This window comes from Vibrio plantisponsor (assembly GCF_013041605.1).
Taxonomy (GTDB): domain Bacteria; phylum Pseudomonadota; class Gammaproteobacteria; order Enterobacterales; family Vibrionaceae; genus Vibrio; species Vibrio plantisponsor.
The window spans coordinates 115,343-173,013 of record NZ_JABEQC010000004.1 but is presented as its reverse complement, the minus strand read 5'-3'; the positions used below and the strand labels follow the sequence as shown (position 1 = coordinate 173,013).

Genomic DNA, 57,671 nt, shown 5'->3' with positions numbered 1-57,671 from the left:
TGGCATGGTGAACGATCACCTTGAGCATTGCCCCAAAAAATAAGCGGTAGAACAGACCTTTGCAGTATGAATCACTCGCAATAAAAAAGAGCACTCCGGTGCTCTTTTGCATTTTTCTGTCTCGCTTTTTGGGTAATGGTTAGTGCTAGGCGGTAACCGCTTGCTCCAAAATGACGGAGTTATAGCGAGCTAAGCCTGCTTCTAAATCTGCAATCAAATCGTTCACATCTTCCAGACCAATATGCAGACGAATCAACGTACCTTCAAAGTTTGGATTCGCTACTGTGCGCAGGCTGTTAAAGCTGTTTGGCTCATTGGCTAAAATCAGGCTTTCAAATCCACCCCATGAGTAACCCATGCTGAAGTGTTTCATTCCATCCAGCAGAGCGGTGGTTGCTTTAGGGCAACTTGTTTTCAGAACGAATGAGAATAGACCGTTGCCACCAGTGAAATCACGTTTAAAAATTTCGTGACCAGGGCAAGAAGGTAAACCCGGATGGCGAACATGATCGACCTCTGGTCGTTCTGCAAGCCACTGAGCAACTTTGATGCTGCTCTCTGCATGCTGACGCAGACGAACATCAAGAGTGCGTAAACCCCTCAAAGCCAGATACGCATCGTCTGGCGATACGCATTGCCCCATCAGGTAGCTTTGCTCACGCAGTTGAGGCCAGTACTTTTCAACGCAAACCGCAGTACCTAACATCACATCTGAGTGTCCAACAATGTATTTTGTTGCCGCTTGAACAGAGATATCGACACCATGATCGAATGGTGAGAAATTCACGCCTGCGCCCCAAGTGTTATCCAACACGACAATAATGTCCTGTTCGTGAGCGATACTGGATAGCAGCGGAACATCTTGAACTTCCATGGTGATAGACCCAGGAGATTCCAAGAACAGCATTTTAGTGTTTGGTTTTATTAGCTTACGGATATCTTCGCCAATCATTGGATCGAAGTAGGTCGTTTCTACGCCTAGCTTCGCAAGGATTTTCTCGCAGAAATCGCGAGTAGGTTCGTAACAGGTGTCGACCATAAGAACATGGTCGCCAGTTTCAACAAAAGACAAAATAGTATTGCTTATCGCAGCGGTACCACAAGGGTAGAGCGCACAGCCAGCACCGCCTTCAACCTCGTTCATTGCTTCCTGAAAAGCGAAATGTGTTGTTGTGCCACGGCGCCCGTAAAACAGAGTTTTGTTGGCGCGGTTTGCGGTTGCGTGATTCTTTTCCGCAACGCTATTAAACACAATTGTTGAAGCTCGTTGAACGGGCGGGTTAACTACGCCGTTGGTCCATTTCTTATTGCGACCAGCGGTTACAAGCGTAGTTTTTTTTCCTTCTGCCATGGTTTGTCCTTGTTAAATGCATCGTTTGACTATTTAAAACATGGAGACATGTTGAAATGCAACCCTGCAAAGGCAAAAAGATCAAAGAAGTGGGTTAAACAGGTAGAACACTCGTTCAAGGAAGCGGTGACTAAGTGGACGCTTTTCCCAGTTCTCGTATTCGACTTGTTGAGATTGTTCTATATAGCCTTGTTGCAGCCAGTACATTTCTTCTGTGAACTCTTGGTCATCTACTGCCAGTGTTACTTCGAAGTTGAGCCACAAGCTACGCATATCCAGATTAACGGTTCCGACTAAACAGAACTTTCTGTCAATCACGACGGATTTTGTGTGCAAGAGGCCGCCATAAAACTTATGGATGGTGACACCGGCTTCTAGTAGTTCACCGTAAAAAGATCGCGATGCCCATTGAACCATCAAGGAGTCGTTCTTCATCGGAATGATTAAGTCGACCTTGATGCCTCGTTGGGCAGTCATTTTTAGCGTGGCTAGCAGGTCTGCACTAGGAACGAAATACGGTGTCGTAATGCACACAGACTCGTTCGCCTGATTGATGGCTAAGGTTAACACCTGAGAGATCAAGTTCTCTGGCATCCCGGGACCAGAAGGAACAACCTGCACAGGATGTTGAGGTAGAAGCGGGTTAATCTGACATTCTGGTTGTGGCGGAAGTTCACGTATTCCGGTTTCAACTTCCCAGTCCCAGCAATGAATGGCAGAAAGTACGTTTACCGTCGGACCTGTTACCCGAACCATAATGTCAATCCACTGACCGACGCCCGAATCTTGTTTGAAATAGGCAGGGTCAACCATGTTCATCGAACCGGTATAAGCCACTTTGTTATCAATAACGATGATTTTTCGATGTTGGCGAAGATCGAGACGACGAAGGAATATACGCCACGGGCTCACTTCCAAAGCTTGAATCAGTTGAATGCCGGAGTCTCGCATCATCTTTTCCCAGTGACTGCGGAAAAAACGAGGGCTACCAGCAGAATCTAAAAGCACTTTGACATCAACACCCCGTTTTGCAGCCTGAATGAGTGCGGATGCAACGGAATCGGCTAATCCACCCGGATGCCAAATGTAGAAAACGATTCGTATTGTGGACTTTGCTTGTTCGATATCCTCAATGATGGAGTGAAGGATCTCGTTGGGAGAGTTCAACAGCGACAAGGTGTTTCCCGATAAAGCTGGAATGCCCATTCGGTAATTGCACAGCTCATCAATCTTAGAAATGTGTGCACCCATGGCTTCAGGCATGTGTGCCTGACACGCATTTAAGGACTTAAACCACTCACCAAAGGGAGTGAACATCTCTTTCGCTCTGTCTGCGCGCTTGCGCCCTAGATTCAGTTCACCGAAAAGGAAATAGCAAATCACACCCAGTATCGGCAGGATATAAATGATCATCAACCAAGCCAAAGAGACACTCACGGCGTTGCGTTTGAGTACCACACGTATGGTGACACCCGCCACAAGGAACCAGTAGAGCGCGATGCCTGCAAGTGTTAAGAAATGATAAACCTTATCCATGAGTCACTTATATCTAAAATACCTAGTGGTGATATTAAGTCGAAAGCATATGTGAAGAAAGAATTTAGCGTCAATGAATGTAAAAGATATGCAGATGGATGCTTTTTGTTGCGCAGGGGGTGTAGGAATAAATTCTTACAAAAAGACCAAAAAAGCACCATTTAATCTATTAAATAGACATGAATGCCATAAATTAGTCTGTTCGGGCTTCCAATTTTATTCTCAAACTGTTTTACTTGCCACCACTTCGATATCTATTGATATTTTTGTTTGTGTAAAATTAAATTTACACGCAAATGTGGCTATCGACAAACATATAACGCAAACACACACATCGGTATAAAAATTATGGCAAGTAGTTCTAGAGGGCAGTTCACCTCTCGATTTGGCTTCATCATGGCAGCAGCAGGTTCTGCTGTAGGCTTAGGAAACGTTTGGGGTTTCCCAACTCAGGCTGCCAGCAATGGTGGCGCGGTATTTCTTTTTGTTTATCTGCTTATGGTTTTCCTACTTGCATTTCCAATGTTAGTAGCAGAGCTCACCATTGGCCGTTATGGTCAGTCGAACTCAATCAGTTCGTTCAAATCTGTTTGGCCTAAGGGTAAAGCGGGCGCGATTTTGCTTGGTGTTGTCGGCTTAACGGTTGTCTCTTTGATTCTGGCTTTCTACGCGATCGTTGCAGGTTGGTTGATTGGCTCGTTCTTTGGTAGTGGCTTAACTCTGGTTGGGATGGACAGTGCGGCTCATTGGCTTACCAGTTTTGGTACTGAACGCAACCTAGTTTTGATGGTGTCATTCATGGCGATCACTATGTATGTCGTGCGTAGCGGGGTTGCTGATGGTATTGAAAAATGGTCAACTCGTTTGATGCCAGTATTGTTTGCTTTGTTCGCTCTGCTAACGGTTTACATCTTTACTCAAGAAGGCTCGATGGAAGGCCTGAAGATGTACCTTATCCCTGATTTTTCTCATTTCACGCCTTCTTTAATTGTGGGTGCGATGGGGCAAGCATTCTTCTCGCTATCTTTAGGTGTGTGTGTAATGACCACTTACGGTTCATACCTGAAGAAAGATACCAACATTCCAAAAACTGCGGCTCAAGTGGCTTTGATCGATACTGGCGTTGCATTTATCGCAGGTCTAGTGATTCTGCCTGCTATGTTTGTTGCTAAAAATCACGGTGTTGAAATCTTCTCTGAATCTGGCGAGCTTCTGAATTCGGATACGCTTGTGTTCACAGTACTTCCAGCCATGTTCGATACCATGGGCGCGGTTGGTGCAATCGTCGGTGTAGTGTTCTTCTTACTGATGATCATTGCGGCGCTGACGTCATCGATTTCAATGCTAGAAGTTCCGGTTTCTTGTGCGACGGAAGAGCTAAAACAGAACCGTAATACAGCAGTACTTTGGATTGGTGGTTTGGTAACGATTGCTTCTGGTGTGATTGTTATGAACTTCTCAAGCCTGTTCGGTTTGGTGATTCAATTCACGACGGTTTACTCACAGCCAATCATTGCACTGATGATTACGCTTCTTGCAGGTTGGATTTGGAACCGTAACCAAGTATTGAATGAACTGAAGCAAGGCTACCCAGAAATTGAGAGTAGCTGGTTCTGGAAAATTTGGCCGACTTACGTTCGTTTCGTATGTCCGGTACTGATGCTGCTAGTGTTCTTCGCATAATCAGCTGTTCGCATCATTAAGAAGTTTGATTTGATAAGGCCGCTTTAAGCGGCCTTTGTTTTATCTCTATCCTTTTGTGCCTATCTGAAGCCTGCAACATAATGTTTTACTGACCTTTAGTCTCAGTTGAGTATAATGGCCGTCCATTATTGAGGGGCATCATGTTCGATATTCTATTTACTCACTCTGATTTTATCGTCATCAATAAGCATCCGAATGTTTCGGTACACAAAGATGATGGCGATACCATGCTGTTGCAAGAAGTTGGCAAAGTCAGCGGTGATTCTCAGCTTTATTTAGTTCATCGACTCGATAAGATGACGTCAGGCATATTATTGCTTGCGCGTAATGCTCAAGCAGCGAGCGAACTTTCTCAAGCCTTTGCTCATCGTGATGTTGAAAAATTCTATTTAGCTCTTGGCAGTAAGAAGCCAAAGAAAAAGCAAGGCCTGATCAGCGGTGATATGGAGCGTTCTCGTCGCGCTTCTTGGAAACTGCTTGCGACTCAGCAAAATCCGGCGGTGACCCAATTTTTCTCAGCAGCAGCAGAACCCGGCGAGAGATTGTTCTTGTGTAAGCCTCACACAGGAAAAACGCATCAGATTCGTGTAGCGCTTAAATCGATTGGTTCAGCAATCGTAGGTGACCCTATTTATAACGCTTCCGATGAAGCTGACCGTGGATATTTACACGCCTTTGCTCTTAAGTTTATTTATGCTGGCGAAACCTTTCAGTTTCTCTGTGACCCAAGAAAAAAAGAGTACCTTGGGCAGAAATGGAACAGCGAAGTGGTTAGTCAAAACATTGAATTATGGTTACAACCTTGGTCACTTAACTGGCCAACAGTGAAAAAGTAATATTATGCAACTTTCAGCTTTACCCGTTTTTTTTGAAGAGCTTAATGCTCAGCTCACACAAGCCCCTGATGAAGTTCGTCGTCTGTTTCATGGTCGAGGTCAACGTTGGGAAGGTTTGGAGCAAATTACTTGTGACTGGCTACAGGGACAACTGGTTGTAAACTTGTTCAAAGAAGTGGAAGAAGAGTTTCTTCAAGCACTCGAACAAGGTTTGCAAGCGTTATCGCAATCATCCTTATGGCAACAGCGAAACGGCAGCTGTATTTTGCTTCAACACCGTTACGCTGACGGAGCTCCTTCCCAAGTGCTTTGGGGAGAGTTGAATTCAAGACCTGTTGTGGTTGAAAGTGGTTTGAAGTATCAGCTTGATATTGGCAGAAACCAAAACTTTGGCTTGTTCCTCGATATGCGTTTAGGCCGCGACTGGGTGAGAGAACACGCTAAACATAAGAACGTACTTAACTTGTTTGCTTACACCTGCGGCTTTTCCGTGGCAGCGATTGCTGGTGGCGCCGATAAAGTCGTCAATGTCGATATGGCAAAAGGGTCTTTGTCGAAAGGGCGAGAAAACCATCTGATTAATGATCACAACCTCAGTAAAGTGAGTTTCCTAGGACACGATATCTTTAAATCGTGGGGGAAAATCAAAAAAGCTGGACCTTATGATCTGATCGTTATTGACCCGCCTTCTTTTCAGAAAGGCAGCTTTGCGTTGACTAAAGATTACCAAAGAATTCTTCGCCGTCTTCCTGAACTATTAACGGAAGGTGGGGAAGTGTTGGCTTGCGTTAACTCGCCAATGGTCAGCAGTGATTTTCTGATTGACGGAATGAAAGCTGAAGCTCCAGATTTGAACTTCCAGTATCGTCTCGATAACCCGCCAGAGTTCGCAGATATTAATTCTGAGTCAGCACTGAAAGCCTTGGTTTTTAGTTAAAGTGTTTAGCTAACGGACATTTAGATGTGCGTTTAATCCGAAAACAAAAATAGCAGCCAATGGCTGCTATTTTTTTATGATTCGCTTATGTGTTTATAAACGCTTAGTTCATATGGTCGCTAAGTTTAAATGTCAGTGTGTGGACATCGTTTTTCAGTACCAATGAATCTTTAGTTAGCGTCATATCACTCCAATCTTGTAGCGTTTGAGAAACCGCTTGTTCGGTATCCATGATGTCACCGATACACATCTTCATGGTTTTGCCCATTTTCTCAATACGGAACTTGTTGTCTTTCACTTCCGCTTGGCCGAAAAAGTTGTTGCAGCCAGCGTTACCATTGGCAATCATTTTTTCGCCAATTTCTAGGTTAGGAGTTCTTAAGCGTTCATTCTTCACTACGTCTTTACCATCAACTTGAGTAAGTTCCCAGTTGTGGTGTTGTAGGTCTTGAGCAGTAATTTGCACTTCATCACCAGTACTTTGACAAGCCGTTAAAATTACAGGTAGCGTTACCGCTGCAAGTAGCGATTTAGAAATCAGCTTCATATGATTCACTCCGAATGTGGAAATTCCGCTCAGTATAGTCAATAAAACACTGTTTTTGTCAGCATGAGGTCATAGATTGAGTCTGAAATCACATCAATCTTCTTGTTACTTATTGAAATGTATAAATATTGTCGGGTTGTCAATTGCCGTGTGTAAGACAATTCCTAAAGTTGTTTAACACTTTTACGAACGATAAGTGTTGGTTCGAGTTGAATAATCTCAGGCTCATTGCTCAGCTTGTTGATCTTTTTAAGCAGTGTATCAACAGCCGCTTTTCCTAAGCGGTATTTAGGCTGATGAATGGTGGTTAACGACGGAGACATAAACTTGGCAATGTGAATATCATCGTAGCCTATGATGGAGATGTCATCCGGAATTGAGAGGTTGTTTTCATTAGCTGCGTTAATCACACCCATTGCCATCATGTCGTTACTCACAAAGAGAGCTGTTGGCAACGAGTTTGACTTCATCAGCTTGATAAACGTGTCGTAGCCCCCTTGGCATTCAAAGTTCGACTCCATAACCCATTCAGGGTGTATTTCCAAATGAGCTTCACGCAGCGCACGTTTGTAGCCTTCATAACGCATCTGTGCCTGATGATGATTCAAAGGCCCCGTAATACAGCCGATCTCTTTATGACCACTCTCAATCAAATGTTTAGTGGCCATGTAGCCACCAAGCAGAGAGTTATCCTGAATTTTATCGCTGGAAAACAGCATCGGGCCCCAGTCCATCACCACGACAGGGATATCTGGGTAGCGTTCAAACTCTTCAATACGTTCACCGACCAATGTAGAACACATCAAAATAATACCGTCTACGCGTTTTTGTAGCAGGGTATTGATTGAGGCTTTCATGCGCTCGTGATCACCTTCTGTGTTACACAGAATCAAGTTATAGCCTTGTTGGTAACAGTTGCGTTCGACACCTTTAACCACTTCACCAAAGAATGGGTTTGTTGATGTTGTCATCAACATACCTATGGTTTTGGTGCGGTTCATTTTAAGGCTGCGAGCTAAAGCGGAAGGAGCGTAGTTGAGTTCTTGAGCGGCTTTGTTAACCCGTTCCGCAATCTCATCGCTTACGAAACGGGTTTTGTTGATCACATGGCTAACAGTCGATGTTGAAACTCCGGCGAGTTTTGCTAAATCCTTCATTGTTGCCATGTCATCAGTATCCTTTACTTTTGTTCAGCTAAGAATGCATCAACCTCAGAGCGTTGTGGAATAGAGGTTTGCGCGCCAAAACGAGTAACAGAAATCGCTGCGGCGGCATGTGCAAATTTAATTGCTGATTCTAAAGGCATTTCTTCTAACAAGCCAGTAACAAAAGCGCCGTTAAAGGTATCGCCAGCTGCAGTTGTGTCGGTCGCCTTTACTCTGAATCCCGGAATAATGACGCCTTTACCGTTCTGACTCAACCAAACGCCTTTGGCACCGAGAGTAATCATGACGGTTTCGATTCCCTTACTATGAAGAATATCCGCCGCTTTTTGTGCTGATTCATCGTCGGAGACGGTGATGCCTGTCAGCACTTCAGCTTCAGTTTCGTTCGGAGTAATGATATCGACGCAGCTAAGCAGCTCATCTGGCAATTCACGTGCAGGGGCAGGGTTTAGTATCACCTGCGTTTGCGCACTTTTTGCCACTTGAACAGCTTTGATAATACCGTCCAGCGGTGTTTCAAGCTGTGCAAGGAAGTATTGTGCATTACGTATCTGGTCAAGATGCGACTCAATCGCTTCTGCGGTGAGCTTTGCATTTGCTTCGGCAGAAATACAGATGCTGTTTTCGCCGCTGTCAGAGACCTGAATCATTGCGATACCAGTAGGGCAGTTTGGTTGTAGCTTGACCCCTGATACGTTGATGCCATCGACTTTAAAGCTTTCGCGAATGTTAATGCCAAACGAGTCATCACCCACACAAGCAATAAAACCGACATCGGCTTTCAAACGAGCTGCCGCTACAGCTTGGTTTGCGCCTTTGCCACCTGGGATAACTTGGTAATTACGGCCGTGAAGTGTTTCGCCTGGGCGAGGAAAAGTCGGTACTTGAAGAACGTGGTCTGCATTGACACTACCGAATACCACCAACTTATTCATAGAAGAAGTCCTCAGTGTTTTAGGAATAAAAAAGAGAGGTTTAAAGTCTTTATTTACTTAACACGTTAAAGTTTAAAACATTAAAGCTGTCTTTTTTCACCCTCCCCGTGAGGAGAGGGTGTGATTAGCAATTAAGTATTGATACGCAATTACTTAGTGATAACTTTTAGTGGAACTGGGATGTACTCTTCCACTTTTTCGCCTTTCAGTACTTTGTCAGCTGTTTCTACACCTAACGCACCGATCATATCTGGTTGTTGAGCAACCGTTGCTGCCAGTTTGCCACGTTCTACCGCTGCAATACCGTCGTCTGTACCGTCAAAACCAACAATCATTACGTTTTTACCAGAAGCCTGAACTGCGCGAAGTGCGCCTAGAGCCATTTCGTCGTTCTGTGCAAATACCGCTTCAACATCTGGGTTCGCTGCTAGTAGGTTTTCCATTACGTTCAGACCTTTAGTACGGTCGAAGTCCGCTGGTTGGCTAGCAAGTAGTTGCATTTGGCTGCCTTTAACCGCGTTCATAAAGCCTTCACCACGCTCACGAGCAGCAGATGTACCAGCAATACCTTCTAGCTGAATAACTTTGGCTTTCTCACCCACTTTTTCCATGATGAAGTGACCTGCCATTTCGCCGCCAACAATGTTGTCAGATGCGATGTGACTCACTACGTCGCCACGGCTTGCACCACGGTCCAGAGTCAATACTGGAATCTTAGCGTTGTTTGCAATGCGAATTGCGTTCGATACCGCATCTGAATCCGTTGGGTTGATTAGGATTGCTTTCACGCCACGAACAGTAAGATCTTCCACGTTTGAAAGCTCTTTACTTGGGTCGTTTTGTGAATCTAAAACGATAATGTTATAGCCGAGCTCTTTTGCTTTTGCTTCTGCGCCATCTTTCATCGTAACGAAGAATGGGTTGTTAAGCGTAGAGACGACAATTGCCATCGTATCTTGCGCGTATGCAGAGACAGAAACAGAGGTTGATAACAGTGCAGCTGAAATCAGAGTTGCCAATTTTTTCATTTTAATTTCCTTATGCTGGGGGAGACCTAACCGAAGTTAGGTCTGTTGTTTCACGGGTTATTTGTTTTTGTTGTCTACAAGTACTGCAAGCAGGATAACCACTGCTTTTGCAATCATTTGGTAGTAAGAAGACACATCTAGCAGGTTTAGTGCGTTGTTCAGGAAGCCGATAATCAAAGCACCAATCAGTGTGCCCATGATCTTACCGCGACCGCCCAGTAGGCTTGTGCCACCTAGCACAACCGCTGCAATAGCATCAAGCTCATAGCCCATGCCTGCTGTAGGTTGCGCAGACGATAGACGCGAAGTCACTATGATGCCCGCAAGAGCTGCAAGAAGACCACAGATTGCGTAAACGCCGATTTTAACTTTGTCTACATTAATACCTGAAAGACGTGTCGCTGATTCGTTACCGCCCGACGCATAGACGTAGCGGCCAAAACGAGTGTGATTTAGAAGGTACCAAGCTGCGGCAAATACGATTGCCATCAACCATACCGGAACTGGAATACCTAGCATGTAGCCTGTACCGAACCATGCAAATGCATCCGCAGTATCGGTAAAGCCAGTAGAGATTGGTCGACCGTCGGTGTAAACCATGGTCACACCACGTAGTAGAGTCATGGTAACTAGGGTCGCAATAAACGCCTGAACCTTACCTTTGGCAATCACGAAACCACTGATTGCACCTAGTGCAGCGCCAGCGAGAAGTGCTGTTGGTACAGCAATTAATACCGGAACTTCAATAGCAATAAGGCTTGCGGCAAAAGCACCACAAAGAGCAAGTACAGAACCGACACTCAGGTCGATACCACCAGTCAGAATAACTAATGTCATACCTACGGCTATGATTGCGTTTACCGAAGTCTGACGAAGAATATTCATCAGGTTATCCATGGTAAAAAAGTTCGGGTTTAGAAAAGAGACAATGACGATCAGAACCAGCAAAGCGATCAGTGATTTCTGCTCGATCAGCCACTCTTTACTCAGCAACTTCTTTTCGCTGACAGAATTTGTTTTATTCATAGTGTTAGTACTCATGCTGCTTCCTCGTTCACCGTTTTGCCTACGGCACACGCTAATAGATTTTCTTGGTTGGCGTCTTTAGCTGAAAACTCGCCGCTGATTCGACCTTCGTGCATTACAATTATGCGGTCACTCATACCCAAGACTTCTGGCATTTCTGAAGACACCAAAATGATACTCATGCCTTCTGCTTTGAACTTGTTGATTAATTGATAGATTTCTTTCTTTGCGCCGACATCGACACCGCGAGTTGGCTCATCAAGAATCAATACTTTTGGACGGGTCATTAAACCTTTAGCGATAGCCACTTTTTGTTGGTTACCACCAGACAAATTGCCAATGATCTGATTTCTTGATGGTGTTTTGATATTAAAGAGCTGGATAAAGTCTTCTACTGCGATGGCTTCTTCGTTGTGTTGCAACTGAATGCCTTTAGAAAGCTTATCCAATGCGCAAAGTGACATGTTTTCTTTCACTGAAAGCCCTAATACCAGGCCGTCACCTTTACGGTCTTCAGAGATGTACGCGATACCGTTAACCAAGCCGTCTTGAGGGCTGACTGGGTTAATGGTGCGTCCATCTAAATTAATTACGCCACGTTCAGACGGTAGGGCGCCATAAATGACTTTCATCAGTTCGGTACGACCCGCGCCCATTAAGCCAGAAACACCAAGGATTTCGCCTTTTTTGAGTGTAAAGCTGACGTCGTGAACACCGGATCCTGTTAAACCAATCACTTCTAAGCAAGTGTCGCCGTGTTTAACGTCGATACGTGGATATTGCTCTTCAAGTTTACGGCCAACCATCATTTCAATCAGACCATCTTCGTTGATGTCAGCAACAGGGCACTCACCGATAAACTTACCGTCACGCAGTACCGTTACGTCATCACAAATCTCAAAGATTTCTTTCAGGCGATGAGAGATATAGACAATGCCGCAACCTTGTTCACGCAGTTCGTTGATTACTTTGAATAACGACTCTGTTTCAGTATCTGTAAGCGCATCAGTAGGTTCATCCATGATGATGACTTTTGATTCGAACGATAACGCTTTGGCGATTTCTACCATCTGCTGTTCGCCAAGACTCAGTGCGCCTAACTGAGTTTTAGAACTGTATTTTACGTTCAGGCGAGCGAGTAACTTGTCCGCTTGCTGATACATTTCATTCCACAGGATGCGGCCCATAGGGCTGGTTTTTTCGCGACCGAGAAAGATGTTTTCTGCAATCGTCAGTTCTGGGATCAGGTTAAGTTCTTGGTGGATAATACTGATACCAGCTTGCTGAGAATCTCGTGGTCCTTTAAATGACGCAGGTTGTCCTTGATATTGAATGTCACCAGCATCTTTGGTGTAGATGCCTGTTAACACTTTCATCAAGGTTGATTTGCCAGCGCCATTTTCGCCCATAAGCGCCATGACACGGCCGGGATAGACATTCAGACCTGCTTGGTCGAGCGCTTTAACCCCCGGGAAGGCTTTATCAATGTTGCTTAGCGCTAAAATTGGTTGAGTCATGCTCTTTCCTCAATTGTTGAGTGGGAGATGGAATTAAAAAACCACACCAGCTTGGAAAATGACGTTTGCGTACGGGGTACATTCGCCCGTTCTGATAACCGCACGGCTATCTTGAGTGCGTACTTTGAATTCTTCGTGCGACACGTAAGCAATATTGATGGCTTTGCCACAGCGTGACTCTTCGTCTTTGAGTTCTTGAAGTAAAGCAGCGTGAAGCTCTGGGCTAACCTGAGAAAACTCACTGGCCATTACGACACCTTCAATTTGAGACTCAGAAAGAATGACGCGAACAGTGTCTAAGAAACTCGGCACACCATGAGTTAAGGCCAAATCGATGCGTTGTGTTTCGTCTGGAATCGGTAAACCAGCATCGCAAATAGTGATCTCGTCGGTATGACCCAGTGTTGCCGTCAAGTAAGAGAGTTCTGAGTTCAGTAGGGCGCTTTTTTTCATTGTTTTACCTTTGTAATCGCAAATGTTTTGTCTTTGGAACAAAGTGTTTTTATCGCTGTAACGGTAAAAAAACAGTTCATCGAAACGTTTCGATGAAATTTAGGCCATTAAATTGAAGTTGAACAGTGAGAGAAATATCTTGTGTGATAATGATCGACGAATTTTATTGATAGGATGAAGATTAGGTGATCAAAATCACTTTGTTTACCACTTTAATGCACCTAAATCGGGCAAACTTGCGCAGGAATCGCTGAATCACTCAGATTGGTTAGAATTTGTTGATTGAAAGTTCCCTTTTCTATACTTATAACTGTAAACACAAGCCAGAAGTAACCTCGTTGAGGCTTAAGATAAGGCTTGATGACTCAATCACCGAACAGAAGGAATACTCATGGAGCAGCTTGAATTTTTTACTGTGCCCAGTCCTTGTATTGGTGTTTGCTCAATGGACGAGAAAGGGTATTGCCGAGGGTGCATGCGCAAGCGTGAAGAAAGATTTGGTTGGTTGGAAATGACGCCAGCTCAGCAAATTCACGTTATCAAACTGTGCAGGCAACGTTATCGCCGAAAAATAGCGCAAAACAAAGCATTAAACGAAGGGGCTCCCGAATCCGAGAGCCCGCAACAATCATTGTTTTAGGACGATGTAATAAAGACTTGGCCTATTTTAAAGACCAAAGATCACTGACCCAGCCACCAGCGTGAGCGTCGAAGTGCACTCCGCTAAATTTGCTGTTCACATCTTTAAAAGGTTCAGAATTACGTTGTTCGGACATGATTGCTCGTATATGGCAAGCCATTGGGTCAGTAGGATCCGCGTTGGATGCTTGTGTTCTGATAGCAACTTCTTTGATGAGCTGCAAACGGTAGCTGTTACTCGCGCGTTTCATTTTGACCTCCGTAAACGATGTGACCATTAAAAAAGTTAGGATCTGCTCATTTTTTAGTCAACGCAGATCCTCCCATATTTTTTCTAATGCGTAATCGTTCACAAAGTTGTTTGAGACACCATGCAAGCATCAATCAATTATGAGTTGCGACAGATTCTCACAACATAATGCTTCGCGCTAATCCAAGGATTTTTTGAATCTCAAAGACGCGATAATCAGCCCTAATAAAGTAAATCCTGCCAGCCAAAGCGTGTCTTTCCAGAGGTCTGTCAAGTCCGCTCCTCTTAACACAATCCCCCGAATCAAGCGCATAAAATGGGTTGCCGGTAATACTTCTGATATCCATTGCGCGGCGACGGGCATTCCCTCATACGGAAACATAAAACCCGAAAGCAAAATAGAAGGCAGGAGGATAAACACCGTCATCTGCATGGCTTGAAGTTGAGTATTTGCCAGCGTTGAAATCATCAAACCGAGAGTTAAGCTTGCGGAAATAAACAATAAGGTACCAAATAAAATCTGGCTGATATCACCGTTAATGGGTACTGCAAAAATGTAATGCCCTAAGCCGAGAATAATGAACACCTGAATCAGACCAACAAAGATATACGGAACAATTTTCGCAACCATCAGTTCGATAGGATGTATTGGCGTTGTTATCAGCAATTCCAAATTGCCTCGTTCTCTTTCTCGAACGATTGCAGCGCTGGTAAACAGGATCATTGTCATGGTCAATATGACGCCTAAAAGACCGGGGACAATATTGACAGCCGAGCGGCGACTCGGGTTATACAGCAAAGTCACTTCAAATGTGGGTGTGCTTGCGGGTTTGATTTTGAAATCAAAATCAGTAAGCGGCATGGCTCTAAGGCCCAGGATAGATCCCGCGATAATGGTGTCCGAACCATCGACCAGCCATTGTCCTAATTCTCTGCCTTGCTGCAAACGTTGAAGTAAGTCTTTTGGCAAGATCAAAGCCGCACGAACTTCTCCCTGTTCAATGGCTTGCTCTGCATGTTTGGCGGTCGGGTACTGCTTAGTTACAGTAACCACTTGGGTCGCTTTGATTGATTCTGTAAGTAAGCGCCCAAATGCGCTCTGACTTTGGTCGACGACAGCAACGGGGATGTTACGAACATCCGTATTAATGGCAAACCCAAATAGCAACAACTGAATAAGCGGGATCATGACCACCATGCCAAACGTGATACGGTCACGGGATAACTGGCGCAGTTCCTTGATCATTACGGCTTTCATTCGAAACAGACTATTCATTGGCGGCCTTTCCCTGTGACTGAGACAAATACATCTTCCAAGCTAGGTCGGGCAATTGTCAGTTCGGCGTTGGCTAAACTCGGCTCTACGGATTTGAGCCATTCGATTGGATTGGTGACTTCACGATGAATAAGCACACGCAATCGAACACCAAGTTGCGCTGCTGAGCGAACTTGCGGATAGGATGTTAACGATTCTTTGAGTTTGCGAAGATTCGGCGCTTTTACTTCAACAATATTTACGCCCATTTGCTGCATGAGTTTTTCCGGCTCGTCATCAGCGCGAATTTCACCTGACTCCATAATCGCAAGCCTATGGCAGCGTTCCGCTTCATCCATGTAATGGGTAGTGACAAGAATGGTTGTTCCTTGAGAGGAGAGATCAAATAGCTGTTCCCAAAACTCGCGGCGGTTTTCAGGGTCAACCGCAGAGGTCGGTTCATCAAGAAACAGTAGCTCAGGATTGTGCATTGTGGCTGCTGCGAGAGCGAGACGCTGTTTTTGTCCGCCACTCATACTTGATACACGCTGTTTTCTGCGTTCATCTAAGCCGTAAGTTTTCAGTTGTTCGTTGGTTCTTTGTGTGAGCGCTTTTCGGTTCATACCAAAAATCTGCCCCATAAACTGCAAATTTTCCTCAACGGTGAGTTCATCGTAGAGAGAAAATTTTTGCGTCATGTAACCAATTTTCAAACGTAATTGTTCTGATTGTCTTGGGATCTCTAAGCCCAAAACATTAACAGAACCAGAAGTCGGGCTGAGCAAGCCAGTAAGAACTCGGATGGTGGTTGATTTACCGCAGCCATTCGGGCCTAAAAAGCCATATATACTGCCTTTAGGAACGCTTAGATTGATGCCTTCTATTGCCGTAAAATCGCCAAATTTTTTAACGACGTGCTCTGCGTGAATTGCGTATTCCGTCATCATCGCTCCTAGGGCAAATCTACTTGAGCGGGAATGCCTGATGGCAAGTTTTGCGCATCATCGGATAAATCAATTTCTGCCAGATACATTAATCGCGCTCGTTCATTTTCTGTCAGCGCGTAGTAAGGTGTAAATGAAGGTTCATTTGCTATCCAACGTACAGTGCCTTGGTAAGTTTGTTCTACACCATCCACATGCACTTGTAACTTTGTTCCCTGTGTCAATTTAACTCTATAGGGTTCTGGTACGTATACTCGAGCAAACGGCGAATTGTCTGCTTGTACAACAGCCACAATACTGCCGACAGAAACTCGTTCCCCTAAGTTATATGGCAAATTATCAAGCACACCATCACGGGTGGATACAATGGTTAGCTCGTCGAGCTTCTGTTGTTGCACAGCCGTGTTAGCAACCGCTGCATCAAGTTCAGCTTTTGCCTGTTCAATATCTTCTACACGAGTCCCTGCGGTGAGTTTGGCAAACTCTTCTTTCGCTGAGTCTAGTTCGGCTCTGGCTGAATCTCTGGCAGACAGGGCGGTATCTTTTTCAGATTCACTGATGAGATTTTTCGATACCAGTTCTGCTTTGCGGCGATAGTTTTTGTTGGCTTCAGTCAGTTTCGCCGTTGCTAAGGTCACTTTAGCTTGCGCTACAGCGATATCTTCTGGTCGTTCACCATTGGTCAGTTTGGTCAGATAAGCATTGGCTTTTGCTTGCTGAGCAATAGCTTGTGCCAGCATCGCTTCTTGGCTGGTGGTATCTAACTTTACCAACACGTCACCTATTTTGACTTGGCTACCTTCCTTTACCGGAAGCGCTCTAATGATTTCATTGCTGGTGGCTGAGAACGTTACTCTGTCTCGTTCTAAAGTCCCGAGAGCTTGTGAGCTATCGTCAGGAGCACAAGCAACGAGCAGAGGGAGTAGGAGCAACAATGCGCCAAGTGATTTCATAACAGGCTCCGTAGAAGTTCAAGAATTAATCGAATCGTATAAGTTTATGTTCATTAAGGGCTTTATTGCACTCATTATTCACAAAGGGTGTGAGCTAAGAAACCTCATTTCTCACAATCAAGTCATTCCGGCTCGATTAACTTCGTAACAATCTACTCCGATTGAATATGCTTCGCAGTTATTCACTGAACATTTAACTAATTTTCATAATCAGTCTCAGAAAACCAAAGAGTCAGTTACGTACGGTTTAGCTTCCTTTTTATGATTCGCTCCGGTTTATCAACTGGTTAATAAATAAGGATAAAACGTGAAAAATTTCAAATATTCACTTTTAGCCATTTCGTTAATGGCGGTGATGGGTTGTAAAGAGAATACTTCCTCCTCTGAGGCTCAAAAGAATGTAAATGACGCTACCCAATTGACTCAAGACAATGCAACTGAGCGCAAGGAGAGAAAAGCTAACGCTCAAGATTTTGCAACACTTAAGCAAAGGGTGATACCTGATTTCGTTGCAAGTTCAGAAGCTTCAGCAAAGAAGCAGGGCAAGACTCTCGCAGAGTTGAGTGATGAATATTTGGCTTCGATTTCCGGGCAAGGGTCATGGGCGGATGTCAATTATCAACAAGTTGAAAAGCCGGGCTGGCAGCCGAGCTTGCATTTGGATCGATTAGTGATTTTAGCTGCACAATACAATAAGAATCCGACACCGGCACTGGGTAAAGCGGTGAGTAATGCACTCACATATTGGTTAGATGCAGATCCGAAAAGCTGGAACTGGTGGTGGCACGACATCGGTATTCCAAAACGTATAGGTTACAGTGCGGTGATGGCTAAAGATGCTTTGGATAGCGCTCTATTAGAACGTATTGCTCGCTATTTGCCGGATACTCCAAATTACTCTCCAAATAACCCTAACAGCCCGATTCCGAAAGCGGCGAACCGAACAGACATTGCTTTGGCGGTATTAAACAGAGGTTTATTGACCGGAGATGCCGAAATGGTCGGCAAAGCTATTTCAGATATAGAAGACACTATAACGGTTAGCACAGCAGAAGGTATTCAACACGATTACTCGTTTCATCAGCATGGACCACAGCTCTATACCTCGGGTTACGGTCCGGTATGGTTTGATGCTGCAGCGAAATGGGCAAGTTTCGTGGATGGCCTACCATGGCAGTTTTCGGCAGATAAAACAGAGATTCTCGTATCGTATATGATGGATGGGCAGCGTTGGTCTAAACGTCATGGACAGTGGGACTACAACACAATGAGCCGAGGAATTAGCCGAGTCAAAGCCACTGAATACATGGCGGAGGCAGCAAAGGCTCTTCCTGAAAACACACCTATGGATTTGATTGCGAAATGGGCTCCAGAACGCGCTCAGGATGCGGAAAACTTTAAACGCCATGAGTTTGGAGATGCCGGTTCAGGCTTGAATGGTTTTAAGCACTTCTGGCGCAGTGACTATTCAGTGAAATCTGCCGACGGGTATATGTTCAGTATCGGTATGAACTCGCAACGTGTTGAACCTGCCGAAGCGGGGAATGGCGAAAACTTGAAAGGATTTTGGCTGGGATTCGGCAGTACCTTCCTGTTGCAACGTGGTAACGAGTATCACAATATCTTTCCTGTCTGGGACTGGACACTTGTACCGGGTGTTACTGCTCCTGAATACGTAGGGCAAGCCGCAGATTGGGGACGCATCACGCAGCCAGATGTGTCATTTGTTGGTGGCGTGTCTAACGGCAAGTTTGGCGTTACCGTAATGGATATGGATATCAACATTCGCCATGCAGAAACGGCGTATTCAACTCAGCCAAATTTCTACAAGTACGGTGAAGGGAAAGGAAGAACAAAAGCCAAGAAAGCTTGGTTTAGCTTCTCGAATGAAGTGGTTGCACTTGGTGCAGGTATCTATTCAACCAACCATGAACACGTCAATACATCTGTTAACCAAGTTCTGCTTAATGGGCAGGTCACGGTTGATGGTAAGACGATTGAAAATGGCAAACGTGCACTTACTGACACTAAATGGGTTCATCACGACAACGTAGGTTATGTGTTCCCTGAAAACTGGCATGGCAAGCTTTCCAATCAGACACAAACTGGTGATTGGAGCTCGATTCGTACTGCAAATAAGCCGGAATCAGTAAGTAAAGAAGTGTTTGCTTTATCGATCAGTCATGGTTTCAAGCCTGAAAATCAAAACTATCAATACATTATTGTCCCGGGAACAAAAGCCGAACAAGTCGCGGTTTATGCTTCGGACATTCCGGTATCGGTTCTGGTAAACAATGAGAAACTTCAAGCAGTCGCACATAAAGGCCTGAATGTGACGGGCATTGTTTTCCATCAAGCAGGGGAAGTAGAACTGGGAGGAGGCACTGTTATTAAAGCCAACCTTCCATCTGTGCTTATCCTTGATGAAAGTGGTGACAAGCCGATATTGAGCGTATCCACTCCTGGTCAAAGTTTTGCTCCGCTTGAGCTGACGCTGATGTCTGCTAAATATGGCAACGTAACACATTCAGTTCTGACACCGGGTGGTGAGGCGGAAACAGGAAAAACACTGACGCTTGCTTGGGATGAGAAGATTGATAACACACCTCGTCATTCAATGTTAGTACAGCAACAGAAAGTGTTAGCGAGTCAAAGTGAATTTGACCTGCTGGCTGAAGCGGATACGGAAGTTCAAGGCGGTCGTTATGCAGATGAAAACTTTGATATTGTTTCTCGCTGGGATTTGTATGTCGGTCAAATAGCCGACAAAGAATCGCAAGATGCCAACGCTACCAAGACTTCAAAATCACTGCTTAAGTTCAACTTAGAACGATTAACGGATACGCCAGTTAAGAAAGCGACGTTGAAACTTCATGTTCGTGACTTTAGCGGTGCGACAGAGCAAGTCATCAACTTACTTAAGCTGGACAATACCGACTGGCACGAAAGTTACGTCACATGGAATGATGTTGATGGTACGGCATTGCCAACCAATCAGGCACTAACCATTAGTGACAAAGACAAGAAACAGTGGGTTGAGTTAGACGTGACAGAACTTGTTGAAATGGCTCGTAAGCAAGGTGTTTTAAGCTTGATGCTTGAAAATGCAAGCGAAGGCTTTGTCGCTTTCGGATCGGATGAAACCGAGCAAATTCCGATGCTAGCAATCGAACGGGTGGTAGATACGAAATAGCAGAGTGATGAACAACAAATAGATGTTGTTGAAGTACAAACGGTGGTCAATGACCACCGTTTTTTATCGTTATTACTTTGTTGCTATTCTTCCAATAACACAAAGCCTGTTTCGTCTGTTTTGGATCAAAGTAGAGTGGGTGGGTTGACGCTAAGGTAAACACAGTTTTCGCTAAGCTGAAGGAGACAACTTACATGAACAAATGCGGACAGTGCCGACAATTTTCCCGCACACCCGACAATCAAAAAGATTTGTGTGGTGCATGGGAGCAGCCTACCTCTGCAACGAGAGCAGCTTGTGAGTACTTCATGCCGAAAAAGCCACTTCGCAATATGGAACCGATAACGAAGCAGCTTTAGTGTTCAATATTCTTATTTGTTGAATGCTTTTATTGCTTAGCTTCCAGTTTGTCCAGCAGCGCTTTTTTGGGTTTAGCCACTACGCCGTAAATGAAAGCAACTGGCAGCCCAACCGCCAAGAGCAGAATGATAGATACCACGATAATCAGGGTAATTATCAGTTTCCACATTACGTTATCCAACACATTTAATGAAATGCTTGGGATGCGGTCTTTGGATACATCAAACAGCTTTTCTGTGTTGCTGACAAAATCAGGATACTGAGCCAGCATTTCGATAACGTCGTTGTTGATGGATTCAAGACTAAGTGCAATTCCGGCTAAGGAGTCGTTAACCTGAGGCAGTTCGCGAGCCGTGTTAGGAATAGTTTCCAGCATGGTATTCACAGAGTTGGTCAACTGAGTAGCACTACCAATCATTTCAGATAGCTTTTGTTGGTTCTCCGGCGACAGTTCTACATCGCTGTTGGCTAAGGTGTCTAACGAGCCAGACAAGGCTTGCATGGCTTCCGCTAACTGCTTAGTGGCCTCACCGACGGTGGTTAACTCAACATTGACTGAGTTTACGTTGACATCTAGAACTGGTGATTTAGCGGGTTTAGTTGCTTCTAATGACGGTGCTTCGGTAGCAAAAACGGAGGCGCTAACAAACATTGAGAATAGTAGTCCTAAAGTGGATAACCTGCGGGAGAGAATGTTCGCTTTCATCATGTTGCCTTAGTAAGTGGAAGATAACGTCATTATAACCGTGAAACTAAGTACATATACTTCCGCATTCCTTATTTTTTGTCAGTATTAATGGTGAGAAAGTGAAAAGGAGCACAGATAAGTGCTCCTTTGTCTATGTTCGGGAATGAGGGTTAACCGATTTTAAACTGACCTACATCTTTAGACAGTTTATTAACTGAACTGCCTACCCGTTTCGCTACTTCGTTAATCTCATTCGACAAACCTTGACTCACTCGGTTTTGTTCGTTTAAGTGTTCAAGGTTGGTGCTCAACTCTTCGGACACACTGCTTTGTTGCTCTGTCGCAGTAGCGATCTGAGTTGCCATGTCACTAACGATCGTTGCAGAAGACTGAATAGATTCAAACATTTGCTGAATGTTTAGCGACAACTCAACGTTCTTCTCAACACGGTTTGAACCATCTAAGATTGAACTCACGGCGTCTTTCACTCCGCTTTGTAATTTGTCGATCATGTTCTGAATTTCTTCAGTGGATTTTTGCGTTTTGCTTGCCAGAGAGCGAACTTCGTCGGCAACGACCGCGAACCCTCTGCCTTGTTCACCCGCTCGTGCTGCTTCAATAGCGGCATTAAGAGCGAGTAGGTTAGTTTGTTCTGCAATGTTACGAATCACTTCGAGTACAGTAGCGATATTGTTTGATTCACTCGCCAACTGCTCAATCACTTGGTTGGCTTTTTTGATGGAGTTCGCGAGTTGGTTAATCTCATCCACCGAGTTATCAATGATTTTCATACCCTGAGTAGTAAGCTCTGCGGTGTGATCCGTTTCGTTCGCTGTGCTTAGGGTGCGTTCTGCCACTTCTCGAATGGATACGCTGAATTCATTTACTGCCGCAGCAATTTGCTCAATGCTTCTCGTTTGTTCATTACTTACGCGTTGAGCATTCTCGTGAGTATTTGTAAGTTGTACTGCATTGTTTTCTAGCGACGTACTGCTTGATGAGATTTCAGAAATGAGGGTTTGTAACTTAGCCACAAAGTCATCAAATGCCGAAGCAAGCTTACCCAATTCGTCGGTGCGTTTGGAGTTGATGCGTTGCGTTAAATCACCATCACCTTCGCTGATTTCTTTGATACGTCGAGTGAGGTCATTGACACTGCTGACCAGCACTTTAGGAACGACATAACTTAACGCTCCAGTAAGGATGATGATGAAGGCTACGAATATCAACATGTAGAGCTGCATCTTTGAAGTCTCTTCTGAGAATTCATTTACTTCGACGTTGGCCTGTGAATCTAGCTCTTGACTGGCAATATCATAGAGCTCTCTTAAACTCTGGAAATCATCAGAAACTGATGAACCAAGTAACGCTTCGGCTTCTTTGGTATTACCGTTATCTACCAGCTTGAAAAACTCATTCGACGACTGCTCCCATTTTCTAAAACGGCTTTCAAAGTCATTCACTTTGCTCGTAATTGCTGGGTGGTCATCCATCAGATTCTTAAACTTCATCATGCGGTCATAAGCTTGCTTAGCATTATCTTTGAAGTCTTTTAAATCGTCTTGCCCCGGACTAAGCAAATAATGGAGTTGAGCAACATAAGCTTGATATAAATCTCGGTCAGCATTCAAAACGAAAGAAACAGAAGGAAGGAACTGATGACCAAAATCATCTACACCTTTATTTAGTTTTTTGGTTAGCGTGCCGTAGGTTAGAAATAAGATAATGAGCGATAAAACAGCAATCCCCATTGATATAGAAAGTTTGGCTCTAATGCTCTTTGTTACTATCCCGAACATAAATCACCTCATGTGACAAAAATGCAAGTACAACACTGACGATTTATTTTCTTATTATTTGTTTTAATTTAAGTGAAAAATTAAATATCTGCAACGTTTCACCCTATATGCATCAATACACAAGAGCATATCGATAAAATGTGAATATTACGAAAATGAAGAGGTCTGCGTTTGAAATGGTGATGCCATTAGATGATTATTCTATAGCTGTTTAACTATTTATTTTAATTGTCTGAATGGCAACAAAATTAGAGTAATTACTACAATTGTAAAATAGTCAAATTAATATTTTTTTATTTAAATCATGTTGTTATAAATTGGCTTGCTATTTGCCCTGTGAACTTTTTTGTTCAAACATTTGTAGTTAAGGAATGGGTAATGTCAAATCAAGATACGGATCGTTATATCTCTTTTTGTAATATTGAATGTGATCAAAATGCAGATCTGCTTATCAGTCTTTTAGATAAACATTTAGATGCTGGACATGGAAAAGAACAGTGGCATAGTTATTTTCGTAGTAAGCAGCTAGAGCAAAAAAATATGGGGCGTGACAACCTAAATTTTGTCGGCAATCAATTAAACGTTTTATACAGCTATTTTGCAGAATGTGATGACAGTGATGCACTCGATCTTCTCTACAAGTTGGAGCAAGAATGTTGTTAGCTATTCGATAGTAGAAGTGTGCAACAACTCTCCGCTATCGACCTTTTTATATGGTAATTGAGTCATTTCTGACTCAATTATTTGCATATGAATGCATTATGGCTTGGTCATTATAAATATGGTGTTTGGTATAGTTTTTTGAAATATATTAGATAATTATAAGGACACCTACATGTTCAAGAACCTTACACTGAAGCAAAAGTTAATCCTACCTCTTACGTTTATCGTTTTGTTGCTCGTATCTACTTCAACTGTGATTGTTTTAACTTCATCGAAACAGTCAGTTTTAACGGATACTTTAAACGAAAAGGTGATCCCAAATCTCTTTGTTCTAGAAGATGCCTACCGAGATTTATATCAGGCGACAAGTGCCATACAGGGACTAGCTCTAGCCGACAATCAAACCGAGATAGAACATCATCTATTTGAGTTCAAAGAAAATGCTTATAAAGCCATACCGAGAATGCGTAAGTCTGTGGAACTCGTTGATCAGGGAATTATGCCTGTAGCCTACCAATCAGAGGTTCAACACCTAATTAAATTGGGAGAAAAGTGGCTAACAAGTTATGAAGCCATGGTTAAGCAACAACCAGTCAATTGGGAGCGATATTACGAACAAAATAGCAAAGAATTCGATGAGCTTTTTTCCGCTGTTCGTGTTCAGTTAAATGTTGTTAAAGGAGCGATGGAATCCAAGCAATCTGAGTTAGAAAAAGACATCGCAACTGCGGCTCATCTTGCTGATCTCGTTATTAAGGGCGGTACAGCTGTGGTTTCTATTGCTGCACTTGCGATGGTGCTACTGCTTGTGAGAACTATTGTGACGCCAGTCAAAAGCATTCATAAAGCTATGGAGCAAATTGCTACTGGTGATGGTGATTTACGACAACGTATCGAAGTTAATTCAAAAGATGAAATTGGTCAGTTAGCGGGTTCATTTAACTTGTTTGTTTCTAAGATTCAAACTACGGTGGCGCAAGTGGTGGAAAGCAGCAATGCACTTCAAAGAGAGATAGGCAACCTACAAACCCTAACCTCTAATATCGAGAATTCAACCACGCATCAACAGAAGGATAGTGAAGTAGTCGCAGCAGCTGTCCATGAAATGCAAACTACCAGTCGAAGTGTCAGTGACAATGCTCAGGAGGCTGCCAACGCTAGCCAAATTGCGAATCAGGAACTGTTGAACACCAATGTAATTCTTGAATCTTCAGTGGATTCAATCCGGCAACTTGCTAACGAGATTGGGCGTGCAAGCACGGTTATCAACAATTTAGACAGAGATGTTAGCAACATCGCTTCTGTTGTAGATGTAATTCAAGGGATTGCTGAGCAAACTAACTTATTAGCGCTTAATGCAGCGATTGAGGCAGCTCGAGCAGGTGAACAAGGGCGAGGTTTTGCAGTTGTGGCTGATGAAGTACGTTCATTAGCCAGCAGAACTCAGCAGAGTACTGGCGAAATACAAGCAATGATTGAAAGACTGCAAGTAGGAGCAGAGCAGGCAGTTGAAGCTATGGCAAGTAGTACGAAGAGTGGTGACAATACAATCATTCAGGCAGGAAAAGCTAGTCACGCTTTGTCTGAAATTTTAAACGCAATATCTCTAATGAACGAGATGAATACCCATATCGCAACTGCAGCAAGTCAACAAAGCACTGTAAGTGATGAAGTGAATAGTAATGTTCAAGGTATAGCTGACAGCAGCAGAGCCATCGTTGATATTGTTGAACAAGCACAACGAGCACTTACTCTCTTGCGTGAGCAAGGTGGCAAGTTGGATGGTCAGGTAAGTCAATTCAAAGTGTAACTGAGTAACTTACACTGACTTAGGGTTGAATAATCTGATGCTTTGTATTCGTTTCGCTTAAACAAGAACGCAATGACCAAGTTAAAAAAGACCACATAGTGTGGTCTTTTATGTCTATAACATTTTGCGCCTAAGCCAGCCTTGAAACATCAACAGCAACACTTAAAGATTGTGAGTCTCCGCCGTCGAAAATAACACCCTGCAGTGGTGTAACATCTGCATAATCTCGCCCCCAACCTGTGACGATGTGTTGCTCTGAAGGTATCAAATTGTTGGTTGGATCAAATTCTACCCAGCCTAATTCGGGTACAAAAATTGCGAACCAAGCGTGTGAGGCATCTGCACCGATTAACTTCTCTTGCCCTGGGGGGGGAAGTGTTTCGATGTAACCACTCATATAGCGTGCAGGTATACCGACCGAACGCAAACACCCAATGGCTAAGTGTGCAAAGTCCTGACAAACACCGCGTTTTTCCTTCAACACCTCTTCTGCTGGCGTCGTTACATCTGTTGCTGTTGGGTCAAACTTGAATTCAGAGAATATGTGGTGCGTAAACGCTTTTGCGGCGGCGAGTACCGGTTGATTGTCTGAAAAAAAGGGTAGAGCGTAATCGCGCAAGGTGTCTGAGCATAGGATTTGCTCCGAATCCAAACAGTATTCTTTAGCCATTCTTAACTCAGTGCTATCGGCATTATTGATCAATGCGCGAAGTTCACCACACGTTAACGGGTGCTGTTCTGCTTCGCCAGACCAACTCGGTGTGCTGATGTCGAAATAACTCACAACATCGATAGTGAGTTTTTTGTGCGGCTCTTGAATTGCAAAATAGAAAGTAGAATTGCCGAAGTAATCCTTGCCTTCACGTTGATATATTGGTGTCGGGTGTACCTGTATTCGTCGGTTAAGACAGCGTTGACGCTCAGTATCTCTCGGTAAAAGATGCGCCATGTTATAGCACAAGGTTACAGGTGCACTGTATTCATAGGTGGTGGTGTGTCGCACGCGGTACTTCATACGTCCAATTTCCATTTCGGTTTGATCAACTGTTGCGGTCCCGCAGTGTGGTCGAAATACTTATCGCTGATAAGCGAAGTGAATTTTTCCAATTGCTCGGTAACTTTAGCCATCAACTGCGACAGTTGTAGACGAGTTTCTGTTTCGTCATCAATTTGCGCCAACTCTTCCAAATCAGTTAGCTGGATGTCCGTTAGAGTTTGAATGATCAAACGACTCTCTTGTGTGAGTCCACCCGGAATGTAATTTTGGTGACGCGGTAACACATTGAGGAATTCACGCAGTCTTTCTAACTGGTAAACCAACGCTCTTGGGTTAGTGGTATCCACCATTAAGAGATCGAGACCAAAGGCTACTCTCGCACGTGTGCGGTATCTGCGACGGAAGGAGATCAACGCTTCCATACTTAAAAGAACCGATTCCAATACTTGTTGTTGAGCAAGCCCAACCAAAGGTTTTGTCAGCGTTGATTGCAGTAGGTTCGCCGTTTGCAGTGCTCGTTCAGTTCGGCGACCAATTTGTTGGAACACCCAATCCTGACCTCTTAACATACTTTCATGGTTCAAGCCTGAAAGAGCGAGCAATGTGGTAACTAAACCATCTAACGACTCTTCAGGGATCGCAGGTAAGCCAAACTCATAGGCACGATCGACTTTGGCGATATGGTCGCGAAGCTCGTTTAATATTACGCGAGTATCCGCAGAGAGCATTTCTTTCACTTGTTCACCGCAAGCAAGCAATGACTGTAAGTTCGCTTTAATGCTTCCTACGCGGTTACCATTAGTGACCAAATCGGCGAGTTCTTTGTTTGGATTTTCAAACAGAGCCGCATCTCCGGTTGTAAAGCCAGGTAAGCAGTGTGTTTGATGGGAAATCGCTTCGAGCAAAATATCTCGGCTTTCAGGCACCAATGACTCCAGACCATTGAGCTGTTTAAACACGGTCCTCATTAAACGCAGGCTAATCTCCGCACGCTCGGCGTAACGTCCGAACCAGAACAAGTTCTCGACAACACGGCTAGGCATACTGGTTTGCTGCGCCACATCAAGCGACTTATCAAACAGTGATTGGTGAGAAAGATCTGGCGAGTTCGACAGTATCCAGGTGTCTTTACTGCGTGAGCCTGAAAGCTTTGTGACTATGTAATCTTCAGTGGATTCTGCTACGCGAGTTAATCCACCAGGCATGACGGTGTAGTGGTCTTTATCCGCAACTGTAAATGCTTTTAATAAACTCGGTCTGGCTTGGATGTGTTGTTCTGACCAGATAGGTAACATTGAGCCCGGTACATAGCTTTGAGCAACATACATGTATGGACGTTTTTCAATCATGGCTAGCGTTTTGACTCGGTCTTCTTCTGATAAACAGTGTCCGTAAATCGTTGGCTGACCCATGCTGCGGCACGCCGGTTTGATAATCAGCTGTCCGAGATTTTCTTTGATATAGCTAAGGCTCTGTTTGTCACCACACCACCACGTGTTCACCGTTGGGATGAGAAGTTGCTCGCCCAGTAAATACTGGCAAATCTTAGGTAAGAAGGCATAAAGGGCAGGAGCTTCCAGAACCCCGCCACCGAGTGGGTTTGCTAAAATAACGTTACCCGCACGTGCCACTTCCAATAATCCGGGAACGCCAAGCAGTGAGTCAGCATTAAGCTCAGCTTGGTCGCAATAGGCATCATCGAGTCGACGTAAAATAACATCTACTTGTGATAAGCCATTAAGGGATTTTAGCCATACTTTACCGTTACGCACGGTTAAGTCACCACCCTGAACAAGCGGGTAACCTAAATAGTTTGCCAAATAAGCGTGCTCAAAGTAGGTGCTGCTATAGGCACCCGGAGTGAGCACAACGATTAGTGGTGAATCGGATTTGTGACTGGCTAGATGCGAAAGAGTATTGCGCAGAGTGTGGAAGAACGCGGATAGACGTCTCACATTACCTTGACGGAAAATGCTCGGCATAACACGCGAAATAACAGTGCGGTTTTCTAAAGCATAACCGACTCCCGAAGGTGCTTGTGTATGATCACCAATAACAATATGGTTGCCTTGGGTGTCACGCACCAAATCGACGGAGTGCAGGATTAGCTGCTTGTCGCCAGGCATTTTGATACCGTGGCAAGCGCGCAGAAATCCGGGATGACTGAATATGATTTCAGACGGGATAATACCGTCCTTAATCAGATTTTGTTCACCGTAGATATCTTTCAAAATGAGGTCATAGAGATTAGAACGTTGAACTAGTCCTTTCTCCAGCTTCTGCCATTCCTGCCAATGGATCAGGTTAGGAATGACATCTAATGCCCATACATCGGGTGTCAGTGGGTCATTTTTTAAATCGTAAGTTGCGCCATCGTCACGCAAAATGCGCTGCGCTCTTTGGTGGCGATCATCCAGACCATCAACATCCAGTTTATTCAGATGTTCAAGCAAAGGTTTCCAGTGCGCGCGCGGTACACGCTGCTCATCATACACTTCATCGAATGCGTAAGAAGACGCTGGATAAGGGCTAACAAGGACCGATGTTTCCATCGATCCTTGCTCGGTTGAATTGGTCGACTGGTCAGGTCTGGATTGTTGCATCATGTTTTCTTATGACTACCTCACGTAACAGGACGTTAAGTATACACATTAGCTTAAATATTCGCGCGAGCCATTTTACTGGCTCGCGTTTTCGTTTTTAATACTTGAGTGTATGAATATCAGTGCTATTTGGAATACCGCGCTTTCACCTCAAAATTACGCTTTCTCAAATCAAGGGTGTGTGGGTATTCACGGCAAATCTCTTCATTTGGCGGAGACATAGGTCTTGGAACATCGGTGTGTTCGTAAAACTGACGCAGTGCATTGAACTCTGGTTTCACTTCGAGAGGACCTTGCGTAAAACCGTGATCCCAGAATCGGTTCACTCGACGAGCTTCCGCTTCATTACTGTTCACTGGAAGTGTTTCGTACGTACGACCACCGGCATGGCTAACATGGTAAGTACAACCGCCAATCGATAAACCATTCCAAGTGTCGATAATGTCAAACACCAGTGGCGCATCGACACCCAGTGTCGGGTGTAACGCCGAAGGTGGCGACCAAGCACGGTATCTGACAGCCGCAATATATTCACCTTTACGCCCAGTAGCGCGTAAAGGTACGCGGCGTCCGTTACAGGCAAGCAAATAGCGACCTTCAGTTAAGCCAGTAAGGCGCACTTGCAATCTTTCCACTGAGGAATCCACATACCTCGCGGTTCCTGAATGGGTAATTTCTTCACCCAATACATGCCAAGGTTCGATTGCCCAGCGCAGTTCTAGCTCCATATCATCAATTTGTTGGCGACCATAATGCGGGAAGCGGAACTCTTCAAAAGGTGCAAGCCATTCCAGTTTGAATGGATAGCCGTGACGTTGCAGATCTTCCACCACCTCTTTTATGTCCTGCCATACGTAGTGTGGCATCATAAATTTGTCGTGTAGGGATGTACCCCAACGAATCAGAGGTTTGTGATAAGGATCTTTCCAGAATCGAGCAACCAGACAGCGCAATAAAAGCGTTTGAACTAACGACATTCTGGCGTGTGGCGGCATTTCAAACCCACGAAACTCAAGAATCCCGAGACGTCCACTACTACTGCCAGCAGCGTAGAGCTTGTCGATACAAAATTCTGAGCGATGTGTGTTACCCGTAATATCAACCAGTAGGTTACGCATCAGTCGGTCGACGAGCCAAGGCTGATCGACTAAGCCTTCAGGCATGTTCTGGAACGCAATTTCCATTTCGTACAGCGCTTCATCTCTGCCTTCATCAGGGCGAGGTGCTTGGCTGGTTGGACCGATAAACATCCCTGAAAACAGATAAGACAAACCCGGATGATGCTGCCAGTAATTAACAAAGCTACGTAATAAATCTGGTTTACGCAGCATTGGACTGTCAGCGGGTGTGGCTCCACCTAATGTGATGTGGTTACCACCACCTGTACCTGTGTGTCGCCCGTCGAGCATGAACTTCTCTGTACCTAAGCGGCATAGGTGAGCCTGTTCGTAAAGCGTTTCGGTGTTGTAGACCAGCTCTTTCCAACTATGAGCCGGATGTATGTTGACCTCGATAACACCCGGGTCAGGCGTGATCAGTAGTTTTTGTAAGCGGTAGTCTTTTGGCGGCTCATAACCTTCAATCACAACTGGCATTGATAGCTCAAGCGCTGTCACTTCAATGAAATGCATCAGAGACACATAGTGTTCCAAGGAAGTCATTGGCGGCAAAAACAGGTGTAAGCGACCCTCTCTTGGCTCGATACAAAGGGCCGTATGAATAACGGCTTTAGTTATTGTCTGCTTTTGCTCTACCTGAGTTTGGTGCTGACCACTTTGAGTTTGGTTTACCGATTCGGTAAACGAGTAAACGGGCAGCGCTTCTCTTTGTTCAAACGGGTCACGCTCGGGAACAATCTCTTCCTGACTGATTGGTGGAAGTGAGTTGAGAGGCAAACGGAAACCCATCGGGCTATCGCCGGGAATCAAAGTAATGACATCACTGCGCATTGGCCACAGAGAGCTTTGCCACTGACCATTAAAGTAGCTCAGTGGTAGCACATAACCCGTTGACGTATCGAGTCCTCGGGTGAGCAGTTTCGCTAAACGTCTGCGTTCTAAATCGTCTTTAAGGGATGCTTTTTTCGGATTCACTGAATCGGGTAAAGAGCGCTCAAGCCACAAATAGTAGAGTGAATCTTCATAAGCCGGTTGCAGATACTTACTGTCTAGGAAAAGCTGCTGACACAAGGTTTCACCAAAGCGCTGAGCATCTTGCAAGTTGTGTTGATAGTCTTTATCGACACGGGCAAGTAGTTGTGGGTGGCTCCATAGCGCTTCACCGTCGGTACGCCAGAAGTAACCTAGCGCCCAACGAGGTAACTCTTCACCCGGATACCATTTGCCCTGACCGTAGTGGAGCAAACCATCTGAGCCGAACTTGTCTTTGAGTTTAAGTAATAAATCTTTGGAGAGGCGAAGCTTATCAGCACCCAAAGCGCCAGTGTTCCACTGCTCAGAATCCATATCATCAATAGAGACGAACGTGGGTTCACCGCCCATGGTTAGGCGAACATCTTCTTCTTCTAAAACCTTATCAACGGCATTCCCTAATGCTTTGATGTTTTCCCACTCATCTTCGCTGTAAGGCTTTGTGACACGAGGGTCTTCGTGAATACGAATAACCGTGTTGGTGTAGCTAAATTCGCATTCACACTCATCAACCATACCGGTAATCGGTGCGGCAGATGCTGGGTCTGCGGTACAAGCTAGAGGAATGTGTCCCTCACCAGCAAACAAACCACTGGTAGGGTCTAATCCCACCCAACCTGCACCCGGAAGGTAGACTTCGCACCATGCGTGCAGGTCTGTAAAATCTTGCTCAGGACCAGAAGGACCATCCAAGGCTTTCACATCGGCGGTAAGCTGCACTAAATAGCCAGAAGCAAAGCGAGCAGCTAAACCGAGATTACGCAGCACTTCAATAAGTAGCCAAGCAGTATCGCGGCAAGAGCCTTTTCTAAGCGTAAGTGTCTCTTCGGCACTCTGAATGCCGGGTTCTAAACGAATACCGTATTCAATTTGTTGTGAAAGCTGGCTATTGAGTTTAGAAAGAAAACTCACAATTGGCGTTTCGCTTCGGTCGACATCTTTAAGCCATGCCGAGAGTAGTGCGTTTGGTTCATCGTGTTTCAAATACGGAGCCAGCTCTTCTTCGAGTAGGCTGTCGTATTTGAACGGATATGTTTCGGCGTACTCTTCAATAAAGAAATCGAAGGGGTTAATCACCGTCATGTCGGCGATAACCTCCACTTCAAATTGCAGCTTGCGCATTTTTTCTGGGAACACTAGACGTGCCTGATAGTTGCCAAACGCATCTTGTTGCCAGTTGATAAAGTGCTTTTCAGGTAACACCTTGAGTGAATATCCATGAATGTGCGTGCGCGAGTGTGGCGCCGGTCGAAGGCGCAACACATGCGGAGAAACATTCACATCGCGGTCAAACTCATAAGTTGTTTTATGCAATATCGCTACGCGAATGGTCATGCAGCTTCTCCGTGGCGGAAGTGAAACCAAGTCTCTCGGATCTGGCTATGCAGATCGATAATGGCTAACTGGACGTCATTGAGATAGTTACTGAATTCGATATTAAGCTCTTTTGCGCTGTCGACACCTTTGGTGTTTTGCAGTAGACGATTAACTTCAACAACCACTTCTTCCGCACTTGGTAGCGCTTCGGCGGCTATTTTGATTTGCGTTAAGCAAAATGTTTGCGAGCGAGGGAAGAACTCATCCATCAGCAAGAAAGTCGCTGCATCTTCGCCAGTGACCGATGCACGCATCGTTCTGCGATAGTTGAGATAGGCACTCTGAGATTTGAGAACTTTTGACCACAAAACTTGCTCAAGATGAAGACGCTCTTCTTCACTTGATTGGTTCATGATCGACACAGCAGAGTCCAAAATGCGCGTATTCATATCCGCGCGCTCTAAGTAGCGACCTAAGATAATAAAGCTCCAGCCTGCGTCGCGACGCATCGCGTTAGCAAGAAGCCCAATCACTTTTTGGCAACCTTCAATGATGTCGTTCAGGTAGACGTGGCGATCAGAGCGGTTGATGCCTAGCTGAATGTGTTTTTTAGCGTAGATGTTTAGCTCGTTGATCTGCTCCCACATCTCCTCTGGTACTACATCACGAGAGGTACGAATGTTTTCGCGCACCATATTGAGCGAGGCAAGTAGGGAGCTTGGGTTATCCATGTCAGAAAGCAAATACTTCACCACGTTACGTTCGCCGTGATCTTTGTATTTGCTGGTGTAATCAATAACGCTGCCGTTGATCTCGATAAGGTTGTACCAAGAAATTCGAATGTCTCTTGGTAAGTCATACAGCAGTTCATCGTAAACATTTAATAGGCGAGCAATGTTCTCGACTCGCTCCAAATAACGCGCACTCCAGTAAAGGCGCTCAGCAACTCTTGATAACATTGTTACTCTCCTTTTGACTTAACAATCCATGTGTCTTTACTACCACCGCCTTGTGACGAGTTAACGACAAGGGATCCTTTCTTCAATGCAACGCGAGTAAGTCCGCCTGTGGTGACATAGATTTTGTTGCTTTGCAAAATGAATGGACGCAAATCCAAATGACGAGGTTCGATACAGTTGGTGTCAACCAAGGTCGGCGCCGTGGAGAGTTTCAGGGTTGGTTGCGCTATATAGTTTCGTGGGTTCTTTTGTATTAAGTCTGCAAAAAGAACTCGCTCTTCTTCTGTAGAGTGAGGACCAACAAGCATACCGTAACCGCCGGATTCGTTGGCTGGTTTTACTACTAGCTTATCTAAGTTAGCTAACACGTAAGCACGCTGTTCTTCATCTTCGCACAAGAAAGTTTCTACGTTCGGTAGAATTGGTTCCTCATCCAGATAATAACGAATCAGATCGGGCACATAGGCGTAAACCACTTTGTCATCGGCAACGCCAGCGCCTGGCGCGTTAGCCAAAGCCACGTTACCCGCTTTCCAAGCGCGCATTAATCCGGGAACGCCAAGCATAGAATCAGGATGGAACACTTCAGGGTCAATAAACCAGTCATCAATACGACGGTAGATAACGTCAACGCGTTCTGGTCCGTAGATGGTTTTCATATAAACACAGTCGTCGGTATCGACATATAAATCGCCACCTTCAACCAGTTCTACACCCATTTGCTGAGCTAAGAACGCGTGTTCGAAATAAGCTGAGTTATAGATACCCGGTGTCAGAACGACAATTTCTGGATGCTCAATTGCACGTGGTGAAAGGGCTGCCAACATATCAAACAGTCTTGACGTGTATGAGTCGACAGGAAGAATATCGTCGTTTTCAAATAACTCAGGAAGAACTCGTTTGGTGATTGCACGGTTTTCGAGCATATACGATACACCTGAAGGAACACGCAGGTTATCTTCAAGCACATAGAACTGACCATCGTCGGCACGCACCAAATCGGTGCCACAAATGTGTGCCCACACACCAAAAGCGGGCGACACTCCGATGCACTCAGGTCGGAAGTTTTTCGATTCTTCAATAATATGCTTGGGAATAATGCCGTCTTTAATGCACTTTTGATCGTGATAAAGGTCATCAATAAAGCGGTTGAGAGCGGTAAGTCTTTGCTTTAACCCTTTCTCAGCGACCTGCCAGTCTTTGGCATCAATAGTGCGAGGTATAATGTCGAAGGGCCAAGCTCGGTCAATATTTCCCTCTTCGGTGTAAACCGTAAAACTGATCCCCATTTCCTGAATGGTGGTCTCAGCTGTAAGCCGACGTTTTTCAAGCTCTTCAGCAGGCAATGATTCTAAATAGGTCAGTAGTTGCGAAGCCGATTGACGAGGTTTACCTTGGCTATCAATGAGTTCATCAAAGAACAATTCGGAGTTGTAGTTTTTAGTTAATTTATCCATGGGAGTTCCGTCCTTTATGGCAACCAACAGTGAACACGTGATCAGTACTGCCAGTTATGGTGTGCCGAATCAGAGGTGGTTGCCTTTTAACTTCCTGTTAAGGCTTAGTTGAAGTTAACTACTTCTATACCTGAACCTAGTTGTGTGGCTCGGTATATAGTTGTCTAAGCAAGGAATAAGCCAGAGCGATGAGTGGTGACAAACGTCTTGGAAAACAGGTGTAACGTTAAAGTCGCTATTCCAAATTGAAAACAGACAAGTGCGCGCTTTTTAACAACGTGACACTTCAGTAGATAAGCATAGGTGATAAATTAACATTGACTAAAATAGATTGTTTTTTAAGGGAAAAAGAAAAGGGCTATAGTGATTTTTGTGAGGCATGAAAGTTCAAGACACAAGTTTTGCACACGCAGGCTTTTCGTCTCATTTCAGGTGGGATTTGTGAAAGCAACTCTTCGGGAAAGGTGATCGTTGGGTCGTTACACCAACAGGATTTCTTGATATCTAGTGCGCCTAAGTTTATACAGGCGTTGGGTTTTCCACACAAAGGGCAAACAAGGGGATCGGGTTTTAATTCGGTTATTTTCACGACTCAGGTCTCTCAGTAATACTTACCTTTTACATGTATAGAGAGTTATACACTGAGCTTAAGAAAAAAGCATGATTAACTTAGCTGAGAGTGTATGTGGCTGATTGATTTTAGATAGGCCACTTGTTGAAATGAAAATCGTAGTTATATCAAAGAACTACTAAACTGATTACGTTAACGTAACCACTGATTTTTAATTGCAAGGAAAGTGCTATGTCTCAAGAAAACGGTAAACAGGAAGTGACGGTTGTCGATATTAAAATGCCATTCATGTCTATGGTGATTTTTATGGTGAAGTTTGCCATCGCTTCAATTCCAGCCTTCATTATTTTGAGTTTGATTTTTTCAGTTCTAATGGCTGTGTTCGGAGGGATATTTCACGGTATGGGAAGGTATTAGCCTGCGAAAAAATAGTGGAACCGCTGTCTGATGGAGGCTAGATGGCTATAAAGTCACTCTATTGTTCTTGCTTTCTACGATGGCTCGCTTCGTGTTACGTAACCAAAGCTATTAAGTTATAATCCAGCCTTTTTTTGAATTTAGGGACGCCGCTACTGAGTGTTTCTATTTGATTGGGTTGATAATGCATACACTTGAACAATTACGCTCTGGAGAGTTACAAGGCCTTCGTCGACTGAAGCTATCCTGCGGTTTAACTGAGTTTCCTCGCGAAATTTTCTCTTTGTCGGATACGTTAGAGATTCTTGACCTGACGGGAAATCAACTCTCGTCACTTCCAGATGATCTGGAACAACTCACCAATCTCAAAGTTATTTTTTGTTCACAGAATCAATTTACACAATTACCCGAAGTACTAGGACGATGCAACTCACTAAGTATGGTGGGCTTTAAATCCAATCAGATTACAGATGTACCCGCCGCCTCTTTACCCGTTCAGTTGCGTTGGCTTATTTTGACAGATAATCGTGTTCAATCCCTGCCTGACAATATTGGGCAATGTTCTAGGCTGCAGAAACTGATGTTAGCGGGAAACCAGCTTTCCTCGTTGCCTGAATCTTTGGCTCTCTGCCATCGTTTGGAATTGATCCGCATGTCAGCGAACCAGCTTGAAGTTCTGCCTGAGTGGATATTCACTTTGCCCAAGTTAGCTTGGCTAGCTTATGCCGGAAATCCTTTTTCAGAGCGTTTGGAAAAACAAGCTTTAGAAAACTCGATGACGGGCATTAATTGGCATCATCTAGATATGAATGAGTTGCTCGGCGAAGGTGCATCAGGCTTGATCTATCGTGCTAGTTTGTCACGTGAAGAGGTGAGCCATCCGGTTGCCGTTAAACTGTTTAAAGGTGCAATGACAAGTGACGGTTTGCCAATGTGCGAGATGGCCACAACCATGAAAGCTGGCCAACATTATGCTTTAACGCAGACTCTTGGACGTATTCAGCATCATCCTTCCGGTACAGATGGCCTTGTAATGGAACTTATCCCTGATGAGTTTAATAACTTGGCTCAGCCGCCAAGTCTTGAATCTTGTACACGTGATGTTTATTCCTCAGACAAGCAGTTTTCCTCTTCAGCGTTGTTTAAAGTTGTAGGCGCTATTGCAGACGCTGTAAATCATCTTCATCAACAAGGTGTAATGCATGGTGATTTGTATGCTCATAACATACTGACAACGCCATCGGGCGAGGCTCTGCTAAGTGATTATGGTGCAGCTTCCTTTTTTGATGCAGAAGAATCTTATCAGGCGGCGAAGCTGCAGCGTTTAGAGGCAAGAGCGTTCGGATGTTTGTTGGAAGAGTTGATAGCTCGCTGTGATGAGCTAGATGCAGAAGTTCGAAAGAAATTAGATGCATTGGTTGAGAATTGTCTGGAGCCTGAAATCATGGCTCGACCTACATTCGAGAACATATGTAGCGTTTTACGTTCTATCCAGTCATTAGCTTGACCATCAGTAACAATGAGCAAGCTGGTTGAATCAAACCCATTGTGATTTGATCAGCATTTTTTAGGTTGATGGAAAGATGAGGCTTTTAAAACGGTGAAACCCCGATGTTGGTAGCATCGGGGTTTCGAATTTTTAGACTTATCAGATGGTAAGGCTGATTTATCTTATATATGCAAAAGGTGGATTCTATCCAGCTAATTCCTTGGTAGGGAATTAGATACGGATGAAGTCCATGTGCTCAACTTTTGGCTTAAACACGTGACGTTGTACGTCTTGTGGCTTAACCTTAACTTCAGCACCATCAATCACTAGAACGATACCTTCGTAGAACTCAGGCTTGTCCATTTGGTTAATGATTTCGTCGTGGTTTAGAGTGATTGATACAGGCGCTGCCTCACCACCGTAAACGATAGCAGGGAATAGGCCAGCGTGACGTAGGCGGCGGCTCGCACCTTTACCTAGTTCAGTACGTACTACTGCTTCAAATTTCATAGTATTTACTCTCAAAATTAGTAAAAATTGGATGCACAACACAATGCGACCTTGTGTTGTAATAACGTTTGATAAATCAAGTATGTCTATCAAAACGAGCGCGGATACTATCATTCAATCAGAGATGTAGCAATAAAAAAGTCGCTACTGAGGTGAATCTTATCCAGATGAATCCCTTATTGTGCAAGGATTCATCACGTGGTTGGTACAGGTAGCGTTAAGGTTGCTTTTAAGCCGCCTAATTGCCCTTGAGAGAGAGTCAATTTCCCTCGGTAGCTGTGTGCCATTTCGCTAACAATATTGAGTCCTAAACCTGTTCCCGGTACGGTTTCATCTAAGCGAATTCCGCGCTTTATTGCATGCTCTATATCTTCTTCACTGATACCCGCACCATCATCTTCAATACAGATATTGATCCGCTCTTTACCTTCAGCAACGCTGTAAACCCGTATGAGTGAGTTTGCCCATTTGTAACTGTTTTCGAGCAAGTTACCGATCATTTCATCGAAGTCTGTCGGTTCTACCGCCACACAAAGATTGGAGTCCAACTCGTTGGCTAAGGTGATTTCTCGCGCTGCATAAACTTTATCAAAAGCCATTGAGATGGCATCCACTCGTTCGCTGGGTAAGGTTTTCACTGCAAGTATATTTGCAGCGCCTGCCATGCGCGCGCGACCCAGATGGTAATCAATGTGTTGCTGGATTTGTTCGATAGGTTCTTGCAATGCCTGCTTTTGTTCATCACTCAGTTTTGCCACTTCGTTTTTAAGCACGGAAAGTGGAGTTTTCAAAGCATGAGATAAATTTCCCGCATGATTACGTGCTCGCTCTAGTAGTTCTTGATAGTGGAACAGCAGTGCGTTGAGATCTTTTACCAGCGGGTAAACTTCTTTTGGATAATTTTCATTGAGACTGGACTGTTCACCTTTGCGCAGCAAAGCGAGTTCTTTTTGCATTTTTCCAAGCGGCCATAACGACCAAGAAATCTGTGCGCTAATCAGTATCAGTACGCCGGAAAAGAGCAGGGCAAGAATGATCCAAAGCTGACCAATGACTTGTTTGAGAGTCTCTTGAATTGGCGACTCATCCATACCAACGATGATTTGTATTGGACGAGAATACTCAGGCAAATAGATGCTTTGAGTGAGAACAACTAAATTTTCGTCTTTTGCTCCCTTATAAAGGGTTTTGTGCCCGTGTTGCTCTTTAACTAATGTTTTGTCCCAGAGTGATCTGGAGCGAATTGAGTTTTCGCTACTGTTCTCACCAATCGTCATAGACCAATAAACACCGCTGTAGGGTTGGTTGAATCTGGGGTCGGAAAGACGTCGGCTAAGACTAAGTCTGCCGTTACTATCTGCTTCCAAATTAGCGGTGAGTTCATCCATTGAAAGTCGCAACTGACTTTGGGCATCTTCAACTAAGTAGTCTTTTACCATGCTAGGGATAAGATAACCGGCTGCTAGTATCATGGCGCTCAGCCAAAGGATCGCAGCCAGCAGTAAGCGGTTTTTAATACTAAGGTGTTTTAACGGAGAGTATCTTAACGAAAAGTGTTTATTGGGCATGCAATTGATACCCCAAACCTCTCACTGTTTTGATGACATCTGGCGCTACTTTTTTGCGAATTCGGCCAATGAACACTTCTATTGTGTTGGAGTCGCGGTCGAAATCTTGTTTGTAGATGTGTTCAACCAATTCAGTTCGTGAGATGACTTTATCCGGATTATGCATGAAATAAGCGATCACTTTGTATTCCAATGCAGTGAGGTTTAACGGCTGGTCTTTCCACATAACAACAGAACTTCTGGTGTCGAGACTTAAGTTTCCAACTTGTAAAACCGGTGATGCGTTACCGGAAGCTCGGCGTAACTGAGAACGAATTCGCGCAATCAGTTCAACCAGTTCAAAGGGTTTGGTTAGGTAATCGTCCGCACCTGCATTTAAACCTTCGACGCGTTGAGTGAGTGTGTCGCGGGCGCTGAGAATGATAACAGGTGTATTGATTTGCTGATCGCGCAGGTTGTTTAGTACCGAGATACCGTCTAGCTTAGGCAGACCCAAGTCAAGAACGATACAGTCCCACTCTTCGGTCGTTGCTCTGTATAGTGCGTCTTCGCCTTCATAAGAAGCTTCTGGCACCCAGCCAGCGTCCTCTAGTGCAGTTGTAATTTGTTCACTGAGTTTTTGGTCGTCTTCAACTACAAGAATCTTCATTGTGCGTCTCGGTTTTTTATTATGCTAAGCACGTCTCTGCCTTTGATAGACATTAGCTCAAGAGTTGTCGCGTTGTATTCAACACGTATCACTTTATCTTCATGAACTAATTTTAAATCGTAGATCCATTCATCGTCATCTTCTTCAAGCTCGACTTTAATAAGGCGACCATAAAGTTCATTGTCTATAGCTGCGTACAGTTCTGAAAAGGGTTTGATCAGTCCTTTCTGTACCGCGGCGTACACTTCATCCTGATCTTCGTCGATTTTGACTTGAGTCCCTTCTTTGTAGGTATCTTGAATGGGGTCGTTAAGCACAGGTTGTTCGGCAAAGGCCAGTGAGGTTACACCTGCAGAACAAAAGCCCGTTAGAAGAGCAATCAAAGTAGCGGTATGGAGTTTTGAATTAAGCATGTGAAGCGTCCGTTACGTCATGATTGGTGCAGTATAAAAATCGCAATATGAATAGGATGTGAATTCAATCGTCCTGAAAGATCTAGAAGCTACACTAGCTCATCTGCGAATATTTTGTCGCGCATTTTCCAGAAGCGGCCAGATTTTCGGGCGATCACAAACTGTGGCGGACGGAAGCGATGTTGATTATCAACCACTTTTGACGGCGAAGCTTCCTCGAAAGGACGGTGTCTGTCTGCCAAATGTGGGCGAACAAAGCGTTCTTTAAACACGGCTTTTTGTTTGGGTGTGGTCAATGCCCAAAATTCATGAACTTGAGCATTGTTGTCACCAATATAAGTCACTCTCAGCTGCGACTTGCCTTTATCATCTTTATGAACGCTCAAATCCATGTTTAAACATTCGAAAACCAACGCATCTTTGAGGTTCAACGCTTCTTTAAGCTTTTTGTCTGGGTCGACTAATGTGGCATCACACTCGTGGCAGATGCGCGCAGCGATATCGTTATCTGCACCACACTCGCCGCAGTACTTGGCTCTGAAACGGTATCCACAATGTTCGCGCTCATTGGTTTCTTCATCGGTGAAGTAGCCTTGGCATTTTCGTCCATAGTGTTCAATGAGAAAGCCGTTTGCGTCAAGCTTGCCCCAAAAGTTGTTGTTGAATCCGCAAGCGGGGCAGGGAATAGTGATAATTTCGCTGCTGGAGTCGGGCTTAGGGTCGCCAACTTCGGGTTGATAAAGATCGTAGGTGTTACCAGCATAGTCGAGCACGAGACACTCATTTTTGCCTTCAGATAAACGAAGCCCACGCCCAACAATTTGTTGATACAAACTGACGGATTCTGTCGGTCTCAGAATGGCAATCAAGTCTACGTGTGGTGCGTCAAACCCTGTTGTCAGCACTGAAACATTAACCAGATACTTAATTTCGCGCTGTTTAAATGCCTGAATGATACGGTCACGTTCTGGAGAAGGGGTGTCACCAATTACTAATGCTGAATGTTCTTCAGGCAATAATCCCAAGATCTCTTGCGCATGACGTACGGTGGCAGCAAAAACCATCACTCCCTGTTTGTCTTTGGAAAGCTCGATAATTTGAGCCACAATCTGCGGTGTTGCTCGCTTGGACTGTTCGATGACCAAATCCAGTTCAGATTCTTTATATCGTCCAGTATTAGCGGGTTTGAGCTGTGAAAAGTCATAGCTGAGAACTGGCGCGTCAATTAAGCGGGCGTGAGTTAAAAATCCCTCATCCAGTAAATACTGAATAGGCAACTCGAAGATGCAGTCGCGGAAGAAACGTGGCTCTTCGCTACGCACCAGTCCGCGAGTGTGGTACTGATAAATCCAGCCCATACCTAATCGATAAGGGGTTGCCGTTAAACCTAGCACCTTCATTCCCGGATTTAGCTCTAGAAGATGAGCAATCACTTTCTGATAGCTGCTGTTCTTATCGTCAGGAACGCGGTGGCACTCATCAATAACCATTAGGGAAAACTGGTTTTTAAACGAATCCAAATTACGCACCACAGATTGCACGGACGCAAACACCACTTGTTGATCGGTTTCTTTTCGCCCCAAGCCCGCCGAGAAAATCGAACCGGTTAAACCATAGCCTTCATACTTTGCATGGTTTTGCTCAACCAGCTCTTTTACGTGGGCGAGTACCAGAACACGACCTTTCGCTAATCTTGCCAGTTCTGCAATCACCAAGCTTTTGCCCGCACCCGTTGGCAGCACTATAACTGCTGGCGTGGAATGCTTGCGAAAGTAGTGAATAACAGCTTTAACTGAGTCTGCTTGGTATGGGCGAAGTGTATACATGCAATTGGGCGAATAATTCTGTGAAATAGCTCAACTAATTTGAGTGACTTGCGTATAATACCCGACTTCAAGCAGATGAGGTATTCATGCGTTTAGATAAATTTTTGTGTGACGCGCTAGGAACAACGCGTAAAGAGTCGACTCAAATTCTTAAAAGTGGCGAAGTCACCGTTGATGGTGAAGTTCAGAAGGTTGGTTCATTTAAGGTTACTGAACAATCGGACGTTGAGTGGCAAGGTCGCGAAATCAGAATCAGTGGTCCGCGTTATATCATGCTTTACAAGCCACAAGGTTATGTTTGCTCGCACGAAGACGGTTTCAACCACACAGCTTTTGTTCTGCTTGATGAAGTGAATATGCGTGACTTGCATTTTGCAGGGCGATTGGATGTCGATACGACGGGCTTAGTGCTTATTACTGACGATGGTCAATGGTCGCACCGTATTACTTCACCAAAACACAAATGTGACAAATTATACCGTGTCTGGCTTGATGATCCTATCCAGCCTGACTATCAAGAGAAGTTCGCAACAGGCATTGAGCTACGTAATGAACGCGAGTTGACACTTCCTGCACAAATGGAAGTGATTGATGAGAAGCAGGTACTGCTGACTATTCATGAAGGCAAGTATCACCAAGTGAAACGAATGTTTGCAGCGCTAGGTAATAAGGTGGTGGGGCTTCACCGTGAACGAGTAGGTAACATCGTTCTGGATGAGTCATTAGAGCCTGGCGAGTATCGCTATCTTACCGAAGAAGAAGTTGCTTCAATCTGGAAGTAATTGCGGATTTACTTGTTTACTTTTGTCATACAAGTGAATCATGAGGAAGCCTCTGCTTCCTCTACAAGAAAACATTCCACACAGTTCTCGTAGCTTGGACTTCGTGTCCTTCCTTTAAGCTATTATTGAGTGCGTCATTCACGTGATGCACTGGTTCTAACATCGAACGGAGATTTATGACTTCGAATACTACGTCGCCCGCTAGTGACGCCGCCAAAATCAGCTTTGTAATGTTTATCGTATTAGGAGCGATAGGCGCCTTGACGCCTCTTGCTATTGATATGTATCTGCCAGCTATGCCTGCGATTGCCAAAGATTTAGGTGTGAGCGCGGGTGCGGTGCAAATTACGCTGACTGCTTACACCGCTGGTTTTGCTATTGGCCAGTTACTTCATGGTCCATTGGCCGACAGTTATGGTCGCCGACCTGTGATGCTAGTGGGGATAGCCTTATTTGCTATCGCTTCTATTGTGAGTGCGACTACCAATGGTATTGATGCATTAACTTACGTTCGTACTGCGCAAGGCTTTGCTGGTGCTGCGGCTGCGGTAGTGATTCAGGCGGTTGTACGAGACATGTATGATCGCGAAGATTTCGCACGTGCGATGTCATTCGTCACTCTAGTTATCACTTTGGCACCGTTAGCGGCACCTATGATTGGTGGTCACTTAGCGGTGTGGTTTGGTTGGCGTTCGATATTCTGGGTATTGGCAAGCTTTGCCTTAGTTGTTATTGCTATGGTGTTATGGAAAATTCCAGAAACGCTTTCAGCCGAGAATCGTCAACCTCTGCATTTCCGTAGTACCATTCGCAACTATGTGCAGCTGTGCCGTGCTGGCTTTGCGATGGGGCTGATTTTCTCTGGTGCGTTCTCGTTTGCCGGTATGTTTGCTTTCCTGACCGCAGGCTCATTCGTTTATATTGATTTGTATGGCGTTAGCCCAAGTGAGTTCGGTTATCTGTTTGGTCTTAACATTGTCGCTATGATTGCAATGACCAGCCTTAACGGACGTTTCGTCAAGAAAGTCGGTTCTCATGCCATGCTACGTTTTGGTTTATCTATTCAGTTAATGGCGGGCTTTGGCCTTTTCATCAGCTGGCTGATGAACTGGGGACTGTGGGGTACAGTGCCATTTGTGGTGATGTTTGTGGGTACGATCTCAACCATCGGCAGTAACTCTATGGCGCTATTATTGAGCCGTTATCCAAGAATGGCGGGTACGGCATCGTCATTAGCGGGAACGTTAAGATTTGGTACCGGTTCGGTGATTGGTGCAATAGTAGCAGCAATGCCTAGCGGTGTGGCATGGCCAATGATATTGGTGATGTCAGCCTGTTCAGTACTTTCAGCAACCTTCTATTGGACATTAGGAAGAAAAGCATAGTGTCAGAATATTACTTAGAAATTCAAAATGTCGTTAACTCAGCACTGAGTGAATTAGCCGCTGAGCATGAATCTGGGAAGCTGGTTAATGCGCCAGTTGCCAACAACCATTTTCTTGTTCACTGGGTGTCTAAAGCGATTAAAGCACAGCGCTTTGATCGTTGCGTAGTCGATGATTTAACGCGTTGGCTAAAGGCTGGACGCTCTAAAGGCAATCAGTCAGAGCTGCTGTTTACTTTCAAACGTATCTCTGCTTTTTATAAAAGCTTCTTTGAAAGTGAATCAAATAACGTCATCACAGATAAAAAGATTGAAGCGTTTTTAGACCAAATGGAGCAGGCGGATTGGGAAGTGTCTACTTCTGAGCCTCTTGTTGGTGCCGGTAAAGTACAGATCTTTACCGACGGTCAAAACTCGTTAGCTTTATGTTCAGTGCAGTGCGAATCTTGCTTTGATGGTGAACTCATGGTGAAGCCGATGAACTGGTTTGTGCGTGGTAATCATGCTCAGTTTGTTGAAATGGCAAGCGCAGCCGGATTTATGGTTCATAAGCAAACAGACTATAAGTCGAACGTGAAATATCACGGCGAATATCTTGTTTTTCCTGCTAATCAGGGCAAACAACTGGCTGAAATTCCGTTGTCATTCAAAGCTGAATAACGGCTTACTATCGTGTTATGAAAAGGCTCTGTGAGAAATCGCGGAGCCTTTTTTAAACTTCAGTTATGGCTTATCTTTTGCTTTTCTGACTATGGGCTTTCCTGACTATTGCTTTAACCATCCCGTTAAAGATAAACAGGTGTGCAGGCATCATGACAAACCAGTACATGAGGCCGAGAAAACCTTGAGGATGCCACCAAGCGGTAACGTTCAGTTCGCGCTTGTCACCATGGCCTTTAATGGTGAATTCTAATCGCCCTAAACCGGGGCCTTTCATACCGAAAAACAGCGATAGAAATTCATTTGTTTCACAGCGTATGACTTTCCATGAATCAATATAGTCTCCAACTTTGAGCTCTGGACCTTCGGGGCTGCGTCGAACTGGGCGCCCACCACCAAAGAATATGTCCAGCCATTCTCTGGTACGCCAAAGAGCGTTAGCAAAGAAGTAACCTTCATCTTTACTGCCGATGGTTTTAATGATTTTCCATAGTTCGCGGTTGGTTAAATCTGTTTCTATTGTTGCGCCAGCCTGTTTTGGATAATAGCCAAAACCCGGTTGCCATCTCTTTAATGCGTTAGGCTCAAAGCCCCAAACCTTGCTGCGAACAAATGTCCCTTCATGCTCGATAGTGCTTCGAACCGCATCACGATAGGGAATCAGGGTTTGTGGGTAAAGCGCAGTTAGCTGATCTGATTCCGCTATGTAGTCATGTTCTAAACCTGCAAGCAGAGCACGGCCAATGTTAGAAGGAACAGAAGTAACAACTCCTAACCAGTAAGAGGCCATTTGCGGGGTAAGCAGTGATGTTGACCATAAGCGAAACGGTTTGTTTGCGAGGTCACAAATGACCTGAAACTGCTCTCGATAGGAGAGAATATCTGGGCCTCCGGCTTGATAAAGCTGATGCGAAGTCGGTTGTTCTTTGGCAAGTTGCAGCAGGTAGTGATTCAAATTTTCCAATGCAATCGGGTTGGCTTTTGAATCCACCCATTTCGGTGTGATAAGAACGGGTAGGTTATAAACGAAATCGCGCATGATTTCAAAAGCGGCAGAACCCGGCCCAATAATGACTCCAGCACGCAGTTCTGTAACTGATACATGGCTTTTTCTCAGTATTTCACCCGTCTGCTGGCGTGCTTTTAAGTGTTCTGAGTTCCCAGTTTGTGGCTGAAGTGCACTGAGATAAATTACGTGCTTTACCTGACTGATATCCAGCGCCTGTTTGAAATTATTAGCTAAAGAGAGTTCATACTCTGCAAAGTCATGACCCTGAGCCATGCCATGAACTAAGAAGAACACCAGATCAAACTGTGGAATCAAGTCCATCGTTGCCTTTTTATCAGCGAGGTCGAGATAGGTGATGGTCAGTTTTGGATGGGGCGTGACTCGTGCTTGTAAGTAGTCAATGTGCCGAGCCGCGGCGGTAACTTCATAGCCTTCGTTGAGCAGTAAGGGTAATAGCTGTGAACCAACATAGCCAGATGCGCCAAGCACGAGTACTTTTTTCATTCATTATCCTTGCTTTATGTTGGTTAGATTATGCACTAATGAGTATAATAGCCGCTTACTTTTTCTCTTTCTATCAATCCTTTGTCTCTAGGGGTGTCGTTTGTCTCTGTTATCCCAAGTTCTGCTCCATACAAAAGGAGATTTCTTGCGTCGCTTAATTGCGATAGCGCTTCCTATCAGCTTGCAAATGTTGCTGCTTTCGAGCCGTGGATTGGTCGATGTATTAATGCTTGGTCAGTTAGGCGAAGCGGAAATTGCTGCCGTTGGCGTTGCTGCGCGAGCTACATTTGTCTCCACCATTATGTTGATTGGTATCTCAGCGGGTGGCGCTTTGCTTTCTGCGCAATTCTGGGGGGCTGGTGATCGCGATGGATTGAGAAGCAGCACAGCTTTGACGTGGCTAATGTCGATGATATTTGCTTTGTTTACGGTCGCCCTGTTTGTCATTTTCCCGCACGACATTATGGCGTTGACGACAGATTCAGACATGGTCAACGAACTTGGCAGCCAGTATTTGGTGATTACTTCCGTAAGTATGTTTGCCATTGCCAGCGCTAACAGTATGGCTGTCGGGCTTCGAGCGATGCACAAACCGGGGATCAGTACCTTTTTTAGTGCGATTGGTATTGGCTCGAACGTATTACTTAACTGGGTTTTCATCTTCGGCAAGTTAGGCGTTCCGGCTTTGGGTATTAAGGGGGCGGCTATTGCAACGGTGCTAAGTGGTGCAATAGAAGTCGCGTGCCTCTACGGTTATCTTTACAGCAAGAAACACCTGTTGGCGTTCCGCTATGAAGACCTTTGCAAAGTGGTCGAGCTGAGCAATGTGGTTAGGTTCTTAAAATTATCGCTGCCAACTACGTTCAACTTCCTTGCATGGTCTGGCGGGTTATTCGTTTATCACGCGATAATGGGACAAACAGGTGTGCAAGGCCTTGCTGCGCTATCTGTAATGACTCCGGTCGAATCGATTTCACTGAGTCTGCTGATAGGGTTGTCTAACGCGGCTGCAGTATTAATCGGTAACCAGCTTGGTGCGCGAAATTATGAAGCGGTTTATTACCAAGCTATTGGTGTGATTGGTGCTAACTTTATCACCGCGATATTTATGTCTGGCTTGTTGTATCTGCTGCAAATTCCGATTCTCAATTCGTTTAGTGCTCTAACGGACGAGACGCGAGTTCTTGTTGAAGAATTTATGCTGATTTTGAGTTTGGGTATCGTACTTCGTTCAATTCCTATGGTAGCGATTGTTGGTGTATTGCGAGCTGGTGGAGATGTGAAGTTCTGCCTAGGTCAGGACCTAATTGCCCAATGGGTTGTTGGTATTCCGCTTGCTGCTTTTGCTGCACTTTACCTTAATGCAAGCCCTGAATGGATCTACTTGTTGTTTTTAAGTGAAGAGGTCGTGAAGTGGGTTGGGAGCTTTTATCGCGTAAGAAGTAAGAAGTGGATGCGAAATTTAATCGGAAGTTGAATTTTGTCTACCGAGTTGCTGCATTTTGCAACAACTCGGTGTAAGTACGCCGCAAAATACTTCCTACTGAAAGGGAATTAGTGTAGATTCTGAGTCCAATTTTAGTCTACGGTGATGATTGATGTTACAGCTGGTAAACCTGAGCAAAGGATATGTAGATGGTGGTGAATTCCATCCTGTGCTGCAGGGCGCTGAACTGACGATTCATCAAGGCGATCAACTGGCTCTAATGGGCGAAAGCGGTTCTGGTAAAAGTACGCTGTTAAACCTTATTGCTGGCTTAGACGTCGTGGACTCCGGTGAAATTTGGTTCCCAGATTTCGCGATGCACAATACTTCAGAATTCCAAAGAACGGCTTATCGTCGTAACAACATCGGTCATATTTTCCAGCAGTTTAACCTCCTTCCTACGCTTAATATTGCCGATAACATCCGTTTTTGCCGTCAGCTAAAAGGCTTACCTGAAGATACCGGATTATGGCGTCAGATCATTTCTGCGCTTGATCTAATGCCACTTTTAGGTCGATATCCTGAAGAGGCGTCGGGCGGTCAGCAGCAAAGGGCTGCTATTGCACGTGCTTTATATATGGAACCGAAAATTCTGTTAGCTGATGAACCTACAGGTAGCTTAGATGAGCGTAACGCAGAAGCGGTAATGAGGCTCCTGACGACACTGGCAAGACAGCTGAAATGTACGCTGTTCCTTGTGACCCACAGTGAGAAAGTTGCAAAGCATATGGAAGGATGTATTCGTCTTCAAGGAGGACACCTTCATGTTATGGCCCGTAGTTAAAGCACTACTCGGTCACTATCGTCGTTATCCTCTGCAGATCATTCTCGTCTGGTTTGGTCTTACTCTTGGTATTTCTCTTCTTGTTGGTGTTACTGCGATTAACCAACATGCACGTCAAAGTTATGAAAGTGGTGAAAAGCTTTTTGCCAACCCTTTGCCTTACCGCATTCGTACGAAACAAGTCGCCAATAAAATTCCCCAAGGTTTCTATATTCAGTTACGCCGTGATGGTTTCCATCAGTGTGTGCCTTTTGACAGCTATCGCTTTACAACAAAACTCGGTACTGACGTGACATTGCTTGGTATTGACCCGCTAGCAGTTGTTCCCGTAATGGGTAAGAAAACACTGAGTGAACTCAGCGCCTTAAAACTGATGCAACCACCTTATCCGGTTATGGTTGGACAGGAACTTGCTGCTCACCAAGGCTGGGAAGATGGCGATATGATTCCGCTTAATGATGGTGCACAGCTGGGGCCGCTGCTTATCGACCGTCATGGAATGGTGAGTGGTACTCGCTTAGTTGCGGATATGTCTTTGGTTCGACAACTGAAGAAAAGCTCCGGTTTTTCTGTTATTGCCTGTGGCTCTATGCCTGAAGAAAAACTTGAAAAACTGGCGGCTAGTTTGCCGAATGGCATGATTTTGGTCCGCAGTACGCGTTCAGAATTGGAATCTCTTACTAAAGCTTTCCACATGAATCTGACAGCGATGGGCATGCTGTCCTTCTTGGTCGGGTTGTTTATTTTCTACCAGGCGATGTCTCTCTCGCTTATACAGCGTCAGCGCTTGGTTGGTATGTTACGCCAAACAGGCGTGAATGGCTGGCAATTGGCGCAGGCTCTGATGCTTGAACTTTTTGCATTAGTGTTTGTAAGTTGGATTTGCGGCAATGGCTTAGGTCTTTTGTTGGCAAACCAGTTAATTCCTTCTGTGTCAGTCAGTCTCGCCGACTTGTACAACGCGAACGTAGGTCTTTCGATTCAGTGGGACTGGGAGTGGAGCAGTTACAGCTTGCTTATGGCTGTGTGCGGTGCTTTCGCCTCATGCGCTTGGCCGTTGGTGCGCTTACTGAAATCTCAGCCTATTCGTTTAAGTACCCGTCTGTCGCTTGCACGATTTGCCGGTTCCGAGTTCAGTATTCAGGCCTTTATTGGAGGCGCACTAGCTGTCGCAGCCATCGCTATTTACCAAGCGCCAAAAACACAGTCGTCGGGCTATACGATTATTGCTTTAATGTTACTCAGTGCCGCACTGTTTACTCCGTTCGTTATTTGGAAGTTGTTTAATAGTTTTTCCTACAGTTTGCGTTGGGTAAAAGCTCGCTGGTTTTTTGCCGATGCAGCGGCAAGCATGAGCTATCGTGGTGTGGCTACCATGGCATTTATGATTGCAATGGCTGCCAATATTGGTGTGGTTACTATGGTGGGGAGCTTCCGAGATACGACTGACAAGTGGCTGAATCAGCGATTAGCCGCAGACATGTATCTGTATCCGACCAACAGCTCAGCTTCTATGATCAGTGGCTGGTTAAGTAATCAACCAGAAGTGAAAGAGGTATGGTGGCGTTGGGAGAGAGAGTTTCCTTCCAATAAAGGTACGTTGCAAGTAGTGAGCACTGGCGATTCTGAAGGTGAGGCGAACTCACTGACGGTGAAACTGGGTATCCCTAACTACTGGTACTATTTGCACCACTCAAAAGGCATCATGATCAGCGAGTCGATGGCCATCAAACTGAATTTGAAACCCGGTGATACCGTAGATCTCTCTGAGCCTCTAGGCTCAGGCTGGCAAATTGTCGGGGTGTATTACGACTACGGTAACCCTTACAACCAAATCATGATGTCACATGCGAACTGGTTACACGCATTTGCTGGCAGTGGTGATGTTGCGCTGGCTATTGTGCTAAAAGAAAATGCAGATAGCGAAAAACTGAACAGTCACCTGCATTCAGCTTTCCACCTTGATGCGGAGCGCGTCATGGATAACAGCGCGATTCACCGTCAGGCAATGCGCGTTTTTGACCGTACGTTTGTGATTGCCGATACCTTAGGCAACATTACCCTGCTGATTGCTGTATGCGGGATCTTCTTTGCGACATTGGCTGGTGAGCTTTCTCGTCAGAAGCATATTGCGTTGCTGCGCTGTTTAGGTGTGTCAGGGAAAGAACTGGTATGGTTAGGTGCACTGCAGTTATTTGTTTTTGGTTTGATATCAATGCTTATTGCGATGCCACTAGGTTTAGGTTTGGCAAAACTGGTTGTAGACGTGGTGATTCGTCACTCTTTTGGTTGGACAATGGAACTGATAATTGTACCTATGACTTACGTGAAAACGGCCATTCTTTCGATGCTAGCACTGATCATCGCGGGGGCTCTGCCTATTATCCGTTTACTTCGTAAATCACCGATGAAGTCATTAAGGGATGCTCTGTAATGAAAGTTCGAGTCAGCCTCAAATACTTGATTGGTTTCTTAATCCTTGCCGCGCTGGTTTCCATTGCCAGTATTGTATTTCGCGACTTCAAATTTGAAGACGAAGCAGAGCCTAACCGCGAGTTGAGCTCACTTTTATCGGTGGATACGAAGCATGCTTTCTCGCCGGTGTTACCTAACAATCCGGTTGTGTTACCAGATGATTCGTCTTTTCATCCGCAGTATCAGCATGAGTGGTTCCATTACTTTGCTAACGTCCGTGACAAAAAAGGGCATCTTTATACCGTTCAGTGGAGCTATTTTCGCATCGCTCATGACCAGAGAGTTGATGAGCTTGGCTGGTTGAACTCACAGGTTTATTTTTCATCGGTGGTGATCTCGAACGACAGAAAGGTTTGGCGAGAACAACGAATAGCCCGTGGTGGTATTGGCCAAGCTGGAGTGAGTGCTTTGCCTCTGCGAATGTGGATTGATGATTGGACATGGCGGTCGCTGGGTAGAAATCCTTTCCCCGGACATCTTGATGTGAAAACAGATACTTTCAGTTTATCGCTGTACAGTGATTTGGATGGTCCGTACGTGTTACCCGGAGAGCAAGGTTTTCAAAGAAAACACGAAACAGAACCTACAGCGACTTATAACCTACAAGCTCCATTTCTTAAGGTTTATGGTCAGATGAAACTGACGAAAGAGACTGACCCGATAGCCGTTGAAGGCACTGCTTTTATGAGCAAAGAGTGGGGCAGTGGTTTGATGTCGAGCAAACAGCAAGGTTGGGATAAGTTTGTCTTAAAGCTGGATGACGACACGACTTTGTCTGTAAACCGTTACCGACATGAAGAAGAGCTCCCATATATGTTTGGTACCTTATCTTCAAAAGAAAAAAACATCGTTTTGAATAGCAAAGATATTGTTATTCTGCCCCTCAACAAAACTGTTATTGAGGGGGGCAGAGTACTGCCTTTGGAGTGGCGTATCATGGTGCCCAGATACAATATCGACTTGAAAACCGCGCCAGTGAATAAACAATCTTGGTTGCCTTTCATCGTTCCTTACTGGGAAGGGGCTATAAATACCACCGGTTCAGATCTTGCACACGGCTATATGCAGTTAACGGGCTATTAACTGTTGTGAAAAAATGATGTTTGAAAAGGAGCTAATGCTCCTTTTTCTGTCTCTGGAGGTGAGATATTTCAATAACTAACATTGTTTAGACCATTAATTCTTTCCTATACTTACCAAATAGCAATTAATACGGAATATGCGTGCTAAATGTTCATTTGTTTCGGAAAAACCGAAGTTTTGAGTCATTACAAGCGATTGTTCAAAAATGTTCGAAAGCACTAAACTCCTGTGCATCTGTTCTGATTCATGTATCGACATAACGAAATTCTAAGGACGATAAATGACTGATATCATTCGCGACTTTTTAAAAATGGAGTCTGCTGGTGGCATAATTCTGGTAATTGCAGCAGCTGTAGCTATGGTAATTGCCAACTCTCCGCTTAACGAGTTCTACCAAGTGGGTCTTCACACCTATGTTTTAGGTATGTCTGTTTCACACTGGATCAACGATGGCTTGATGGCCATTTTCTTCCTGTTGATCGGTCTTGAGGTAAAACGCGAGTTGCTTGAGGGAGCTCTGAAATCGCGTGAAACTGCTATTTTCCCAGCAATTGCGGCTGTGGGCGGTATGCTTGCTCCTGCGCTTATTTATGTAATGTTTAACATTTCAAATGAAACGGCGATTCAAGGTTGGGCTATTCCTGCTGCTACAGATATCGCGTTTGCTCTAGGTATCATGGCACTGTTGGGCAGTCGTGTTCCAATCAGTTTGAAAGTTTTCTTGCTTGCTTTGGCAATCATTGATGACTTAGGTGTTGTCGTGATTATTGCACTGTTCTACAGCGGTGACTTGTCTACTATGGCGCTGGCTGTTGGCTTCCTAATGACGGCAATACTGTTTGTCATGAATGCTAAGCATGTGACTAAGATTAGTGCTTACCTAATTGTTGGTTTCATTCTTTGGGTAGCTGTACTGAAGTCCGGTGTTCACGCAACATTAGCGGGTGTAGTGATTGGTTTTTCTATTCCTCTTAAAGGGAAAGACAAAGAACATTCACCGCTTAAGCACTTAGAACATGGTCTTCATTCATACGTCGCTTTCGGTATTCTGCCTCTGTTCGCATTTGCTAACGCGGGTATATCTCTTGAAGGTGTTTCGTTGAGTGGCTTGACTCAGGCTCTGCCGCTAGGTGTTGCGTTAGGTCTGTTTATTGGTAAACCGCTGGGTATCTTCAGCTTTAGCTGGGTTGCGGTAAAACTCGGTATTGCGAAACTGCCTGAAGGCATCAGTATGAAGCATATCTTCGCCGTATCTGTGCTGTGTGGTATCGGTTTTACAATGTCGATATTCATCTCATCGCTGGCGTTTGGTGCTGATTTCGTGAACTTCGATACTTATGCTCGTCTTGGTATCTTAATGGGTTCAACCTTGGCGGCTGTTGTGGGTTATTTCTTACTGAGCGCATCACTGCCAAAGAAAAAAGCTGCATAACCTGATACACAGATATTGATTTAAACTGAATATAGAAAGCCCCTCGACATTAAGTCTGAGGGGCTTTTTGTTTGTCTCTAAACGAGTCTAGTTACTAAGTTGCCAGAATGATAATGGCCCTAGCGCTTTTGTAGAGTTGAAAAAATGGTCCACTCCTCGACGACTTTTTCTGTCAGGCCAACTACAGTAGCCGTCACTTTTCGGTTTACTGCATGTGCTGCAGGGTCATCGCCTTGGTCTTCTAAACGACTTTCACCATATCCAACGATTCTGACTCGGTCAGAGCTGATATCATAGGAAAGCAGTTTTTTCTCGACGGCTTCTGCCCGTTTCTTAGATAGCTCTAAATTGTATTCATCGGTACCGACTTTACTGGTGTAACCTTGAATCTCAATCGATGCAGATTTATATATCTTCAAGAAATCAGCCATGGTTTGAATCTGGCTGGCAAAAACAGGGTTGATTTCATAAGAGTCGTTGGCAAACAGAATACGCAATTGACGTTGATCTTGTGCGCGTCTTACTTCACCACAACCATCATTATCGACTTCAGATCCTGAGGGCGTTCCCGGACAAATATCGCGACCATTGACCACACCATCTTGGTCATCATCTTGCAAATCGGCAATTTGGTTGGCAGTGGGTGTCGCCATGTATTCGTACTCTTCAGCACTATAAACCGATGTCGATAGGGTAAGGCTAGCGAGTATTGCGAGTGACAGAATGTTCTTCTTCATATTTAATACTCCACTTCCTTGGTCCATTCTTCAGGAACATCAACCAAAAGCGCGTCTATCAATACGCCCGTCGCGTTCATAACACGATATTTGGCATACTGTTCAGCATAGTGAGCATCGAGGTACTCTTTACGAGCTTCAAACAGCTCGTTTTCGGTGTTCAATAAGTCTAGTAAGGTTCGTTGACCAATACCGTATTGCTTTTCGTACGCAATCACCGTTTGTGCTGCTGAGTCTACGTGGTCAGCTAGGAAGTTTTTCTGTTGGAGCGTTAAATCCAACGCACTCCAAGATAACCGGAGGCTCTCTTCGATTTGTCGATAAGCACTGTCTCGTAAATCTTTCGCTTTGTTTAACTGATAAGCAGAGCTTTCACTGCGGTCACTATCACTACCACCGTTATAAAGGTTGTATCTCATGCGCAGCATAGCAACGGTTTCATCCGCGCCACCTTCATAACCGCCAGCGTCGTCTCGCCATGTTTGGCGAGCTTCAACGGAGAAAGTCGGATAATAAGGAGCTTTAGACTGTTTGTATTGGAAACGCGCAGCGTCAACATCCGTTTTCGCAATCTTGATTACTGGGTGTTTATCAAATGCCTCAACTAATGCATCAGTGAGCGACAATGGGATCTTAGACACATCCGCACGAGGATAAATCAAGCCGAGAGGTTCTTGTCCCACTAAGCGGCGAAACTGGGTATGAGTATCAAAAAGGTTGTTCTGAGCCGCAAGCAGGTTGCCTTGTGCTTTGGCAATACGTGCTTCTACTTGAGTTAAATCTGCCGTTGAGCCTACACCTGAATCGACTCGCTTCTTGATGTCGCGGTAAATGTCGATGTGAACCGCTAGATTACTTTCTGACAGTGCAAGAATTTCTGTTGCTTTCACTGCGTTTAAATAGACGTCGGTTACCTGTAGCGCCAAGTTCGATGCATCATCTAATAGTTGTAATCTTGTGGATTCGGCTTCGGCGGCCGTTCTGTCCATATCGTTGAGTGTACCATTACCATCCCATAACAATTGATTTAGGATGATGCTGGCTTCTTTTCGGGTGAGGTCGGTATCTTCTCGTCCACTTGTTGCTGCAGGACGAATGCCTTCATAACCAATACCTGCATCTAAGTCGATAGTAGGAAGGTACTTACCACCAGATGCTTTGCTGTCATTCACCGTACTGACGTATTGATTGTAGCTAGCCTTGATATCAGGGTTGTTTGAAAAAGCGATTGCGACTGCTTGCTCGAGTGTTTGTGCGTGAGCAGAGGCGGAAGCTAGTATCAAACATCCTGTTAAGAATGAAAGTTTCCGTTTCACTATGAAGCTCCTTAAGTATGGAATCATCTCTTACTCGACCATTGAGATACTTCATTTTGTAAGTGGCGAGCGTCCAAAGGTCATGCCTTAGTTTATGCAAGCTTAGTTTATAAAATAGGATTTTGTGAGTTTAGTTCAAGAAAGTACCAATGATAATTTTCCTTATATATTGAAACCTTAGTTGATATTTGATTCTTCACTCTACTAAATGAGTTGAATGTGCAATTAGCACTTACTAATGTTAAAGCATGAAAAACTGCTTACGCAGTGGCGTGTGAACACCTGAGAACAAGCAAAATTTAGACAGGGTGCTCATACGTGTTATCTACGCTCATAGGGAATAGGCTCATGAATGCACGTACACTCAGCCAGTTTATGTTAGCCAACATAACTTTGGTCATTGATAGGCAAGGTCAAATTCGAGAACTTACCGCTGGTGCTCAACCTGCTCCCGGTGAGGTTGTCATGACGGTTAGTGATGATGCTAACCCGCAAGTTCAGGCTCAGTTGATTCAAGCGAATGATCAGCAGACTCCGCTCAATATTGATGATGAAGTTGCTCAAATTCTTGCTCAATTGGAGCAGGGTGTTGACCCAACACTAAATCCAGACCAAGCAACCGCAGCAGGTGGAGCCAATGGTTCCAGCCCAACCGATACGGGCACAATTGATATGACGCTTGCTGAGGTACTCGCTCAAACCGCATTTGATACTCATGGTCTTCAAGATCCTGGGCTTTCTCAGACACAAAGTTTGGCAATTGACCTAGTTATAGCCCAAGCTCTTGCACCTATCGACCCTGTGGTAAATGTTGTGCCATTAGTTGAGGATGAGTCTCCTGTGTTTGTCTCAACAGGAGATGAAGGTGAGGGCTCAGAGACACCTCAACCAGTTGATGATTATGAGTTCTTTTATAACGAAATGAGCTCCACAGACGATGTTATAGGTACAGTTTCAGCAGTTGACCCAGAAGGGGAGGCAGTTACCTACAGTATTGTAACGAATGTTTATGGTGCCGACGATACTGAGAAAGCGTACCCCTATTTTGTTATTGATAATGACGGAAATATAAGGCTGACGACTGAAGGAGCGGCTGCGTTTACCAACGATTATGAAGCAATAAGTAATGTTCATAACCTTGTAGTGAGAGCGACGGAGGTCGACGAGCAAGGAGATGGAGACGTTGAAAATTACACTGATATTAATGTGACATTAAACGAAGTTGATGTTGATGAAGTTCCAGTGTTTGTCTCAACAGGAGATGAAGGTGAGGGCTCAGAGACACCTCAACCAGTTGATGATTATGAGTTCTTTTATAACGAAATGAGCTCCACAGACGATGTTATAGGTACAGTTTCAGCAGTTGACCCAGAAGGGGAGGCAGTTACCTACAGTATTGTAACGAATGTTTATGGTGCCGACGATACTGAGAAAGCGTACCCCTATTTTGTTATTGATAATGACGGAAATATAAGGCTGACGACTGAAGGAGCGGCTGCGTTT

49 protein-coding genes (2 of these 49 running past the window's edge) are annotated in these 57,671 nt (G+C 44.7%); 20 read left to right on the top strand and 29 right to left on the bottom strand.

The window, feature by feature from the left end; genetic code table 11:
- Nucleotides 1-43, top strand: the end of a protein-coding gene (locus HKI82_RS07630; protein WP_171137659.1) for a DNA-3-methyladenine glycosylase I. It extends 521 nt beyond the left edge of the window; the window shows 43 of its 564 coding nt (coding positions 522-564); the start codon falls outside the window, past its left edge; the stop codon is at nt 41-43.
- Nucleotides 44-145: 102 nt separating this feature from the next.
- On the opposite strand, the gene HKI82_RS07625 is transcribed toward HKI82_RS07630, so the two are convergent.
- Together HKI82_RS07625 and cls are read right to left on the bottom strand one after the other, a co-directional pair.
- The gene (locus HKI82_RS07625; RefSeq protein WP_171137658.1) at nt 146-1,351 is read right to left on the bottom strand and encodes a cystathionine beta-lyase; all 1,206 of its coding nucleotides are present in this window, start codon (nt 1,349-1,351) and stop codon (nt 146-148) included.
- A gap of 81 nt (nt 1,352-1,432) precedes the next feature.
- Nucleotides 1,433-2,887: a cardiolipin synthase gene (gene cls / locus HKI82_RS07620; protein WP_171137657.1), complete on the bottom strand. Its 1,455-nt coding sequence runs from the start codon at nt 2,885-2,887 to the stop codon at nt 1,433-1,435.
- Between the two features lie 348 nt (nt 2,888-3,235).
- On the opposite strand from cls, the gene HKI82_RS07615 reads away from it, so the two are divergent.
- From HKI82_RS07615 to HKI82_RS07605, 3 genes are all read left to right on the top strand, one after another.
- Complete coding sequence (locus HKI82_RS07615) at nt 3,236-4,570, top strand: sodium-dependent transporter (protein WP_171137656.1); 1,335 nt, start codon at nt 3,236-3,238, stop codon at nt 4,568-4,570.
- A 161-nt stretch (nt 4,571-4,731) separates the two neighbouring features.
- Nucleotides 4,732-5,427, top strand: coding sequence for a TIGR01621 family pseudouridine synthase (locus HKI82_RS07610; RefSeq protein WP_171137655.1), 696 nt, complete (start codon nt 4,732-4,734; stop codon nt 5,425-5,427).
- Nucleotides 5,428-5,431: 4 nt separating this feature from the next.
- Nucleotides 5,432-6,364 carry a class I SAM-dependent methyltransferase gene (locus HKI82_RS07605; RefSeq protein ID WP_102969396.1) on the top strand — a complete coding sequence of 311 codons (933 nt, stop codon included), beginning with the start codon at nt 5,432-5,434 and terminating at the stop codon, nt 6,362-6,364.
- A gap of 103 nt (nt 6,365-6,467) precedes the next feature.
- On the opposite strand, the gene HKI82_RS07600 is transcribed toward HKI82_RS07605, so the two are convergent.
- From HKI82_RS07600 to rbsD, 7 genes are all read right to left on the bottom strand, one after another.
- The gene (locus tag HKI82_RS07600; protein ID WP_042482118.1) at nt 6,468-6,911 is read right to left on the bottom strand and encodes an META domain-containing protein; all 444 of its coding nucleotides are present in this window, start codon (nt 6,909-6,911) and stop codon (nt 6,468-6,470) included.
- A gap of 164 nt (nt 6,912-7,075) precedes the next feature.
- Nucleotides 7,076-8,077, bottom strand: coding sequence for a substrate-binding domain-containing protein (locus HKI82_RS07595; RefSeq protein WP_171137654.1), 1,002 nt, complete (start codon nt 8,075-8,077; stop codon nt 7,076-7,078).
- A 14-nt stretch (nt 8,078-8,091) separates the two neighbouring features.
- The gene (rbsK, locus tag HKI82_RS07590; RefSeq protein WP_171137653.1) at nt 8,092-9,012 is read right to left on the bottom strand and encodes a ribokinase; all 921 of its coding nucleotides are present in this window, start codon (nt 9,010-9,012) and stop codon (nt 8,092-8,094) included.
- Nucleotides 9,013-9,161: 149 nt separating this feature from the next.
- The gene (rbsB, locus tag HKI82_RS07585) at nt 9,162-10,040 is read right to left on the bottom strand and encodes a ribose ABC transporter substrate-binding protein RbsB (RefSeq protein WP_102941729.1); all 879 of its coding nucleotides are present in this window, start codon (nt 10,038-10,040) and stop codon (nt 9,162-9,164) included.
- 57 nt (nt 10,041-10,097) lie between these two features.
- The gene (rbsC, locus tag HKI82_RS07580) at nt 10,098-11,081 is read right to left on the bottom strand and encodes a ribose ABC transporter permease (RefSeq protein WP_171137652.1); all 984 of its coding nucleotides are present in this window, start codon (nt 11,079-11,081) and stop codon (nt 10,098-10,100) included.
- Nucleotides 11,078-12,583: a ribose ABC transporter ATP-binding protein RbsA gene (gene rbsA / locus HKI82_RS07575; protein ID WP_112403959.1), complete on the bottom strand. Its 1,506-nt coding sequence runs from the start codon at nt 12,581-12,583 to the stop codon at nt 11,078-11,080. Before rbsA ends, rbsC begins: the two co-directional genes overlap by 4 nt.
- Nucleotides 12,584-12,616: 33 nt before the next feature.
- Nucleotides 12,617-13,036 (bottom strand): D-ribose pyranase, encoded by a 420-nt coding sequence (rbsD, locus tag HKI82_RS07570; protein WP_042482130.1) that lies wholly within the window; start codon nt 13,034-13,036, stop codon nt 12,617-12,619.
- Between the two features lie 391 nt (nt 13,037-13,427).
- On the opposite strand from rbsD, the gene HKI82_RS07565 reads away from it, so the two are divergent.
- Complete coding sequence (locus HKI82_RS07565) at nt 13,428-13,676, top strand: DUF1289 domain-containing protein (protein ID WP_042482132.1); 249 nt, start codon at nt 13,428-13,430, stop codon at nt 13,674-13,676.
- A 22-nt stretch (nt 13,677-13,698) separates the two neighbouring features.
- On the opposite strand, the gene HKI82_RS07560 is transcribed toward HKI82_RS07565, so the two are convergent.
- From HKI82_RS07560 to HKI82_RS07545, 4 genes are all read right to left on the bottom strand, one after another.
- Nucleotides 13,699-13,926, bottom strand: a complete 228-nt coding sequence (locus HKI82_RS07560) for a hypothetical protein (protein ID WP_042482134.1) — start codon at nt 13,924-13,926, stop codon at nt 13,699-13,701.
- Between the two features lie 177 nt (nt 13,927-14,103).
- Nucleotides 14,104-15,201 (bottom strand): ABC transporter permease, encoded by a 1,098-nt coding sequence (locus HKI82_RS07555; protein WP_102941733.1) that lies wholly within the window; start codon nt 15,199-15,201, stop codon nt 14,104-14,106.
- Nucleotides 15,198-16,124, bottom strand: a complete 927-nt coding sequence (locus HKI82_RS07550; RefSeq protein WP_171137651.1) for an ABC transporter ATP-binding protein — start codon at nt 16,122-16,124, stop codon at nt 15,198-15,200. The genes HKI82_RS07555 and HKI82_RS07550 overlap by 4 nt, the downstream gene beginning before the upstream one ends.
- An 8-nt stretch (nt 16,125-16,132) precedes the next feature.
- The gene (locus HKI82_RS07545; protein ID WP_171137650.1) at nt 16,133-17,077 is read right to left on the bottom strand and encodes an HlyD family secretion protein; all 945 of its coding nucleotides are present in this window, start codon (nt 17,075-17,077) and stop codon (nt 16,133-16,135) included.
- A 307-nt stretch (nt 17,078-17,384) separates the two neighbouring features.
- Here HKI82_RS07545 and HKI82_RS07540 point away from each other — a divergent pair, with 307 nt between their 5' ends.
- Nucleotides 17,385-20,270 (top strand): polysaccharide lyase family 8 super-sandwich domain-containing protein, encoded by a 2,886-nt coding sequence (locus HKI82_RS07540; protein ID WP_171137649.1) that lies wholly within the window; start codon nt 17,385-17,387, stop codon nt 20,268-20,270.
- Nucleotides 20,271-20,464: 194 nt separating this feature from the next.
- Nucleotides 20,465-20,629: a hypothetical protein gene (locus HKI82_RS07535; RefSeq protein ID WP_171137648.1), complete on the top strand. Its 165-nt coding sequence runs from the start codon at nt 20,465-20,467 to the stop codon at nt 20,627-20,629.
- A 29-nt stretch (nt 20,630-20,658) separates the two neighbouring features.
- Here the strand turns inward: HKI82_RS07535 and HKI82_RS07530 are convergent, their stop codons facing one another.
- Together HKI82_RS07530 and HKI82_RS07525 are read right to left on the bottom strand one after the other, a co-directional pair.
- Nucleotides 20,659-21,282, bottom strand: coding sequence for a hypothetical protein (locus tag HKI82_RS07530; RefSeq protein WP_102941737.1), 624 nt, complete (start codon nt 21,280-21,282; stop codon nt 20,659-20,661).
- A gap of 206 nt (nt 21,283-21,488) precedes the next feature.
- Nucleotides 21,489-23,117, bottom strand: coding sequence for a methyl-accepting chemotaxis protein (locus HKI82_RS07525; protein WP_102941738.1), 1,629 nt, complete (start codon nt 23,115-23,117; stop codon nt 21,489-21,491).
- A gap of 378 nt (nt 23,118-23,495) precedes the next feature.
- On the opposite strand from HKI82_RS07525, the gene cowN reads away from it, so the two are divergent.
- Together cowN and HKI82_RS07515 are read left to right on the top strand one after the other, a co-directional pair.
- Nucleotides 23,496-23,780: a N(2)-fixation sustaining protein CowN gene (gene cowN / locus HKI82_RS07520; RefSeq protein ID WP_102941739.1), complete on the top strand. Its 285-nt coding sequence runs from the start codon at nt 23,496-23,498 to the stop codon at nt 23,778-23,780.
- 172 nt (nt 23,781-23,952) lie between these two features.
- A complete protein-coding gene (locus tag HKI82_RS07515) occupies nt 23,953-25,590 on the top strand; it encodes a methyl-accepting chemotaxis protein (RefSeq protein ID WP_171137647.1) in 1,638 nt (545 codons plus the stop codon).
- Nucleotides 25,591-25,720: 130 nt separating this feature from the next.
- On the opposite strand, the gene HKI82_RS07510 is transcribed toward HKI82_RS07515, so the two are convergent.
- The 6 genes from HKI82_RS07510 to HKI82_RS07485 form a co-directional block, all read right to left on the bottom strand.
- Nucleotides 25,721-26,605 (bottom strand): transglutaminase family protein, encoded by an 885-nt coding sequence (locus tag HKI82_RS07510; protein ID WP_171137646.1) that lies wholly within the window; start codon nt 26,603-26,605, stop codon nt 25,721-25,723.
- Nucleotides 26,602-29,190, bottom strand: coding sequence for a circularly permuted type 2 ATP-grasp protein (locus HKI82_RS07505; protein ID WP_240956671.1), 2,589 nt, complete (start codon nt 29,188-29,190; stop codon nt 26,602-26,604). The genes HKI82_RS07510 and HKI82_RS07505 overlap by 4 nt, the downstream gene beginning before the upstream one ends.
- A 125-nt stretch (nt 29,191-29,315) precedes the next feature.
- On the bottom strand, nt 29,316-32,675 hold the full coding sequence (locus tag HKI82_RS07500; RefSeq protein WP_171137645.1) for a transglutaminase family protein: 3,360 nt from the start codon (nt 32,673-32,675) through the stop codon (nt 29,316-29,318).
- A complete protein-coding gene (locus HKI82_RS07495; protein ID WP_112403969.1) occupies nt 32,672-33,616 on the bottom strand; it encodes an alpha-E domain-containing protein in 945 nt (314 codons plus the stop codon). Before HKI82_RS07495 ends, HKI82_RS07500 begins: the two co-directional genes overlap by 4 nt.
- 2 nt (nt 33,617-33,618) lie before the next feature.
- Nucleotides 33,619-35,073 carry a circularly permuted type 2 ATP-grasp protein gene (locus tag HKI82_RS07490; protein ID WP_102941744.1) on the bottom strand — a complete coding sequence of 485 codons (1,455 nt, stop codon included), beginning with the start codon at nt 35,071-35,073 and terminating at the stop codon, nt 33,619-33,621.
- Between the two features lie 358 nt (nt 35,074-35,431).
- Nucleotides 35,432-35,662 carry a cysteine-rich CWC family protein gene (locus tag HKI82_RS07485; protein ID WP_102941745.1) on the bottom strand — a complete coding sequence of 77 codons (231 nt, stop codon included), beginning with the start codon at nt 35,660-35,662 and terminating at the stop codon, nt 35,432-35,434.
- A 213-nt stretch (nt 35,663-35,875) separates the two neighbouring features.
- Between HKI82_RS07485 and HKI82_RS07480 the strand changes: the two genes are divergently transcribed.
- Nucleotides 35,876-36,061, top strand: coding sequence for a hypothetical protein (locus HKI82_RS07480; RefSeq protein WP_102941746.1), 186 nt, complete (start codon nt 35,876-35,878; stop codon nt 36,059-36,061).
- A 184-nt stretch (nt 36,062-36,245) separates the two neighbouring features.
- Entirely contained in the window at nt 36,246-37,568 is a 1,323-nt protein-coding gene (locus HKI82_RS07475) for a leucine-rich repeat-containing protein kinase family protein (protein ID WP_171137644.1), read from the top strand.
- Nucleotides 37,569-37,781: 213 nt separating this feature from the next.
- Here the strand turns inward: HKI82_RS07475 and rplY are convergent, their stop codons facing one another.
- The 5 genes from rplY to radD form a co-directional block, all read right to left on the bottom strand.
- Nucleotides 37,782-38,060, bottom strand: a complete 279-nt coding sequence (gene rplY, locus HKI82_RS07470) for a 50S ribosomal protein L25 (protein WP_042487803.1) — start codon at nt 38,058-38,060, stop codon at nt 37,782-37,784.
- Nucleotides 38,061-38,254: 194 nt separating this feature from the next.
- Nucleotides 38,255-39,628: an ATP-binding protein gene (locus HKI82_RS07465; RefSeq protein WP_171137643.1), complete on the bottom strand. Its 1,374-nt coding sequence runs from the start codon at nt 39,626-39,628 to the stop codon at nt 38,255-38,257.
- Nucleotides 39,618-40,277, bottom strand: coding sequence for a response regulator transcription factor (locus tag HKI82_RS07460; RefSeq protein ID WP_171137642.1), 660 nt, complete (start codon nt 40,275-40,277; stop codon nt 39,618-39,620). The genes HKI82_RS07465 and HKI82_RS07460 overlap by 11 nt, the downstream gene beginning before the upstream one ends.
- Nucleotides 40,274-40,690: a PepSY domain-containing protein gene (locus HKI82_RS07455; protein ID WP_102986005.1), complete on the bottom strand. Its 417-nt coding sequence runs from the start codon at nt 40,688-40,690 to the stop codon at nt 40,274-40,276. The genes HKI82_RS07460 and HKI82_RS07455 overlap by 4 nt, the downstream gene beginning before the upstream one ends.
- Nucleotides 40,691-40,779: 89 nt before the next feature.
- Nucleotides 40,780-42,516, bottom strand: coding sequence for a DNA repair helicase RadD (gene radD / locus HKI82_RS07450; protein WP_171137641.1), 1,737 nt, complete (start codon nt 42,514-42,516; stop codon nt 40,780-40,782).
- An 86-nt stretch (nt 42,517-42,602) separates the two neighbouring features.
- Here radD and rsuA point away from each other — a divergent pair, with 86 nt between their 5' ends.
- From rsuA to HKI82_RS07435, 3 genes are all read left to right on the top strand, one after another.
- The gene (gene rsuA / locus HKI82_RS07445) at nt 42,603-43,298 is read left to right on the top strand and encodes a 16S rRNA pseudouridine(516) synthase RsuA (RefSeq protein WP_042487786.1); all 696 of its coding nucleotides are present in this window, start codon (nt 42,603-42,605) and stop codon (nt 43,296-43,298) included.
- Between the two features lie 176 nt (nt 43,299-43,474).
- A complete protein-coding gene (locus HKI82_RS07440) occupies nt 43,475-44,683 on the top strand; it encodes a Bcr/CflA family multidrug efflux MFS transporter (RefSeq protein WP_102941752.1) in 1,209 nt (402 codons plus the stop codon).
- Entirely contained in the window at nt 44,683-45,342 is a 660-nt protein-coding gene (locus HKI82_RS07435; RefSeq protein WP_171137640.1) for a DUF2913 family protein, read from the top strand. The genes HKI82_RS07440 and HKI82_RS07435 overlap by 1 nt, the downstream gene beginning before the upstream one ends.
- Before the next feature lie 70 nt (nt 45,343-45,412).
- Here HKI82_RS07435 and HKI82_RS07430 read toward each other — a convergent pair whose 3' ends face one another.
- Complete coding sequence (locus tag HKI82_RS07430) at nt 45,413-46,855, bottom strand: DUF2867 domain-containing protein (protein WP_171137639.1); 1,443 nt, start codon at nt 46,853-46,855, stop codon at nt 45,413-45,415.
- 100 nt (nt 46,856-46,955) lie between these two features.
- On the opposite strand from HKI82_RS07430, the gene HKI82_RS07425 reads away from it, so the two are divergent.
- From HKI82_RS07425 to nhaA, 5 genes are all read left to right on the top strand, one after another.
- Nucleotides 46,956-48,332: an MATE family efflux transporter gene (locus HKI82_RS07425; RefSeq protein ID WP_240956670.1), complete on the top strand. Its 1,377-nt coding sequence runs from the start codon at nt 46,956-46,958 to the stop codon at nt 48,330-48,332.
- A 121-nt stretch (nt 48,333-48,453) separates the two neighbouring features.
- Entirely contained in the window at nt 48,454-49,125 is a 672-nt protein-coding gene (locus HKI82_RS07420; protein ID WP_042487774.1) for an ABC transporter ATP-binding protein, read from the top strand.
- Nucleotides 49,106-51,559, top strand: a complete 2,454-nt coding sequence (locus tag HKI82_RS07415) for an ABC transporter permease (protein ID WP_171137638.1) — start codon at nt 49,106-49,108, stop codon at nt 51,557-51,559. Before HKI82_RS07420 ends, HKI82_RS07415 begins: the two co-directional genes overlap by 20 nt.
- Nucleotides 51,559-52,683 (top strand): lipocalin-like domain-containing protein, encoded by a 1,125-nt coding sequence (locus HKI82_RS07410; RefSeq protein ID WP_171137637.1) that lies wholly within the window; start codon nt 51,559-51,561, stop codon nt 52,681-52,683. The genes HKI82_RS07415 and HKI82_RS07410 overlap by 1 nt, the downstream gene beginning before the upstream one ends.
- Nucleotides 52,684-52,963: 280 nt before the next feature.
- A complete protein-coding gene (gene nhaA / locus HKI82_RS07405; protein ID WP_171137636.1) occupies nt 52,964-54,115 on the top strand; it encodes a Na+/H+ antiporter NhaA in 1,152 nt (383 codons plus the stop codon).
- Nucleotides 54,116-54,234: 119 nt separating this feature from the next.
- On the opposite strand, the gene HKI82_RS07400 is transcribed toward nhaA, so the two are convergent.
- Entirely contained in the window at nt 54,235-54,852 is a 618-nt protein-coding gene (locus HKI82_RS07400) for an OmpA family protein (RefSeq protein WP_390632379.1), read from the bottom strand.
- Nucleotides 54,853-54,854: 2 nt separating this feature from the next.
- Nucleotides 54,855-56,195, bottom strand: coding sequence for a TolC family outer membrane protein (locus HKI82_RS07395; protein WP_102941759.1), 1,341 nt, complete (start codon nt 56,193-56,195; stop codon nt 54,855-54,857).
- A 321-nt stretch (nt 56,196-56,516) separates the two neighbouring features.
- Here HKI82_RS07395 and HKI82_RS07390 point away from each other — a divergent pair, with 321 nt between their 5' ends.
- A protein-coding gene (locus tag HKI82_RS07390; protein WP_171137634.1) for a cadherin repeat domain-containing protein crosses the window boundary here: on the top strand, nt 56,517-57,671 show its start. Its footprint extends 1,425 nt past the window's final position; 1,155 of the gene's 2,580 nt are visible here — the first part of the coding sequence; the start codon lies at nt 56,517-56,519; the stop codon falls past the right edge of the window.

Bases quoted from the DNA above. Each gene is read 5' to 3' on its own strand.
- HKI82_RS07625 (WP_171137658.1), bottom strand. From the start codon at position 1,351: ATGGCAGAAGGAAAAAAAACTACGCTTGTAACCGCTGGTCGCAATAAG.
- cls (WP_171137657.1), bottom strand. From the start codon at position 2,887: ATGGATAAGGTTTATCATTTCTTAACACTTGCAGGCATCGCGCTCTAC.
- HKI82_RS07615 (WP_171137656.1), top strand. From the start codon at position 3,236: ATGGCAAGTAGTTCTAGAGGGCAGTTCACCTCTCGATTTGGCTTCATC.
- HKI82_RS07610 (WP_171137655.1), top strand. From the start codon at position 4,732: ATGTTCGATATTCTATTTACTCACTCTGATTTTATCGTCATCAATAAG.
- HKI82_RS07605 (WP_102969396.1), top strand. From the start codon at position 5,432: ATGCAACTTTCAGCTTTACCCGTTTTTTTTGAAGAGCTTAATGCTCAG.
- HKI82_RS07600 (WP_042482118.1), bottom strand. From the start codon at position 6,911: ATGAAGCTGATTTCTAAATCGCTACTTGCAGCGGTAACGCTACCTGTA.
- HKI82_RS07595 (WP_171137654.1), bottom strand. From the start codon at position 8,077: ATGGCAACAATGAAGGATTTAGCAAAACTCGCCGGAGTTTCAACATCG.
- rbsK (WP_171137653.1), bottom strand. From the start codon at position 9,012: ATGAATAAGTTGGTGGTATTCGGTAGTGTCAATGCAGACCACGTTCTT.
- rbsB (WP_102941729.1), bottom strand. From the start codon at position 10,040: ATGAAAAAATTGGCAACTCTGATTTCAGCTGCACTGTTATCAACCTCT.
- rbsC (WP_171137652.1), bottom strand. From the start codon at position 11,081: ATGAGTACTAACACTATGAATAAAACAAATTCTGTCAGCGAAAAGAAG.
- rbsA (WP_112403959.1), bottom strand. From the start codon at position 12,583: ATGACTCAACCAATTTTAGCGCTAAGCAACATTGATAAAGCCTTCCCG.
- rbsD (WP_042482130.1), bottom strand. From the start codon at position 13,036: ATGAAAAAAAGCGCCCTACTGAACTCAGAACTCTCTTACTTGACGGCA.
- HKI82_RS07565 (WP_042482132.1), top strand. From the start codon at position 13,428: ATGGAGCAGCTTGAATTTTTTACTGTGCCCAGTCCTTGTATTGGTGTT.
- HKI82_RS07560 (WP_042482134.1), bottom strand. From the start codon at position 13,926: ATGAAACGCGCGAGTAACAGCTACCGTTTGCAGCTCATCAAAGAAGTT.
- HKI82_RS07555 (WP_102941733.1), bottom strand. From the start codon at position 15,201: ATGAATAGTCTGTTTCGAATGAAAGCCGTAATGATCAAGGAACTGCGC.
- HKI82_RS07550 (WP_171137651.1), bottom strand. From the start codon at position 16,124: ATGACGGAATACGCAATTCACGCAGAGCACGTCGTTAAAAAATTTGGC.
- HKI82_RS07545 (WP_171137650.1), bottom strand. From the start codon at position 17,077: ATGAAATCACTTGGCGCATTGTTGCTCCTACTCCCTCTGCTCGTTGCT.
- HKI82_RS07535 (WP_171137648.1), top strand. From the start codon at position 20,465: ATGAACAAATGCGGACAGTGCCGACAATTTTCCCGCACACCCGACAAT.
- HKI82_RS07530 (WP_102941737.1), bottom strand. From the start codon at position 21,282: ATGTTTGTTAGCGCCTCCGTTTTTGCTACCGAAGCACCGTCATTAGAA.
- HKI82_RS07525 (WP_102941738.1), bottom strand. From the start codon at position 23,117: ATGTTCGGGATAGTAACAAAGAGCATTAGAGCCAAACTTTCTATATCA.
- cowN (WP_102941739.1), top strand. From the start codon at position 23,496: ATGTCAAATCAAGATACGGATCGTTATATCTCTTTTTGTAATATTGAA.
- HKI82_RS07515 (WP_171137647.1), top strand. From the start codon at position 23,953: ATGTTCAAGAACCTTACACTGAAGCAAAAGTTAATCCTACCTCTTACG.
- HKI82_RS07510 (WP_171137646.1), bottom strand. From the start codon at position 26,605: ATGAAGTACCGCGTGCGACACACCACCACCTATGAATACAGTGCACCT.
- HKI82_RS07505 (WP_240956671.1), bottom strand. From the start codon at position 29,190: ATGCAACAATCCAGACCTGACCAGTCGACCAATTCAACCGAGCAAGGA.
- HKI82_RS07500 (WP_171137645.1), bottom strand. From the start codon at position 32,675: ATGACCATTCGCGTAGCGATATTGCATAAAACAACTTATGAGTTTGAC.
- HKI82_RS07495 (WP_112403969.1), bottom strand. From the start codon at position 33,616: ATGTTATCAAGAGTTGCTGAGCGCCTTTACTGGAGTGCGCGTTATTTG.
- HKI82_RS07490 (WP_102941744.1), bottom strand. From the start codon at position 35,073: ATGGATAAATTAACTAAAAACTACAACTCCGAATTGTTCTTTGATGAA.
- HKI82_RS07480 (WP_102941746.1), top strand. From the start codon at position 35,876: ATGTCTCAAGAAAACGGTAAACAGGAAGTGACGGTTGTCGATATTAAA.
- HKI82_RS07475 (WP_171137644.1), top strand. From the start codon at position 36,246: ATGCATACACTTGAACAATTACGCTCTGGAGAGTTACAAGGCCTTCGT.
- rplY (WP_042487803.1), bottom strand. From the start codon at position 38,060: ATGAAATTTGAAGCAGTAGTACGTACTGAACTAGGTAAAGGTGCGAGC.
- HKI82_RS07465 (WP_171137643.1), bottom strand. From the start codon at position 39,628: ATGCCCAATAAACACTTTTCGTTAAGATACTCTCCGTTAAAACACCTT.
- HKI82_RS07460 (WP_171137642.1), bottom strand. From the start codon at position 40,277: ATGAAGATTCTTGTAGTTGAAGACGACCAAAAACTCAGTGAACAAATT.
- HKI82_RS07455 (WP_102986005.1), bottom strand. From the start codon at position 40,690: ATGCTTAATTCAAAACTCCATACCGCTACTTTGATTGCTCTTCTAACG.
- radD (WP_171137641.1), bottom strand. From the start codon at position 42,516: ATGTATACACTTCGCCCATACCAAGCAGACTCAGTTAAAGCTGTTATT.
- rsuA (WP_042487786.1), top strand. From the start codon at position 42,603: ATGCGTTTAGATAAATTTTTGTGTGACGCGCTAGGAACAACGCGTAAA.
- HKI82_RS07440 (WP_102941752.1), top strand. From the start codon at position 43,475: ATGACTTCGAATACTACGTCGCCCGCTAGTGACGCCGCCAAAATCAGC.
- HKI82_RS07430 (WP_171137639.1), bottom strand. From the start codon at position 46,855: ATGAAAAAAGTACTCGTGCTTGGCGCATCTGGCTATGTTGGTTCACAG.
- HKI82_RS07420 (WP_042487774.1), top strand. From the start codon at position 48,454: ATGTTACAGCTGGTAAACCTGAGCAAAGGATATGTAGATGGTGGTGAA.
- HKI82_RS07415 (WP_171137638.1), top strand. From the start codon at position 49,106: ATGTTATGGCCCGTAGTTAAAGCACTACTCGGTCACTATCGTCGTTAT.
- HKI82_RS07410 (WP_171137637.1), top strand. From the start codon at position 51,559: ATGAAAGTTCGAGTCAGCCTCAAATACTTGATTGGTTTCTTAATCCTT.
- nhaA (WP_171137636.1), top strand. From the start codon at position 52,964: ATGACTGATATCATTCGCGACTTTTTAAAAATGGAGTCTGCTGGTGGC.
- HKI82_RS07400 (WP_390632379.1), bottom strand. From the start codon at position 54,852: ATGAAGAAGAACATTCTGTCACTCGCAATACTCGCTAGCCTTACCCTA.
- HKI82_RS07395 (WP_102941759.1), bottom strand. From the start codon at position 56,195: ATGATTCCATACTTAAGGAGCTTCATAGTGAAACGGAAACTTTCATTC.